The 57,671-nt window shown below is 44.0% G+C and carries 49 protein-coding genes and 1 pseudogene (2 of these 50 running past the window's edge); 26 read left to right on the top strand and 24 right to left on the bottom strand.

Annotation, left to right across the window (positions count from 1 at the left end):
- Window positions 1-2,200 carry the 5' portion of a phosphoenolpyruvate synthase gene (gene ppsA / locus ACTQ9T_RS03810; protein ID WP_189581369.1) on the bottom strand. It extends 185 nt beyond the left edge of the window, so 2,200 of the gene's 2,385 nt are visible here — the first part of the coding sequence; it begins with the start codon at window positions 2,198-2,200; its stop codon lies off the left edge, out of view.
- A 565-nt stretch (window positions 2,201-2,765) separates the two neighbouring features.
- Here ppsA and ppsR point away from each other — a divergent pair.
- From ppsR to sthA, 3 genes are all read left to right on the top strand, one after another.
- Window positions 2,766-3,662 carry a posphoenolpyruvate synthetase regulatory kinase/phosphorylase PpsR gene (gene ppsR / locus ACTQ9T_RS03815; protein ID WP_227669839.1) on the top strand — a complete coding sequence of 299 codons (897 nt, stop codon included), beginning with the start codon at window positions 2,766-2,768 and terminating at the stop codon, window positions 3,660-3,662.
- A gap of 117 nt (window positions 3,663-3,779) precedes the next feature.
- On the top strand, window positions 3,780-4,187 hold the full coding sequence (locus ACTQ9T_RS03820) for a hypothetical protein (protein ID WP_440464121.1): 408 nt from the start codon (window positions 3,780-3,782) through the stop codon (window positions 4,185-4,187).
- 78 nt (window positions 4,188-4,265) lie between these two features.
- Entirely contained in the window at window positions 4,266-5,909 is a 1,644-nt protein-coding gene (gene sthA, locus ACTQ9T_RS03825; protein WP_227669838.1) for a Si-specific NAD(P)(+) transhydrogenase, read from the top strand.
- Between the two features lie 183 nt (window positions 5,910-6,092).
- On the opposite strand, the gene ACTQ9T_RS03830 is transcribed toward sthA, so the two are convergent.
- The gene (locus tag ACTQ9T_RS03830; RefSeq protein WP_189581371.1) at window positions 6,093-7,301 is read right to left on the bottom strand and encodes a transglycosylase SLT domain-containing protein; all 1,209 of its coding nucleotides are present in this window, start codon (window positions 7,299-7,301) and stop codon (window positions 6,093-6,095) included.
- A 1,012-nt stretch (window positions 7,302-8,313) separates the two neighbouring features.
- Window positions 8,314-9,135 (bottom strand): Nif3-like dinuclear metal center hexameric protein, encoded by an 822-nt coding sequence (locus tag ACTQ9T_RS03835; RefSeq protein WP_440464122.1) that lies wholly within the window; start codon window positions 9,133-9,135, stop codon window positions 8,314-8,316.
- A gap of 334 nt (window positions 9,136-9,469) precedes the next feature.
- Between ACTQ9T_RS03835 and ACTQ9T_RS03840 the strand changes: the two genes are divergently transcribed.
- A complete protein-coding gene (locus tag ACTQ9T_RS03840; protein ID WP_440464123.1) occupies window positions 9,470-10,810 on the top strand; it encodes a S1C family serine protease in 1,341 nt (446 codons plus the stop codon).
- A gap of 120 nt (window positions 10,811-10,930) precedes the next feature.
- Here ACTQ9T_RS03840 and yfaE read toward each other — a convergent pair whose 3' ends face one another.
- From yfaE to ACTQ9T_RS03895, 11 genes are all read right to left on the bottom strand, one after another.
- Window positions 10,931-11,197, bottom strand: coding sequence for a class I ribonucleotide reductase maintenance protein YfaE (yfaE, locus tag ACTQ9T_RS03845; protein ID WP_440464124.1), 267 nt, complete (start codon window positions 11,195-11,197; stop codon window positions 10,931-10,933).
- A 197-nt stretch (window positions 11,198-11,394) separates the two neighbouring features.
- Window positions 11,395-12,528, bottom strand: a complete 1,134-nt coding sequence (gene nrdB / locus ACTQ9T_RS03850) for a class Ia ribonucleoside-diphosphate reductase subunit beta (protein ID WP_010198779.1) — start codon at window positions 12,526-12,528, stop codon at window positions 11,395-11,397.
- Window positions 12,529-12,595: 67 nt separating this feature from the next.
- Window positions 12,596-12,979: a hypothetical protein gene (locus ACTQ9T_RS03855; RefSeq protein WP_440464125.1), complete on the bottom strand. Its 384-nt coding sequence runs from the start codon at window positions 12,977-12,979 to the stop codon at window positions 12,596-12,598.
- Between the two features lie 32 nt (window positions 12,980-13,011).
- The gene (locus ACTQ9T_RS03860; RefSeq protein ID WP_440464126.1) at window positions 13,012-13,137 is read right to left on the bottom strand and encodes a hypothetical protein; all 126 of its coding nucleotides are present in this window, start codon (window positions 13,135-13,137) and stop codon (window positions 13,012-13,014) included.
- A 240-nt stretch (window positions 13,138-13,377) separates the two neighbouring features.
- Complete coding sequence (locus tag ACTQ9T_RS03865; RefSeq protein ID WP_440464127.1) at window positions 13,378-14,259, bottom strand: P63C domain-containing protein; 882 nt, start codon at window positions 14,257-14,259, stop codon at window positions 13,378-13,380.
- Window positions 14,260-14,340: 81 nt separating this feature from the next.
- Window positions 14,341-16,617 carry a class 1a ribonucleoside-diphosphate reductase subunit alpha gene (gene nrdA / locus ACTQ9T_RS03870; protein WP_440464128.1) on the bottom strand — a complete coding sequence of 759 codons (2,277 nt, stop codon included), beginning with the start codon at window positions 16,615-16,617 and terminating at the stop codon, window positions 14,341-14,343.
- Between the two features lie 512 nt (window positions 16,618-17,129).
- The gene (locus tag ACTQ9T_RS03875) at window positions 17,130-17,450 is read right to left on the bottom strand and encodes a YbeD family protein (RefSeq protein ID WP_051000722.1); all 321 of its coding nucleotides are present in this window, start codon (window positions 17,448-17,450) and stop codon (window positions 17,130-17,132) included.
- A gap of 345 nt (window positions 17,451-17,795) precedes the next feature.
- Window positions 17,796-18,494 carry a class I SAM-dependent DNA methyltransferase gene (locus ACTQ9T_RS03880; RefSeq protein WP_440464129.1) on the bottom strand — a complete coding sequence of 233 codons (699 nt, stop codon included), beginning with the start codon at window positions 18,492-18,494 and terminating at the stop codon, window positions 17,796-17,798.
- 175 nt (window positions 18,495-18,669) lie between these two features.
- Entirely contained in the window at window positions 18,670-19,317 is a 648-nt protein-coding gene (tenA, locus tag ACTQ9T_RS03885) for a thiaminase II (protein ID WP_440464130.1), read from the bottom strand.
- Window positions 19,318-19,446: 129 nt separating this feature from the next.
- Window positions 19,447-20,373, bottom strand: coding sequence for a bestrophin family protein (locus ACTQ9T_RS03890; protein WP_440464131.1), 927 nt, complete (start codon window positions 20,371-20,373; stop codon window positions 19,447-19,449).
- 137 nt (window positions 20,374-20,510) lie between these two features.
- On the bottom strand, window positions 20,511-21,416 hold the full coding sequence (locus tag ACTQ9T_RS03895; RefSeq protein ID WP_440464132.1) for a LysR family transcriptional regulator: 906 nt from the start codon (window positions 21,414-21,416) through the stop codon (window positions 20,511-20,513).
- 100 nt (window positions 21,417-21,516) lie between these two features.
- Here ACTQ9T_RS03895 and ACTQ9T_RS03900 point away from each other — a divergent pair, with 100 nt between their 5' ends.
- The 3 genes from ACTQ9T_RS03900 (at window position 21,517) to ACTQ9T_RS03910 (ending at window position 23,799) form a co-directional block, all read left to right on the top strand.
- Window positions 21,517-22,542 (top strand): zinc-binding alcohol dehydrogenase family protein, encoded by a 1,026-nt coding sequence (locus ACTQ9T_RS03900; protein ID WP_440464456.1) that lies wholly within the window; start codon window positions 21,517-21,519, stop codon window positions 22,540-22,542.
- Window positions 22,543-22,638: 96 nt separating this feature from the next.
- Window positions 22,639-23,460: a PhzF family phenazine biosynthesis protein gene (locus ACTQ9T_RS03905; RefSeq protein ID WP_440464133.1), complete on the top strand. Its 822-nt coding sequence runs from the start codon at window positions 22,639-22,641 to the stop codon at window positions 23,458-23,460.
- A gap of 6 nt (window positions 23,461-23,466) precedes the next feature.
- Window positions 23,467-23,799 carry a YnfA family protein gene (locus ACTQ9T_RS03910; protein WP_413190701.1) on the top strand — a complete coding sequence of 111 codons (333 nt, stop codon included), beginning with the start codon at window positions 23,467-23,469 and terminating at the stop codon, window positions 23,797-23,799.
- A 276-nt stretch (window positions 23,800-24,075) separates the two neighbouring features.
- On the opposite strand, the gene ACTQ9T_RS03915 is transcribed toward ACTQ9T_RS03910, so the two are convergent.
- Window positions 24,076-24,198, bottom strand: a complete 123-nt coding sequence (locus tag ACTQ9T_RS03915) for a hypothetical protein (protein WP_264623036.1) — start codon at window positions 24,196-24,198, stop codon at window positions 24,076-24,078.
- Between the two features lie 416 nt (window positions 24,199-24,614).
- On the opposite strand from ACTQ9T_RS03915, the gene ACTQ9T_RS03920 reads away from it, so the two are divergent.
- The 11 genes from ACTQ9T_RS03920 (at window position 24,615) to radA (ending at window position 36,126) form a co-directional block, all read left to right on the top strand.
- Window positions 24,615-25,238, top strand: a complete 624-nt coding sequence (locus ACTQ9T_RS03920) for a 6-pyruvoyl trahydropterin synthase family protein (RefSeq protein WP_210539654.1) — start codon at window positions 24,615-24,617, stop codon at window positions 25,236-25,238.
- Window positions 25,231-25,770 carry a tRNA (adenosine(37)-N6)-threonylcarbamoyltransferase complex ATPase subunit type 1 TsaE gene (gene tsaE, locus ACTQ9T_RS03925; protein WP_440464134.1) on the top strand — a complete coding sequence of 180 codons (540 nt, stop codon included), beginning with the start codon at window positions 25,231-25,233 and terminating at the stop codon, window positions 25,768-25,770. The genes ACTQ9T_RS03920 and tsaE overlap by 8 nt, the downstream gene beginning before the upstream one ends.
- A gap of 72 nt (window positions 25,771-25,842) precedes the next feature.
- Entirely contained in the window at window positions 25,843-27,705 is a 1,863-nt protein-coding gene (gene mutL / locus ACTQ9T_RS03930) for a DNA mismatch repair endonuclease MutL (RefSeq protein WP_440464135.1), read from the top strand.
- Between the two features lie 50 nt (window positions 27,706-27,755).
- Window positions 27,756-28,946 carry a tRNA (adenosine(37)-N6)-dimethylallyltransferase MiaA gene (gene miaA, locus ACTQ9T_RS03935; RefSeq protein WP_440464136.1) on the top strand — a complete coding sequence of 397 codons (1,191 nt, stop codon included), beginning with the start codon at window positions 27,756-27,758 and terminating at the stop codon, window positions 28,944-28,946.
- Window positions 28,947-29,400: 454 nt separating this feature from the next.
- Complete coding sequence (gene hfq, locus ACTQ9T_RS03940; RefSeq protein WP_010198110.1) at window positions 29,401-29,928, top strand: RNA chaperone Hfq; 528 nt, start codon at window positions 29,401-29,403, stop codon at window positions 29,926-29,928.
- Between the two features lie 529 nt (window positions 29,929-30,457).
- Window positions 30,458-31,450 carry a KpsF/GutQ family sugar-phosphate isomerase gene (locus tag ACTQ9T_RS03945; RefSeq protein WP_440464137.1) on the top strand — a complete coding sequence of 331 codons (993 nt, stop codon included), beginning with the start codon at window positions 30,458-30,460 and terminating at the stop codon, window positions 31,448-31,450.
- Between the two features lie 150 nt (window positions 31,451-31,600).
- Window positions 31,601-32,167, top strand: a complete 567-nt coding sequence (locus ACTQ9T_RS03950) for a KdsC family phosphatase (protein WP_189581445.1) — start codon at window positions 31,601-31,603, stop codon at window positions 32,165-32,167.
- Window positions 32,164-32,751 carry an LPS export ABC transporter periplasmic protein LptC gene (lptC, locus tag ACTQ9T_RS03955; protein WP_189581448.1) on the top strand — a complete coding sequence of 196 codons (588 nt, stop codon included), beginning with the start codon at window positions 32,164-32,166 and terminating at the stop codon, window positions 32,749-32,751. The genes ACTQ9T_RS03950 and lptC overlap by 4 nt, the downstream gene beginning before the upstream one ends.
- Window positions 32,752-32,972: 221 nt before the next feature.
- A complete protein-coding gene (gene lptA / locus ACTQ9T_RS03960) occupies window positions 32,973-33,455 on the top strand; it encodes a lipopolysaccharide transport periplasmic protein LptA (RefSeq protein WP_413191387.1) in 483 nt (160 codons plus the stop codon).
- A gap of 136 nt (window positions 33,456-33,591) precedes the next feature.
- A complete protein-coding gene (gene lptB / locus ACTQ9T_RS03965) occupies window positions 33,592-34,302 on the top strand; it encodes an LPS export ABC transporter ATP-binding protein (RefSeq protein ID WP_352309379.1) in 711 nt (236 codons plus the stop codon).
- Between the two features lie 378 nt (window positions 34,303-34,680).
- Window positions 34,681-36,126, top strand: a complete 1,446-nt coding sequence (gene radA / locus ACTQ9T_RS03970) for a DNA repair protein RadA (RefSeq protein ID WP_189581451.1) — start codon at window positions 34,681-34,683, stop codon at window positions 36,124-36,126.
- A gap of 114 nt (window positions 36,127-36,240) precedes the next feature.
- Here the strand turns inward: radA and ACTQ9T_RS03975 are convergent.
- Both ACTQ9T_RS03975 and rodA read right to left on the bottom strand, forming a co-directional pair.
- Window positions 36,241-36,582 (bottom strand): annotated as a pseudogene (locus ACTQ9T_RS03975) (septal ring lytic transglycosylase RlpA family protein); the annotation flags it as partial.
- 1,077 nt (window positions 36,583-37,659) lie between these two features.
- Window positions 37,660-38,802, bottom strand: a complete 1,143-nt coding sequence (gene rodA, locus ACTQ9T_RS03980) for a rod shape-determining protein RodA (RefSeq protein ID WP_010198122.1) — start codon at window positions 38,800-38,802, stop codon at window positions 37,660-37,662.
- A 262-nt stretch (window positions 38,803-39,064) separates the two neighbouring features.
- Between rodA and ACTQ9T_RS03985 the strand changes: the two genes are divergently transcribed.
- Together ACTQ9T_RS03985 and ACTQ9T_RS03990 are read left to right on the top strand one after the other, a co-directional pair.
- The gene (locus ACTQ9T_RS03985) at window positions 39,065-40,045 is read left to right on the top strand and encodes a D-Ala-D-Ala carboxypeptidase family metallohydrolase (RefSeq protein WP_440464138.1); all 981 of its coding nucleotides are present in this window, start codon (window positions 39,065-39,067) and stop codon (window positions 40,043-40,045) included.
- A gap of 128 nt (window positions 40,046-40,173) precedes the next feature.
- On the top strand, window positions 40,174-40,722 hold the full coding sequence (locus tag ACTQ9T_RS03990; protein ID WP_440464139.1) for a hypothetical protein: 549 nt from the start codon (window positions 40,174-40,176) through the stop codon (window positions 40,720-40,722).
- A 176-nt stretch (window positions 40,723-40,898) separates the two neighbouring features.
- On the opposite strand, the gene ACTQ9T_RS03995 is transcribed toward ACTQ9T_RS03990, so the two are convergent.
- Window positions 40,899-42,488: a M16 family metallopeptidase gene (locus ACTQ9T_RS03995; RefSeq protein ID WP_440464140.1), complete on the bottom strand. Its 1,590-nt coding sequence runs from the start codon at window positions 42,486-42,488 to the stop codon at window positions 40,899-40,901.
- Between the two features lie 69 nt (window positions 42,489-42,557).
- Window positions 42,558-44,108: a M16 family metallopeptidase gene (locus ACTQ9T_RS04000; RefSeq protein WP_010198129.1), complete on the bottom strand. Its 1,551-nt coding sequence runs from the start codon at window positions 44,106-44,108 to the stop codon at window positions 42,558-42,560.
- 3 nt (window positions 44,109-44,111) lie between these two features.
- Here ACTQ9T_RS04000 and ACTQ9T_RS04005 point away from each other — a divergent pair, with 3 nt between their 5' ends.
- The 3 genes from ACTQ9T_RS04005 to ACTQ9T_RS04015 all read left to right on the top strand — a co-directional run bounded on the left by ACTQ9T_RS04005 (window position 44,112) and on the right by ACTQ9T_RS04015 (window position 46,717).
- Window positions 44,112-44,315: a hypothetical protein gene (locus ACTQ9T_RS04005; RefSeq protein ID WP_440464141.1), complete on the top strand. Its 204-nt coding sequence runs from the start codon at window positions 44,112-44,114 to the stop codon at window positions 44,313-44,315.
- Between the two features lie 789 nt (window positions 44,316-45,104).
- Entirely contained in the window at window positions 45,105-46,079 is a 975-nt protein-coding gene (ftsY, locus tag ACTQ9T_RS04010) for a signal recognition particle-docking protein FtsY (protein ID WP_440464457.1), read from the top strand.
- 65 nt (window positions 46,080-46,144) lie between these two features.
- Window positions 46,145-46,717 carry a methylated-DNA--[protein]-cysteine S-methyltransferase gene (locus tag ACTQ9T_RS04015; RefSeq protein ID WP_440464142.1) on the top strand — a complete coding sequence of 191 codons (573 nt, stop codon included), beginning with the start codon at window positions 46,145-46,147 and terminating at the stop codon, window positions 46,715-46,717.
- A 150-nt stretch (window positions 46,718-46,867) separates the two neighbouring features.
- On the opposite strand, the gene ACTQ9T_RS04020 is transcribed toward ACTQ9T_RS04015, so the two are convergent.
- The 5 genes from ACTQ9T_RS04020 to ACTQ9T_RS04040 form a co-directional block, all read right to left on the bottom strand.
- Window positions 46,868-48,082 carry an ABC transporter permease gene (locus ACTQ9T_RS04020; protein ID WP_440464143.1) on the bottom strand — a complete coding sequence of 405 codons (1,215 nt, stop codon included), beginning with the start codon at window positions 48,080-48,082 and terminating at the stop codon, window positions 46,868-46,870.
- The gene (locus tag ACTQ9T_RS04025) at window positions 48,082-49,392 is read right to left on the bottom strand and encodes an ABC transporter permease (RefSeq protein WP_440464144.1); all 1,311 of its coding nucleotides are present in this window, start codon (window positions 49,390-49,392) and stop codon (window positions 48,082-48,084) included. The genes ACTQ9T_RS04020 and ACTQ9T_RS04025 overlap by 1 nt, the downstream gene beginning before the upstream one ends.
- Before the next feature lie 3 nt (window positions 49,393-49,395).
- Window positions 49,396-50,595, bottom strand: a complete 1,200-nt coding sequence (locus ACTQ9T_RS04030; protein ID WP_440464145.1) for an HlyD family secretion protein — start codon at window positions 50,593-50,595, stop codon at window positions 49,396-49,398.
- Window positions 50,596-50,680: 85 nt separating this feature from the next.
- Window positions 50,681-51,544: a YihY/virulence factor BrkB family protein gene (locus tag ACTQ9T_RS04035; protein WP_440464146.1), complete on the bottom strand. Its 864-nt coding sequence runs from the start codon at window positions 51,542-51,544 to the stop codon at window positions 50,681-50,683.
- Between the two features lie 130 nt (window positions 51,545-51,674).
- Entirely contained in the window at window positions 51,675-53,390 is a 1,716-nt protein-coding gene (locus ACTQ9T_RS04040; RefSeq protein ID WP_440464147.1) for a TolC family protein, read from the bottom strand.
- A gap of 596 nt (window positions 53,391-53,986) precedes the next feature.
- Here ACTQ9T_RS04040 and glpK point away from each other — a divergent pair.
- The 3 genes from glpK to ACTQ9T_RS04055 form a co-directional block, all read left to right on the top strand.
- Window positions 53,987-55,591 carry a glycerol kinase GlpK gene (glpK, locus tag ACTQ9T_RS04045; protein ID WP_440464148.1) on the top strand — a complete coding sequence of 535 codons (1,605 nt, stop codon included), beginning with the start codon at window positions 53,987-53,989 and terminating at the stop codon, window positions 55,589-55,591.
- Window positions 55,592-55,853: 262 nt separating this feature from the next.
- The gene (locus tag ACTQ9T_RS04050; protein ID WP_189581493.1) at window positions 55,854-56,366 is read left to right on the top strand and encodes a hypothetical protein; all 513 of its coding nucleotides are present in this window, start codon (window positions 55,854-55,856) and stop codon (window positions 56,364-56,366) included.
- 172 nt (window positions 56,367-56,538) lie between these two features.
- A protein-coding gene (locus tag ACTQ9T_RS04055; RefSeq protein WP_440464149.1) for a hypothetical protein crosses the window boundary here: on the top strand, window positions 56,539-57,671 show its 5' portion. Its footprint extends 199 nt past the window's final position; 1,133 of the gene's 1,332 nt are visible here — the first part of the coding sequence; it begins with the start codon at window positions 56,539-56,541; its stop codon lies off the right edge, out of view.

Here is a 57,671-nt window from a genome sequence, read left to right on the forward strand (position 1 = left end):
ACTTCTTAACAGCAGGGTCACGCTCATCAAATAGATGCGAGACGATACCTGAGTCACGGTCAAGACCAAGCGTTAGCTGAGTCAAATCGTTAGAGCCGATAGAGAAGCCATCGAAGTGTTCTAAGAACTCTTCTGCTAATAACGCGTTGGTTGGTAGCTCACACATCATAATGATGCGTAGGCCGTTCTCACCACGTTTTAGACCGTTTTTCTCGAGTAACTCAATAACTTGGGCGGCTTCGTCAACGGTACGGACAAATGGAATCATAATTTCGACGTTGGTCAGACCCATCTCATCACGTACGCGCTTTAGGGCTTTACACTCAAGCTCAAAGCAATCACGGAAGTTATCAGAGACATAACGACTGGCACCACGGAAGCCCAACATTGGGTTTTCTTCTGACGGCTCGTATAACTTACCACCAAGCAAGTTAGCGTATTCGTTTGATTTAAAATCTGACATGCGAACGATAACTGGCTGATCCATAAAGGCAACCGCTAGTGTTGAGATGCCTTCGACCAATTTATCAACATAAAAGTCAACAGGTGAAGCATAACCAGCGATACGCTCTTGGATTGCTTGTGATATCTCACGTGGCAAGCTGTTCATGTTTAGCAAAGCTTTTGGATGCACACCAATCATACGGTTGATGATGAATTCAAGACGCGCAAGACCAATACCTTCGTTCGGCATTTGGGTGAAAGAGAAGGCGCGATCTGGATTACCAACGTTCATCATAATCTTAAAGGCAAGATCTGGCATAGATTCAACAGAGTTGGTCTGTATTTCAAAGTCAATTTGGCTTTCATAAATGAAACCAGTATCACCTTCGGCACAAGAAACAGTGACATCTTGACCATCAACCAATAGCTCAGTGGCATTACCACAACCGACGATAGCCGGTACACCAAGCTCACGGGCGATAATAGCTGCATGACAGGTACGACCACCACGGTTAGTGATGATGGCAGAGGCACGCTTCATGACTGGTTCCCAATCTGGATCGGTCATGTCTGATACGAGGACGTCGCCGTCTTGTACTTTGTCCATCTCGTTTAGGTTGCTAACGATACGTACTTTACCCGCACCAATGCGTTGACCAATTGAGCGGCCTTCGCACAAGATTTTTGCATCAGTTGTATTGATGATATAACGTTCCATGACATTGCTGTCTTGGCGGCTTTTTACGGTTTCTGGACGGGCTTGAACGATAAAGATTTCATTGGTATCGCCATCTTTTGCCCATTCGATATCCATCGCTTGACCGTAATGCTTTTCAATGGTCATCGCTTGCTTGGCAAGTGAGGTCAGCTCTTCGGTAGATAGCGAGAACTGCATGCGATCTTGTTTTTCAACATCAACGGTTTTGACAGACTTAGTCGTACTGCCTTCATCACCGTAGATCATTTTCTTATGCTTGCTGCCTAGGTTACGGCGAATAACCGAAGGTTTGCCATTGGCTAGCAATTGCTTAGAGATATAGAATTCATCTGGGTTAACCGCACCCTGTACGACCATTTCACCTAGGCCATAGCTTGAGGTGATAAAGACCACTTGATCAAAACCACTCTCTGTATCTAGCGTGAACATCACACCAGCAGCACCCGTCTCTGAGCGTACCATGCGCTGTACAGCAGCAGACAATGCAACGCCTTCGTGCTCAAAACCTTTGTGTACACGATAAGAGATTGCGCGGTCGTTATAAAGAGACGCAAATACTTCTTTAATCGCAATCAGAACGTTATCAATACCGCGAATGTTTAGGAAAGTCTCTTGCTGACCGGCAAATGAGGCATCTGGCAAATCTTCGGCAGTCGCAGAAGAACGGACAGCAACCGCGATGTCATCGCCGCCACTCATGGTTTCAAATGACTGACGCACTTCTTGCTCTAGATCGCTTGGCAGCTCTTGCTCAATAATCCACGTACGAATTTTTTTACCCGTTTCTGCAAGTTTTTTTACATCATTAACATCTAATGTTTTTAGCTCGCTGTTGATTTTGTCAAGCAAGCCAGTTTCGTTCAAAAAACGGTTAAATGCATTTGAAGTGGTGGCAAATCCGCCTGGAACACTAACACCCAAATCAGACAAATGGCTGATCATTTCACCTAATGAGGCGTTCTTACCGCCGACCATCTCAATGTCGTCTTTTCCTAGCTGATCAAGATTGATTACAAGTGCTGTAGATTGCGCTGCCATGATAACTCCAGAAAATAAGGTTATTTAGTAAAGATTATAACGGTCAATTATACCCCTATATTTGGATAATTTCGAGACCTAGAACCAAAAAATTCGTCAAAAAGATACAAATTGTCGGGTTTGCTACATAATTTACGTCAGCTGCCTGACGGTTTTACTTTTAAGACCGAGCCAAAATGTCAATGCTACCGAAATAATAGGGTGCCATAATTGTCATCAAAACCCCTAAATATGAGTAAAATCTGTCCAAAAATACTCCTAGGATTTTTACTACTATATATAGAACATAATATTGGGACTTATATTGGGGACTTATTATGGGTACTTATATAGTCAATAAAACGAAATTGTGCAGGACAATATCGAGAGAAATAGCGGGGTGTTTGTCGTCGCTTGTCGACAACATTGATTTCTATTGAGCTTCTATTATGCGTATAATGAAAAGTGAAACGCCCTGCGCGAATAATTGAATCAATCATTAAAATATGATGACTGATCAAAAGACAGTCAAAAAAATAAGCCAGTTACAGGCCAATATTAGGGTTTCAACCGAGGTATCAAAGTTATGTACTCAAGCAATCTATCTGAACAAAATAAGCCGACGATACAAAATCATGATGCGTTAAACTTAGACAATTCGCAAACCATAAGAAGTGCATTTTTTATCTCTGATGGTACGGCTATTACGGCTGAGACTCTTGGACGTGCTATTTTAAGTCAGTTTGCTTCCGTTCCTTTTGAGACGCGTGTACTGCCTTATGTCGATAGTTTAGAGCGCGCCGAAGACGCTGTTGAGCAAATTAACATGGCTTATCAACGCGATGGTGTGTTGCCTTTGGTATTCGATACCATTGTTAACTCTGAAATTCGCGAAAAAATCAACTCAGCGACCAGCTGTAACTTAGATATGTACGAGGGTTTGATTGGTCGTGTTGCCGAAGAGACTGGGGTGGAGCCAGACGGACACTCAGGTCATGCACACGATGATGTCGATTCTGAAACCTACAAGGAACGTATCGACGCGGTTCATTTTGCCTTGGACAATGACGATGGCGCACGCACACGTCATTATGACGCGGCCGATATCATTCTGGTTGGAGTCTCACGCTCAGGCAAAACCCCAACGTCATTATATCTAGCCTTACAATTCGGTATCCGTGCGGCCAACTATCCTTTGACCGAAGATGATTTGTACGACAATCAATTACCAAAAGCGTTGCGTGAGCACAAAGACAAATTGTTCGGTCTGCTCATTGATACCGATCGCTTGGTCAAAATTCGTCAAGAACGCCGTGCAGGCAGTCGTTATTCAAGCTATCAGCAGTGCCAGCAAGAGCAGCGGGCGATACAAGGTATTTATATCACTCATGGTATTCCTAGCTTAGACGTATCAGAGATGTCGGTTGAAGAAATTGCCACACGTATCTTGCAGATGACGGGTCTTAAACGCCGTATTGGTTAATGCTAGTGGCTAATAAGACATTAGCGTTAACAAAAATAATTTGTACCATTTTGTATAAAACAGTCTCATTTAAAATAATTTCACTTAAAACAATGCCTTTACCATATAGAGAATATTATGAGTTCATCTTATAAGTCTAGAAAGACACCTTTATTACTTACTAGCCTGTTATTAAGCGCGGCGACTTTGCTTAGTGCTTGTCAGACCTCGCCATTTGCACGTGAGCCGGTACCTGAGCCCCGTTATGTTCCAACGATTGTGTTGGGTGAAGCGCAAACGCTTACTGTCATGCCAAATCGTGTGGCGTGCGCTTCAGCGTTACCGATGCAGTGCTTGTTGGCCAAATCGAGCAAAGATGGCAGCGTGTTTCAGATTCCTTATGATTGGATCGATGATTTTAAACCGAGCCTTGGCACCGAGTATATAATTAGTGCACGTCCACAAATAGATGAAGGCAAACAAAGCTTGACAGGGCATTGGACATTGCAAAACGTCCTATCACAACGTATGGTGGGCACTCCTTAGCAGCATGACCCTGACGCATCTTTGCATTGATTCATTCATAGCCTAAAGACAGACAAACAAAGAAATAAAGAGGACACAATGGGAAGCAAAAATACTAGCGATGCTACCAATGACACTGGTGAAGACATTCATACCGAAGTATCTAATAAAAAAAGCGGCGCCGCGCCAAATCCTGAACATACGGAAGACAAAAATAAAAAAGAAAAAATCGAACAAACACATGAGCAAGTCACCGACGACATCATGCACCACCCTGACTTGGTCAATCCGCTAGATGATACACGTATTGATGTAAAGTCAGGATTTACTAGAGACTCTGAGCGTATCAAGGGTGACAAGCATCAGTTTGAATATGATGCGGTGGTGTTGGGTGCGGGTCCCGCTGGTGAAGCGGCCGCCATGAAGCTTGCTAAATCAGGCAAAAAAGTCGTGGTTATCGATCCGCGTGAGCAAGTCGGGGGCAACTCTACTCATGTCGGTACGATTCCGAGTAAAGCGTTACGCCAATCAGTATTTAACTTGATTAACTTTCGCCGTGATCCTATGTTTACCAAGGCGATGGAGTATCACCAAGTACCACTAAACAAGGTGCTTGCGAACGCTCGTAAAGTGATACGCAATCAAGTTAGCACCCATACTCGCTTTTATGAGCGCAATCAGATTGAAGTGATTCATGGCTGGGCAAGCTTTACCGATGCGCATACCATTCGTGTTGAGCTTGATGAAAATGTCTTTGAAACCGTTACCTTTAACAAAGCCATCATTACCGTTGGTAGCCGCCCTTATCGTCCTGAGATTTTAGATTTCAATCATCCGCGCGTTTTTGATTCGGATAAAATCCTGCAAATGGATTATGTGGTCAAAAAAATCATCATTTATGGTGCTGGGGTGATCGGCTGTGAGTACGCCTCTATCTTTACCGGTCTGGGCTATAAAGTCGACTTGATCAACAATCAGGGTAAGCTGCTCAGCTACTTAGATAGTGAAATCAGTGATGCGCTAGCACATGACTTTAGACAATTTGGCGTCCTTATCCGCAATAACGAAGAGATTGATCATCTTGAGACTCACGATGACTGTGTGATTTTGCATTTAAAAAGTGGTAAAAAAATCAAGTCTGATGCGATTCTTTGGTCTAATGGTCGCTCAGGTAATACGGAAGGCTTAAACTTGGAGGCCATCGGCTTAGAGGCCAATAGTCGTGGTCAACTGAAAGTGGATGATACCTACCGTACTGATATCGAAAATATCTATGCAGCTGGTGATGTGATTGGCTGGCCATCTCTGGCTTCTGCTGCTTATGACCAAGGTCGCTGTGCAGCAGCCTTTATGGTTGGTGATAGCGACGCAGAGCCAGTATCGAGCGTTCCTACTGGTATTTATACCATTCCAGAAATCTCCAGTATCGGTAAGACCGAGCAGGAGCTAACGGATGAACAAGTACCTTATGAAGTCGGACAAGCCTTCTTTAAGCATCTCGCTCGCGCCCAGATCATCGGTGAGCGTACAGGGGTATTAAAGATATTATTCCACCGTGAGACCCTTGAGATATTGGGGATTCATTGCTACGGCAACCACGCCTCAGAGATTATCCATATTGGACAAGCGGTCATGAAGTGTAACAATACGCTTGAGTACTTCGTAAATACGACCTTTAATTATCCAACGATGGCAGAAGCCTATCGCGTCGCGGCGCTAAATGGTCTTAACCGCGTATTTTAAACGGTTGTAAAGATTGAAATAACAATAAAAAAGCGCCTAACGATATCGCTAGGCGCTTTTTTTATTGTGTATTCCATCCTAAAATAAATTCACCAAAAAGTTTTTTTAACTCTATCTTAGAACGAGACTCACACAATAAGGCTGACAAAATGAGACTAAAACAATCACTTAGAAAACAATCACTTAAACAGTCTGAGTTTTAATAGTCTCAAGATAGCTTCTGATGTTGCTAACGTAGTGCATTGCTTGCCCATAACGGCTGTTGGACGCTCTGTTTTCAGCAAGGTAAGCATAGATATTTGCCCAGCTTTTGTCATCAATACCTTGAGCTCTCAGTTTACGTTGAATGCTTTTTACCGCATTCGGCCCCATATTATAGCCAGCAAGGGCAAACCAAATACGGTCAGTTTTGGGTACATCAGCAAAGTCTGACTTCATTTGCTCTAAGTAACGTGCGCCACCACCGATGCTTTGATAAGGGTCGACGCGATCTGAGACGCCCATGGCTTTTGCTGTATTGTTGGTCAGCATCATTAGCCCGCGTACACCTGTTGGCGATACTGCATTGGCGTCTAAATGTGACTCTTGATAACCCATGGCCACCAGCAATTCCCAGTCGTGATTGTAGTTGCGCGCTTGCTCTTCAAACGAGGATTGATAATCAGGCAGTTTTTCCGTAAGCGTTCTTTGGAAGTGATCCTGACTATAAGCATCTTTTAGCAAGTTCTGATTATAAAAAGCCGCTAGCTTTTGGGTGTTTTCAAGCTTGATACTGTCGCACAAGAAGTAACTGGCTTTTTGCGATAGCGGATCATTGGCTGAATTGAAAGTCCAGCTGACCTTGGGATGTAGACCATTTTTGGTCAAGCTGGCATCATAACCGCAGCTGACATTGACGGAAGACAAATTTAGCTGGCTTTTGAGTTGGGTGCTGGCTGTCGTCAACGCCATATCAGCATTACCTGATTTCACCGCTCTGAGAGCAGCTTTTTCACTGGCATAGGCTTTTAGATTGACGTCTACGCCCAGCTCATCAGCGTAGGTACGTACCAGATCATAACCGAAGCCGTGCTGAAAACCGTCCGTCGCAAAATAAGTGCTATCTCCAGGGACAGCGGCGATGGTCAAGGTATTCTCCAGCATGACATGATCATAAGTTGGCACTTGTGAATCCATGGTAGTAAAACTCTCAGCTGGTAAAGAGAGCAGGGCAATACTAGAAACTTGTGCCAGTTTTTTGGTTCTGGCAAAACGACTTGAAGTAACAGGGTTAACGGATGTAACGAGGTTACTTTTAGTGTTCAGTAGGCGTTTAGATGGACGCAGTAAATATGAGATACGGCGTTTGGCCCCTTGCGCAGATACTTTTACACGATAAGTAATACGCTGCATGGATGTCTCCTAGTTTTAGCCATCCTTCTTACCGCAAGAACACGTACAAATATATGACCATAATATTGACATATATCGATATCGCATCTTAAATAAAGTCGCACCTTTTAATAGGAAAAATGCCACTCTATCTTGTTTGACTATAGCGCCACTAGCGTACTCTCTCTAAGAGTTAGTGGGGTAGTTTGTCGTCAGCCAGCTATCGGTGCGTTATCAAAGCGTTCTAAAATAATGTTTTTATATTAATTTTAAAAACTGGACGCACAACGACGCGAAGGATATAAATCAGATGATTCCTTCATCGATAACTAAATATGGCTAGTGGCCAAACAACTATATGTCAAACACAGGTAAGGTCATGATTAAGTCATTGAGACAAAGACATCGTGCAAAATCTTGATGTAATCATTTGCTAATTAAGCAAATACATTCATCTGTTTTTACGATGCTAACTTTAATGGCTGGCTATACCTTGACTCACTAGTAATAGGATAGCTGGCTGCTAAAGTTTTTTGTCCAGCAATAAGGGTAAGTAAAATAACCAAGCTTGATAGTTTGTGTCGCTTTTTATCAAACAGGTGATTTAATACCATCATCGCGACACTAAAAATAAAAAAATACCATGTTGCTAAAATATATAGTGCAAACATAGTATTTCAATGGATAGCAGTCTAAAGCCTTATCACTTATGTAGCATGATAAAGTTTCAAGTGACTACCAGCATTATTTTAGTGCCATAACCGGAAGCTGTAATAAATGGGAAGTTTCATGACAAAACGTTCTTTCTTCAAGTACTAATATGCGGTTATATAGTGGATTATTCAAGTTAAGTTAAGAAAAGAGCGATAAAACTTAACAATTGGACTATAGACGGTAAGAAATGCCCTCATTATTGCTACATTGGTTAAAACTTGATTAACCTACTTAATATTATGGGCCTTCTTACACTATATGTTTCAGTTACTACTGAGGTGGTTTTATAACGGCTGAATTTAATGACTAACTCTAATTGCTAAGCTGGGTTATCGATGTCGATAAAAGTCACGGGCAAACCAAATTTCTGGGCAACTATCTCACCTAGCGCTTGAATGCCGCCACGTTCGGTTGCGTGATGACCACAGGCAAAGTAATCAATACCAAGCTCGCGCGCGATATGCGTGGTACGTTCTGATATCTCACCAGAGATAAACGCATCGCAGCCCATCGTGGCAGCTTGCTCAATCATATCTTGCGCGCCGCCCGTACAAATACCGACACGTTTGATAAGCCTTTTATTCTCTGCCTCTTTACTAGAATTATACTCGGCGGCGATATGTAGCGGTGCACGCCCTAGTGCTTGCGTAATTGTTGCAATGAGACTATCCGCGCTTTGCGGTGTGCAAGTGGCGATGTTGCCAACAGGATGTGACTCAGCAGGATAGAGCGCACCAGTAATCGTCATATCCAACATGTCAGCGAGTATTACATTGTTACCAGTGATCGGATGCGCATCAAGCGGCAAATGATAGCCAATCATAGAGATGCCATGCTGCATCAATTTGCGAACGCGTCGACCTTTCATACCAGTGAGAGGGGCAGGTTCGCCTTTCCAAAAATAACCATGATGCACCATGATGGCATCGGCATTGTCAGCGATGGCAGCGTCAATCAAGGCCTCACAAGCCGTTACACCGGTTACGATACGCTGGATCGGACGTCCACCATCGACTTGTAGGCCATTGGGCGCATAGTCTTTAAACGTGCTGGCGGATAAGTAGTCGTCACAGAACTGTGTCAACGTCTGAGCGCTGATGCTTTGATTATTCGATTCAGCTGTCGTATGATTTGCAGTCATTAGGTTTTCCTATCGTCAATGAAATATATGCAGTAAAGTGCAGTCGATCAAGCGAGCAAAAATTATGAGTTATTTGTAAGGGCTGTTTTTAGTTTAATCCTTTATCAGAGTTATTTTAACATGCTGGTGTAAGCAAACAGATAAGCTGGATAACTGAAATGGTACACGATACGTTACTATTTAATAGTATTGCGGTTATAATTTATACATGTGAGTCTGCCTAGCTGATGGAGCAATTGATCACACGATTAATGGGTCAATAGCAGCCCAGTAGTTACCATTGGCTCACTTCGTTTTTCACTGTCTGTGTGCATTAAATTTATAGAGGTTTTATATGTCGTCATCCCGGAACACCAATAACAAGGCGTCTTTATTAAAATGGTTACCTTGGGTCTTATTGCTGCTAGTTTTGGCAGCGTTTATCTGGTTGTTCACGAGTATGAAGTCGACGTCGGAGGCCACGTGGGAGCCACCAAGAACCCCGCCTGCGGAGCAGCAAGCGTCAGAACCAGTTGCAGATACGCCAGCGCCTATTTCTTCTTATCATAATGCGGTTGCCCGTGCCTCGCAGTCCGTGGTCAATATCTATACCACCCAGACGATGGCAGAGCATCCGTATATGGATGACCCTATACTGCGTCGGTTCTTTGAAGATCATAGTGGGCCTTCCCAAGATCAAGGGTCAACCAACTTAGGTTCAGGCGTGATCGTATCAGAAGATGGTTATATCGTGACCAATGCTCATGTGATCGAAAAGGCAGATGAGATTACAGTCGCATTTAACGATGGTCGTAAGAGCCGTGCCAGAGTCATCGGTACCGACCCTGATAGCGATTTGGCAGTGATCAAGGTCGATATGACAGGATTGACCCCACTTGGCTTCCGCGAAAATCCTATTCGCGTGGGTGATTTGGCACTGGCAATTGGTAACCCGTTTGGTGTCGGTCAGACCGTGACCCAAGGTATTATCTCAGCGACTGGACGTACGGGGCTGGGTGTCAATAAGTTCGAAGACTTTATCCAAACCGATGCCGCGATTAACCCAGGTAATTCAGGTGGTGCGCTGGTCGATGCTCGCGGCGAGTTGGTCGGTATCAATACGGTTATATTCTCGCGCTCTGGTGGCTCGATGGGCATTGGTTTTGCCATTCCAACAGCGCTGGTTGAGCAAGTAATGAATGCCTTGATTAAAGATGGCAAGGTCAGTCGCGGCTGGCTAGGTATCGAGATTCAATCGCAGCTACGTGATCCAACGCAGCTTGAGACCTCAACAGGCGTAGAAGTGCTAAACGTCATCGATCAAAGTCCAGCGGCGAAGAGTGGTCTACGTGTCGGCGATATCGTCCTGACCATCGACGGTGTGGAAATGACAGATGCCAATACTTTGATTCAGTACGTTGCTCGCAAAGCGCCAGATACTGAGCTTGATGCACAGATACTACGCCAAGGTAAGAATGCGCAAGTAAAAATAATGCTAGAAGAGCGCCCAGCACAAGAGCTTGTCGAACGTCCTGTCGTTCTACAAGAGGGAAGCATAGGCGGAATGGAAGAGGGCGAGATGCCCGAGCGAAGCATTCAGAATGATGAAGAAGCGCCCATGATGTCAAAGGCTGAGCGTGATCGTATGCGTGAAGAGCTAATGAAACTGTTTGAACAAGACACCGCAGCACAGTAATTTGTCATAACGATGTGCTGATTCATAATGTGTTTATGAGACAGCACATGCATTTAGCTAATAGCATAAAAAAGCGCGCTATCTTATATAGATAGCGCGCTTTTTTATGTTTGCTTTGCTCTATTTCTCAATCGGGTCATGATTGATATAGATGACGCCTTGCACACGGCAGCAGCAGGGCAGGATTTCATCGTCCTCAATCATGGCAAGTGGTTCAAATGGATAGTCAATGACGTGTGAGCTGGCGATACGTTTTATCCGGCAGCTGCCACAGTAGCCTTCCTTACATTGATAATTGACTGCATGTCCAGTGCGCAGCAGTCCATCGAGCAGACTTTCATCATCATGCAAGTAGAATTGCTTTTTACTCGTCATTACCCAAGTCATAGTTTTATCCTATCTTTTTATAATATGGTCAATCCTAAATAAAATAAGTACAATTATTATAACGTGCTACTGGAATAAATTTTACTTGCTTGCTGTGCCTACGCAGACAGAGGCTGCGCAAAACTTATCCCAGCAGCACTACACTTATTCTATGATGAATCGACTATATTAAAAGCTCAATCTTGAAAAACTATCTTCTACAACTCAAAGTCATCAAAATCGCTGTCTGATAAATCAGAATCAATCTGACCAACCAAGTACGAGCTAATCTCAGTCTCTTGCGGTGCTACTTGCACATTGTCAGACGACAACCAAGTATTGATCCATGGAATAGGGTTTGATTTAGAGTTCGGGAATACTGATGGCAAGCCAACGGCTTCCATACGCAAGTTAGTGATGAATTCGATATATTGGCAAAGAATGTCTTTATTTAGACCAATCATTGAGCCATCTTTGAACAAATAACCTGCCCATTCTTTTTCTTGCTCGGCAGCCTTGCGGAAGATCTCGATGCTTTCTTCGTAGCACTCTGCGGCAATTTCGACCATCTCAGGATCGTCACGACCATTGCGCATGAGGTTGAGCATGTGCTGCGTACCAGTCAAATGCAGCGCTTCATCACGAGCAATCAGCTTGATGATTTTAGCATTACCTTCCATTAATTTACGTTCAGCAAACGCAAACGAGCAAGCAAACGATACATAGAAGCGAATGGCTTCTAGGACGTTAACAGCGACGATACACAGATACATCTGCTTTTTCAGTGATCTCAAATCGACAGTCACTTCCTCGCCATTGACGTTGTGCGTACCAGCACCGTATAGGCTATATAGCTGCGAGTTGCGGTACAGATCATCGTAATATTGGGCAATGTCAGAGGCACGCTCTAAGATGTGCTCGTTTTGCATGATGTCATCAAAGATGATGTTTGGATCATTGACGATATTACGAATGATATGGGTATAGCTGCGCGAGTGAATGGTCTCAGAGAATGACCATGTCTCAATCCACGTCTCAAGCTCAGGGATAGACACGAGCGGCAATAGCACGACGTTCGGGCTACGACCTTGGATAGAGTCGAGTAGGGTCTGGTATTTGAGATTACTCAAAAATATATGCTGCTCATGCGAGGACAGGTTGCCAAAGTCCATACGATCTTTTGACACATCAACTTCTTCTGGACGCCAAAAGAACGACAGCTGCTTTTCTATCAATTGCTCAAAGATTGGGTGCTTTTGTTGGTCATAGCGTGCTACGTTGACCGGATTACCAAAAAACATCGGCTCTTTTAGCGCATTGTTTGGCGTTTGAGAAAAAATCGAGTAAGTCATGGGACTGCCTTTATAATTGATACGGTTATTAATTTATATGAATCTGACTGGGTTTAATCGGATTATATTACAAGTGCTCTAGCGATATCTGTTCTGGCGTCTGTCCATCATTCATATACGCTTTAAGTATCTCGCTCAGCTCCACATCATCCAATGCTTCCAATTCATCGATAGCACTCTTACGCAGCGCACTCAAACCCTCATCATCTGATAGTTGATGTATTTCTTTCTGTACGTCTTTTTTAGCCGCTCTCTTTACTGGTTTTTTCAATACTTTTGTGGCGACTTTTTTTAATGCTTCTGGTTTTACTGCTATGCCTTCGCCTAATTGCTCACGGACGTCTGCGATGTCGACTTCCACTTGTACGATATGCGAGCCACCATCGTTAAGGTCTGAAAATACGTTTGGGATAAACAAACCACCGTCTTTGATGATTGCGGTATATTGCACATGACCTCCGTCGTTTTTATTGTTTGTGTGTTTTAATTATAACAGTAGCCAATCCCGCCTACCGCTTGTATCTGCCTTGCCGCTGGCGTGCAGTCTATCGTGTCTGACCGCATTCCTGTTGTCTCGATACTACGCTCAGTCACAGACTGCATCGCCATCGTCGTCAGCAGGATACCGCTATAGTCGGGGCTAAACGACCGTGTTAGGGCGTCTTTCTTTGTCCTTAACGACTCTTCTGATTGGGCGCACCCTACAACTTTCTATGCTTTAAAGTAGGTTGGTGTCGAGGTACGAGACCCAACAAAGACTCAAACCGTTGGGTTTCCTTCGTCAACCCAACCTACGCGCTTTATACACAATTTGCATATCATCGGTGCGCTGGGCGCACCCTACAACTCTTAGCCACGATTTTTAGGGTTTAAAGTTTCAGGAAATAAATCACCAATAGAACCTTTCTTTGGGTAAGCCTTATTTACAGAATACATAAATTCTTCCCAGTTATCAGATGCTCTCATTAAACCAATCACAGCGTGTAAGTGCATTTCAAGCGCCTTTCTTCCTTGGTTTTCTGATAAATGTTGATGATCTCTATGTTTGGCAAGACCTTTTTCATCTCTTGGATTGAGTGCTTTTAGTTCATTAACTAAACCAACTGCCATTCGATCGTAAACTATATCGTTAGTATAGGTTCCAACAACACCAGGTCTATTAAATGTGCTCCACTTCCAATCCTTTAATCTAAATATTTGTTCATAAAATTCATCAGGAAATGTCTTAGTCCATGCAAGAAGATCTTTAGTAATATAAAAATTGAGAATTTCTTGTAAAGCTTCAGCTTTGCGGATATTTTGATATCCAGTGGCCTCATCTACTAATGCAACGATACCAACTTTAGCTAAAGATCTTATGATAATTGAGGCTTGCATAACAGTGTCTTTCTGGTTTTTGTATGTCACTGCACCTGCTTCATCAGCTAATATATATAGCTCACAAACTAATGGAATGATTATGGCATCAAAGCCTTGAAAGCTTTTACCATTTTCATCCTGATATAGTATCTTTTCTTTTACTTCATTAAGTTCATCAGAAATAAATGGTTGTAAGTTTTTAGCATCCATAAAAGAAGGGGTATCAGGTAAACGTGCATTACCTCTTACTTCTCTACCCAAAGCTTTAAAAACATCTGAATGCTTAATTATTCTTCGACCATCGCTAAGAACAGCACATTCTAATTCTGCATCAGCAATTTTCATTGTGCCTGTATATTCTGAAACGAGCATAAAAAATCCTTTTTATATTAGCTGATATAGCGGAAAACAACGGGCTTAACCTAAGAGCCAAACCCGCCGCCTATCAATCGCTTAAATCTTACATGCACCGCCAGCACAATCATCTTCCATATCCGCTTGGGCATCGTTCGCACCATCACGAGTGTTATGGTAGTACAACGTCTTCACACCCATTTTATAAGCGTTTAGCAAGTCTTTTAGCAATATCTTCATCGGCACACGGCCACCTGCATAACGAACTGGATCGTAGTTGGTATTGGCAGAGATGCTTTGATCGACGAACTTCTGCATGACAGCGACCAGCTTTAGGTAACCGTCATTGTTTGGCATTTGCCATAGTAGCTCGTACTGATCTTTTAGCGTCGTAATCTCAGGCACGACTTGTTTTAAGATACCATCTTTTGACGCTTTGATAGAGACCAGACCACGTGGTGGCTCGATACCGTTGGTCGCATTGGCGATCTGACTAGATGTCTCAGACGGCATCAAGGCGGTTAGGGTAGAGTTGCGTAGACCGTGCTCAGTGATCTCGCCGCGTAGCGTTTCCCAATCTAGATATAGCGGCTCTTGGCAGATTTTGTCCAAGTCAGCTTTGTACGTATCAATCGGCAAGATACCTTGTGAGTACGTGGTCTCATTGAACGCAGGGCACGCGCCTTGCTCTTTTGCCAATTTGTTTGACGCTTTTAAGAGATAGAATTGCAATGCTTCAAACGTTTGATGGGTCAGACCAAGCGCGCTGTCGTCTGAATAGCGTACGCCATTCTTTGCCAAGTAATAAGCGTAGTTAATCACGCCCACACCGAGCGTACGACGACGCATGCTGCCGTTTTGAGCGGCTTTCACTGGATAGTCTTGATAATCGAGCAGGGCGTCAAGCGCACGGACGATTAGCTCGGCTGGCTCTTCGATATCGCTGACGTTTTCGACTTTACCTAAGTTGACCGCTGATAGCGTACAAAGGGCGATTTCGCCTTCTTCGTCATTGATGTTATCAAGTGGCTTGGTCGGTAGGGCGATTTCCATACATAGGTTTGACTGGCGAATCGGTGCAACCGTCGCGTCAAATGGGCTATGCGTGTTGCAATGATCGACGTTTTGGATATAGATACGACCCGTACTGGCACGCTCTTGCATCATTAGGCTGAACAAGTCTGCTGCTGGGATTTGACGGCTACGAATAGCAGGGTCATTCTCATACTTGGTGTATAGCTCTTCGAACTTGTCTTGATCTTCAAAGAACGCATCGTACAAGCCAGGAGTATCACCCGGTGAAAATAGCGAGATGTCTTGACCTTTGATGAGGCGCGTGTACATCGTTTTGTTTAACTGTACGCCGTAGTCCATATGACGGACACGGTTGTCTTCAACGCCGCGGTTGTTTTTGAGTACCAGTAATGACTCAACTTCTAGATGCCATAGTGGGTAAAATAGAGTCGCTGCACCGCCACGCACGCCACCTTGTGAGCAGCATTTAACAGCCGTTTGAAACAATTTATAGAATGGGATACAGCCAGTGTGCTGTGCTTCGCCGCCACGTATAGGGCTACCAAGGGCACGGATGCGACCCGCGTTGATGCCGATGCCAGCACGCTGTGACACATAGCGTACGATGGCACTGGTGGTCGCGTTGATAGAGTCTAGGCTATCACCACATTCGATCAATACGCACGAGCTAAACTGACGTGATGGCGTACGTACACCAGACATGATAGGCGTTGGTAGTGAGATTTTGAATTGTGAGGTCGCATCATAGAAGCGCTTCACATAGTTCATACGCTCTGATTTTTCGTAACGGCTGAACAAGCACATACCAACCAGCATGTACAAGAACTGCGGGCTCTCGAAAACAGTTTTGCTCACGCGATCTTGGACGAGGTATTTGCCTGCCATTTGCTCAACAGCAGCATAAGCCAAGTTCATATCGCGCCAGTGATCGAGATATTCTTCTAATTCATCAAACTCAGCACGGCTATAGTCAGCTAGGATATGCTCATCATATTTACCAGCATTGGTCAGCGTTGTAACGTGATCGAATAGATGTGGCGGCGTGAATCTATTGTAAGCAATCTTACGCAGATGGAAAATAGCCAAACGTGCCGCTAGATACTGATAATCAGGCGTCGTTTCAGAGATAAGGTCAGCAGCAGACTTGATGATGGTCTCGTGAATGTCACGAGTCTTAATACCTTCATAAAACTGGATGTGCGACTTTAGCTCAACTTGCGACACAGACACGTTGTCCAAGCCGTGAGCGGCCCACGCTATCACCTTGTGAATTTTGTCTAAATCAATAGGCTCTAAACGTCCATCACGTTTGGTTACTTGGATTTTGTCAATATGTGTCATGCTGGCCTCTATTTTGATTGCTTATTGTGATGCTGCGCGCTGAATCAGCGGCAGACATTCTTTATAACGCTACGATGCTGGGTTGCGATAGCCAGTTTTTTTTGGCAAAAAACTACCGCTACTCATAATGATGATTAAAATCACTGAGTACTACATATAGCGTGTTTGTTAATTGGTAGGCACAATATAGCGGGAAAATTTTGAAAATACTATATTGATTTTAGACTAAAACTATGTTGCTGCGAGGTTGTGAGCTGTCCAGATTTAGGCAAAGGACGATGGGATAAGGGTTAGACGCAAATGCACTCATCATAAATTTTTTGTAAAAATATCGTGACGATTTGATTTTTATTTTATCGGTTATTGTCGACTGATAATAGTGATCAGAGCGGCAATAATGCGGGCGCAGATTGTACACCAAACCATAAAAAATCGCCACCCGTATGTTATCAATAGTGAGTGACGATTTGGACGGAAAAGGGGTTGTTTTTTTCTAAACACCCATTACCTGTTTATACGACCATACGAACCGTTTTTGCATCATCAAGTGACGCATAAAGCGTATTCACTTGATCGGCTGCTGTGAGGTATAAATTGACACGCGCTGAATGAAAGCGACCCGTTTTCGACGGTTTGACTTCTATCGAGGCCAAATCAAAGTCAGGGAACTGGCTACCGAGGATCAGCTTCACTTCATTAAGTAAGCTTTCATGCTCACCTTCATGACCAATGATACTCAAAGGGTAGTTCATTGGAAAATCCCACAGCTCTGGATTTTGAATGTCGGTTTTTTTGCCTTTTAATACACCTTCATTGGGTGTCAGATCCGTCATGGTGACGTCTTTGGTGTTTTGGTTGCTGCTTTGATTAGTGTTTTGATTATCAGTATCTTTTGAATCATCACTCATGATATTTGCCTCGTTTTTTTAAATATGAGCTATAGTTGAATTCAAATAATTTCGATACAAGGAAACCGAGCGCAAGTTATACACTAGTATGCTTAGCGAGGATGACGATGTAGCGGATTTATATGGATTTGACTATATTTGGATAAGAGCTTTATTACCCATTTATAGTGGCACTAAGCCTATTATTCAAGTCCTGTGATAGCGACGACAGTACATTAGGGTATGTCGAACCTTCGGCTACGGTACGGACAGGGTATGGAAAGTGACCGCTTATCTTTTATAACCACAAATCGCCACATAGTCCCCACGGTCATAACCTTCGATGACCTCTTGTACCTTATCATTGGCATACATTGGATGGGTCAATAAGGTCTGCGCATACTCAAAATCGACGAAACCATTGGCTTGCATCAGCGCGATTTTTTCATCTGAAGTGCGCCAATTGGCTGACTTTACCAGTTCAATAGGATAAGGGTCAGCAGGGGAGATGTGCGCAAGTAGCGGATGCTCCCAAGTGCCTAACGAGCTGGCCAAATTGTATAAGCTGGCAAAGCCACTCTCTTTTGGTACATCGATCAGAATCAATTTGCCGCCAGACTTTAATGCGTCAAAGGCCTTTTTAATACAGACATCCAAATCACTGATATAGCTGACACTGCCGTTGAACATAATAATGTCAAACTTATTGGGCTCAATCTCGCAAGTTTCAGCAGGGCTGATATCTACTTGCAATCCGCGCTTTTCGGCGACGGCGGCCATGTCTTTAGAAGGCTCAATGCCATATTTGATATGAATACCATAATCTTTTGCTAGTAGTGATTCAAATAATCCGCTACCACAACCGATAGACAATATCTCACTGTCTTTATCTAAAAAATGGGCGACCAGTTCTAGCTCACTGGTCAGTAAGTTTTGATTGTCAAAAAACCAGCTGTCGTACGCGCTTGCGTGTTCATCAAATGCGGCCATGATATCTCTCCTTGAGTATTTTTGTTGTATCGTTAATCCACTATAAAAGAGTGACAGTGTTAACCTCGCTTAAAGTATTACTCATACATCTGCACTCGGTTGGCTTGTCACTCTTTTAAATTGAATCAACTATATTGAATAGTACGTGAAGTTAAATTTGCTATAAAAATACAGGCTATGACAGATCTAATGCTTGCTGCCAAAAATTCACTTCCATCCGTGAGGCGGTATTAAATAACTGTTGGAACTTGTCTGCTTGAGCGGGGCTAGCGTGTGCCAGTAGTTCATTGATCTGCGCTTCGTTCTGCGCAGTAATCGCTTGAAATGCATCACTAGAAAATACATCAATCCATGGCTGATAGGGATTGCCCGTGATAAACCCTTCGGCTTTGATGCGTTTGCCAATTTCGCCGTAACCCATCAAGCAAGGGGCAATAGCAGCATACAGCTCAGCCAGTGAGCCTGACAGGGCAGCGTCTAATATATAGCGGCTATAGGCGATGGTTACAGTAGATTCAGGCGCATTCTCGACGGTTTCAAGCGCTATGCCCCATTGGTGGCAGAAGTCCAAATACATGCCAATTTCCATATCGAGCATGGCATTGATACCCGCTTGACCGACGCGCATTTGCGCCAGCGTGTCGCTTTTATACACGCTCAATGCCATCACGCGGGTATAGTGAATCAGATATAAATAGTCTTGGACGAGGTAGTGGCGGAAGCTGTCAGGGGCAAGCGTACCTGCTGCTAGCTGCTTGACAAAGTCGTGCTGAATATAATCATCCCAAGTTGGACAATGGTGACGTAGCGTTTGGTAATTCATAGTGTTCACTTACTTTTATCAATGTGAGTAAGCAGATGGTAGACGAACTCATACATTATTAGCAAGGGATGTACCAAGTATAGTGGCATCATACATTTGGACAGCTAGGTTTTCAATTGCTGATGCGACTTACGGTAAGTAGCCATTGATAGGCGCGATATCAGGTGGGATATCCGTGTCTCCTAATGCTTCTCGCAGATTGATTTCGATTGTGCGTGACAAGGCAGTCAGGGGTAGTTGGTTAGCTGCCAAGCCAAAAGGTTCTTCTAGCTCTTCGCTAAGGGCATCAAAACCAAAGAAGGTATAAGCGATCACAGCAGAAATCAACGGAGTGGCCCAACCGAGTGAGGCCACCAAGCCAAAAGGCAACAGGATGCAATATAAATAGGTCGTGCGATGTACCAACAGCATATAAGCAAATGGCAGCGGCGTATTATGAATGCGCTCGCAAGCCGCCAATACAATCGTCATAGAGGTCAGGCGCTCGTCCATGTTTTGGATGACTTGCTCAGACACCAGTCCTTGCCGCCGAATGTCACCGAGCTGCTTACCCATGAGGCGCATTATATAATCAGGTACGTTTTTCGCTTGGCGCATATTGTCATGATGCGTTAACGCTACAAATGGCTCGATATCTTCCCAAGGTGACGTACCACGCAATCGATGGCGCACAGCATGAGCAAAAGCGATCGCCAAGTGAATCATCGCTCGTTGAGTATCACGCCCAGCATCGGTGTCATCATCTATAAAAGACAGCACTTGACGCGTTAAGCTGCGGGAATCATATACCAGCTGACCCCACAGTCCCCGAGCTTCCCACCAGCGTTGATAACTGGCATTGTTCCGAAACCCAAGAAATAACGATAACGCGATTCCGAGCAAGGTAAACATCGCCATACCATAATAAGGAAAAGAGTCAGGAAGCCAGTGCTGAATAATCGTTATGAGTGTACTAAGAATAGTAATCAGCAAAATTTGCCGATAGACTTTTGGAATGATGGAGCCGCGCAGGGTAAAAAATATCTTGAGGGCATTGGGGGTTTGGCGGACAATCATGTCAGCTTCCTAGCGATGGGGTATGCTGTTAAGTATTGAAGCCGTGTATTATACAATAGCGTTATTAAAATTTGAGTATTTTTGTTTTTGATTGCCCATCGAACACTGTGCAAAAAAAGTGAAACATAGCGTGCAAACTATATGGCTAAACGACTTAACAGCTCCTTGCATTTTTCTCTTAAGGTATCTCTGAGCAGTCTGACCGCAGGGGTTATCGATTGCCTACTTGGGCAGATGAGCCAAAGCTCGCTTGGCTTTGCTTGATAGTCGGTCATGATATGAATCAGCTTGCCTTCTGATATGTCACTCGAAACATCCAAGCAGGATTTTACAGCAAGTCCTTTTCCTTCGACACACCAGCGCCTGACCAGATCACCATCGTTAGAGGCTCGATTGCCACTCATTTTTATTTTATAAACTTGCTTGTTCTTGGTGAATTCCCACACATCGTGAGTGATATCGTACAGCTGATAAAACAACCCATTGTGCGTCGGTAGCTCATGCGGATGCTGAGGTATACCGTGACGTGTTATATACGCTGGCGATGCACAAAGCAACCCTGGGACATCACAAATCTTAAAGCCGTAAAGACTGGCATCTTTTGGCGAACCATAGCGTAATGCCATGTCTACAGAGTCACGATAAAAGTCTATATGACTATCGCTTAGATCGGTTCTCAAGCTCATGTTTGGGTGATGATCTAATAGCTCATCAAGCCATGGTGTAACGATGTTACGGCCCAAATCAGAAGGCAGTGCAATGCGCAGCTCACCATCGACGATATCGAGATCTTCTTTGATATTTTGCCTAGCTTGCTCAAGCAATAAGAGTGCTTTTTCACATTCTGGAATGTAGCGCTCTCCGGCACTCGATAGACGTAATTGACGCGTGGTACGAATGAATATTTCAGCGCCCAATGTTTTTTCTACCCGTTTGAGCGCAGCACTGGCAGTTGCCACACGCATGTCTAGATGTGCAGCCGCTGCCGTGATATTGCGATGTTCAGCGATTTTTAGAATAACTTCGAGATCAGATAACAGCATATTCTCAATTCTTATTTGATAATGTATCAAATATTACCCTGTTTATCTTGCCATAAGCCAGCGTTATGATGGCAGCCACTTAACGAACCGGAGCAGCATGATGAAAGCCATTGGATTTATACAGTCTTTACCCATTACTCACACGGACTCATTGCAAGATATCGAATTGCCACAGCCTATCGCAGAAGGCTTTGATTTATTGGTCAAAATCAGCTCTATCGCGGTCAATCCTGTCGATTATAAAGTCCGCCAAAACATGCCATCCGAGGACGGTAGCCACAAAGTCATTGGTTGGGACGCAGTCGGTGAAGTGGTCGCCATCGGTGAGAAGGCGACACGCTTTGCAGTTGGTGATAGGGTTTACTATGCAGGCGAGCTCGATCGCCAAGGCAGTAATGCAGAGTATCAGTTGGTGGATGAGCGTATCGTTGGTATGAAACCAAAAAGTCTGTCGAATAATGAAGCGGCAGCATTGCCGTTGACCACTATCACGGCATGGGAGATATTATTTGAGCATTTAACCATTAAACAGCAGCCAATCACTGATAATAGCAAGTCTAACGAGGTTATCTTAGTCGTGGGCGCTGCAGGTGGGGTGGGCTCTATTTTGCTACAACTGGCAGCGACATTAACGGGCGCTACCATTATTGCGACAGCCTCACGTGAGCGCTCAAAGCAGTGGGTGCAGACACTGGGGGCGGATTATGTGATTGATCATAGCCAGCCACTAGCGGCACAAATCGAAGCGTTGGGCATTGGCCCTGTGACCCATGTCGCAGGCCTTCAGAGTACTGAAAGCTACTTCGATACTTATATAGATATCTTGACGCCTTTTGGGAAAATAGTGATAATCGATGATCCTGAGCAGTTAGACATCACTAAAATTAAGTTTAAAAGCCTATCATTTCATTGGGAGTTTATGTTTGCCCGCTCACTATTCAAAGCCACAGACATGGCAGCACAAGGTCAGTTATTAAACCGTGTCGCTGATTTGATTGATCAGGGTTATATCCAGACCACGGTTGGCGAAAATATGGGTGTCATCAATGCGACTAATCTACGAGTGGCTCATCAAGCGCTAGAGTCTGGCACAACGATTGGTAAAATAGTATTGGAAGGTTTTTAATGTTTTAATATTCAACAGACCCTAATAAAGCATGTCCTCGTTTTTATCACTATTTTTAAAATGAGGACATAGCCCAATCAAAAATAAGAGACAGATATGCAACTAGAAATCAATGTTATCGATGCTTTTACTGATACTGTTTTTAAAGGTAATTCAGCAGCCGTTATTATCACCGATAGCTGGCTCGCTGATGATCTAATGCAATCGATTGCTTTTGAAAACAATTTGTCTGAGACGGCATTTTTGGTTTTAGATGAGAGTGATGGTAAAGATATCTATCATATCCGCTGGTTTTCACCGCTTACTGAGATTGCCTTTTGCGGTCATGCAACGCTAGCATCTGCTTTTGTGCTATTTAAGAAAAATCCTAATTTAGCCTTTATTAAATTTTCAGCCGACGCCGTTGGGATATTGACCATCGTGCAAACAGACGCTGGCAAAATACAAATGGACTTTCCCAATACTAAACCTGAAAAAGTCGAAAATATCCCTGATAGTTTGCTGGCAGGATTGTCTATTGCACCAGTTGAAGTCTATAAAAACACCCAAGCCTATTTCGTGATTTATAATTCTGAAAGCGATGTATTAAACGTAGAGCGTGATAACGAGCAGCTAAAACAGCTCGCACCTTTAGATGTGGTGGTGACATGCCAAGCTAAGTCTGCTGATTATAAAGACTACGATTTTGTGTCACGTTATTTTTGGCCAGCCAATGGCGGTGATGAAGACCCAGTGACTGGATCAGCGCACACAGGACTTGCGCCATTATGGGCTGAGCGTTTGGGTAAAAATGAATTGGTCGCTTATCAGGCATCAAATAGAGGCGGGATACTAGACTGTGTTGTCGCAAAAGATAGGGTGCTTGTTTCCGGCAATGCCGTGCAGTATTTGACAGGATTTATCACAGTCGAGGAGTAGCAGGTTTTGACAGAATTAAAGACACTAGCGCTTTTTGCACTAACTGCATTAGCAGAGATTATTGGTTGTTACCTGCCTTATTTATGGCTGCGAGAAGGTAAGTCTATCTGGCTTCTTGTTCCCAGTGTGCTGAGTCTGGCAGCCTTTGTTTGGTTACTGACATTACATCCAACCGCTGTAGGCAGAGTCTATGCAGCTTACGGTGGGGTGTATGTTGCGATGGCGATTTTATGGTTGTGGACGGTGAACGGTATCAGGCCGACCACATGGGATATCGTAGGGTCTGCGGTTGCATTGTTAGGCATGGCAATTATTATGTTTGCACCGCGCAGTGGCTAGGGCGTGTCCTCAATTCAACCGATAGCGATCTAAATGGGCTAAAAGTGGTTAAATCTTGCCAAACATCGTCAATTAGCTAGGTAATATATCGATATTATCTGCGCTATTTTCCTTGTTTGACTGCCATTTACCTCACTTTTATCCTCATTTTTAAAATGAGGACACGCCCTAATATCAATGCAGCGCCTAACACAAAAAATGCCAATCAAACCGTGAGGTTCGATTGGCATAGATTTAATTGGCATAGCTTTAATCAGCATAGTGATGCATGCAATATTAATGTTTACCTAAGATACTGCCACTGTCATCTTTCTTAGATTGCTTGGCGGCTTTCTTTTCTTTTGCCGTCAATAGCGGTTTCTTTTTCACATTTTTCTTACTATCTTGACCTTTACTCATGATTTTTTCCTCTTTAGGTAGCTTATACAGCCATAAGCCAGATTGGCTGACTAGCGGGCGGAATCACTACAATTGACGCAGATGCTGCGTACTAGATTGAGTATAGCTCTAAGCCTGTGCAATAGATAGCGATAGCACAATTTCCCTACGCTTCAATGCGGTCATTCTATTTGGCTAAATATTATTCAACGCCTCTTTTATATTGAAATTTAGAATATCTCAGTCAGATTTTCGGCTGATGATATGTTCAAACGATGCGTTTAATCAATACCAGTATCAATATTAGTATTCGTAAGTGATTACTTACGGAGTCATCACGATTTGCTATAATAAGCCACAAGCCGATGAGTCGTCGCGGCAAACTTTTATAATATTCCTATTTAGCACAAAGATGCTTACTGTTTTGGTTGATTGTTATGCGTATCCGTAAACTTTTTAAATTTGAAAATGCACATATTGTGCGTAATTGTAGCTCTGAGCGCTGCAAACACTCTATCCATGGTCATAGCTATCAGATTGAACTGATTCTTGAGGCTAAGCGCTTGGATCATGGGCAAATGGTCTATGATTTTGGACTATTAAAGTCGTCTATCAAGGATATTATCGACAGCTTTGATCATGCGATTTGCTTTTGGAATAAAGACGACCCTGAATATATCGCTGCTTGCAAAAAATTCAGCGCGCGCTGGATAAGCTTGCCGGTATCGCCATCAGCAGAGCAGTTCTCTAGAGTCATCTTCTTTTGGGCGCAAGAAATTCTCAAGCAAACCCAAATGCAAAACGGTGAGTCTGATGTCAGCGTCTACTCGGTGATTGCGCACGAAACCGCAACGGGTTATGCCCAGTGTTTTGCTGATGATGTGGCTAATGAGCAAATGGGTCAGCTTAATTTAGAAGCGTTTGAGTTTAGCGACCAAGTCAGTGCCGAATGGCATGACACCGATCTGTATGCCAAATTGATTCGCGGTGAAAGCTTTACTAATCCAACGGTAACTATGCAGGTACAGACGCAAGTACAGGCAGGTAAGCCTGATGCCTAATAGTACAACAGAAGACAAAAACGTCAAAACATTGACACTGCACTCTGAAGACGATACTCAGCGTTTGGCTGCGCAATTAGCAGCGTTGCCATTGACGGGTAGTGTATGGTTGGCGGGTGATTTGGGCGCGGGTAAAACTACTTTGACTCGTTATTGGTTACAGGCGCTAGGGCATACAGGTGCCGTCAAAAGCCCGACTTATACCTTGGTCGAGCCTTATAGCATCGACCAAAACAGCATCGCGCAAAAAGACGGCTCAATCAAGCCAGTTTATCATGCGGATTTGTATCGTCTGCAAGACCCAGAAGAGTTGTCCTTTATAGGCTTCGATGAGTATTTGGATGAGCCAAATGCGCTGGTCATTATTGAATGGGCAAGCCGTGCGGACAGCTATTTACCACCGCCGATTTTGTTTATCGATATGACGCAGGCTAATAGCGGTGATAAAAATCAAGAGTCTCGTCACGTTGAGCTGCGACTATCGAAGGCAGGACAAGCGCAAGGTTTGGATCTATCATCCTTTAAGATTTAGTTATACCTTCAATATAAGTCATCAATATTCGCCAGCATTACTCATCACTACGCAAAATAAAGATACCTCTTAATGCCGCAAATGCCAGACAATCATTTTAATACCCGCATCAAAAAACTATCGCCGCTGCTCATCAATCAATTAGCAGCTGGTGAGGTTGTGACACGCCCAGCCGCGGTGGTTAAAGAGCTGCTTGAAAACGCGATTGACGCTGATGCCACCAATATTGAGATACATATTACCCAAGGCGGCATGGGTATGATTGAGGTGATCGACAATGGCGTTGGTATTCATCCTGATGATATGGTCATGGCGATTACCCGTCATGCGACCAGCAAAGTCGCGGATGTGGCTAATTTGCATGGTATTACGACGTTGGGTTTTCGCGGGGAAGCATTGGCTGCAACAGCAGCAGTTTCTCGGCTGACGCTAACCAGTAGCCATGATGACAGTGGTATCGGTCGCCAGTTGCAGGTCGCGGGTGTGTTAGATGACATACCAAAAATGATACCAGTTGTGCATCATCGTGGCACGACCATTACGGTTAAGGATTTATACTTTAACGTACCAGCCCGTCGCGGCAATTTGAAATCTATTGCGACCGAGTTTGGTCATATTGAAACGATCGTGCGCGAAGTGGCTTTGGCGCGAGCAGATGTAGCGCTTAGTCTCTTTCATGACAATAAAAAACGGCTGTCACTGTCTTCAAATGCACGTGTGCTATTGGCAAATTCGATGCCTACAAGCGATGGATCTATCAGTGCCAATCCTTTACCATTGTCACGGCTAGAGCAAGCCACGAGTGCAGAGCTCACAGTGAACGCACTTGAGATAATGATTGATTTGTCCAGTTTGTGGCAGCCGTCTACAGAATACACGGATAGTACAAGCTCTAGTAGTCAGGCAGGTATCTATGGTTGGTTGTGGCCTATTAATAAGCAGGCGCAACAGCAGGACAGCTTACCAAAGCTACTGTACATCAATGGTCGCTTGGTCAAAGAGCTGATCATCAGCAATCAGCTTCGTCAACTCGCGCAGAGTGCTCATTTAAATGGCATCGGTTATGCCCTTTATTTTGATTTGCCGACTCAATGGCTTAATATCAATGTCCATCCGTCCAAACAGCGTATTAAGATCAGTCCATTAAATAATGTTATGGCACATTTAAGCCATGCCATTCATGCAAAACTGAAAACCATTACTACGATGGATACGGTCACATCCACCAGTTATAATAGACAGGCGCTAGACTATAACAATTCTCCAAGCCAGTCTTTTACTACGATACCGCGCAACACATCGCCTACGACCCATTCAAGACAAAGCCAGCAAGTACAAACGCCTAAACAGTTATACCAACTGTCGGTAAGTGCTCCTATTCTAAGCAATCCTTTTTTGCAACGCTCAAAACAGTCCTATTCAGAAATGTCTTATCGTGATGAATCGTCAGCACAGAGTATTAACGCGCTAAGTGAAGTTTTAACCAAGAGTGGCCAGACCAATAGTGCCGATATTTCAAGTAGCTCATCAATAGTAAGTAAGCCTTTGCCCGTCTGCTTAGATATTATTACCCACTTAAATGACATAGCAACCGAATCTGCTAACGCCAAGGACATCGATAGTAAATCGCTGCCTTGGTTACTATTTTACCACCAAGCACAATGTCTGCTGATTAGTGCAGCAGATTGGCAGTCAAAGCTAAGTGTATTATTTGAGTCGCAGGTACTGAGTAATAACGTATCCAAAAAAGACGAGTTGCTAAAGAGCCCAGCATATATCAACCAACAACTCGCTACCGTAAGCTCGCAAATGTCTGCGCAAGACTTGATCGTTTTCATAGAAGATATTGATTCTTTAATCACTGACAATGCAATCAAAATCATAGACAGTCATCAATTAGTAGCGTCAATGTTCTCACCTTTGAACAAACAATAGCGCCAAATTATATTTTTGTCACCCACCATCTCATTAGTAGAGGCAATCCTATGCGACATTCGTCTGACAGCTTATCTTATAGCTTGAGTCCCAATTTAGCGGATAATAGCGTGGTTTGCTTGATGGCGCCAACCGCGAGTGGTAAGACAGCACTGGCCTATGAGCTATACGATACAGGTCGTTATGAGCTTATCTCAGTAGACTCGGCGCTGATATATCGTGATATGAATATCGGTACGGCAAAGCCTACGTCTGATGAGCTGGCGCGTTATCCTCATCACTTAGTGGATATGATTGACCCTATGCAGAGCTATAGCGTCGCTGAGTTCGTCAGCGATGTCGCCCGTTTGATTGATAGCTGTCATCGGAACGGTAAGATACCGTTGCTAGTAGGCGGTACCATGATGTATTACATGGCGTTACTGGATGGACTATCCCCTGTACCTGATAGCGATGACGGCATTCGCGCGCAAGTAGAGCAATGGCGACAGGATGAGGGTATTAGCGCGCTATATGAGTATTTGGGTAAGGTTGATCCGATAAGTCACCAGCGTCTTAATGCCACTGATACTCAGCGTATTACTCGCGCTATTGAGGTATATCTACAAACGGATATTTCTATAAGTGAGTGGCAACGCAAACCCAAACAAGCATTAGCAAATAACCCCAATCAGAATTGGCATGTATTGGCAGTGATGCCTGATCGTCCGTGGTTGCATGGGCGTATCGCCCAGCGTTTAGACATCATGTGGAGTGAGGGTCTGGTGGCTGAAGTAATCGGACTGCTTGAGGAGTATCCATTGACACCGAACTTACCTTCTATGCGCTGCGTTGGTTATCGGCAAGTATTAGAGTACCTTGTACATACCAATCACCCAATATTTGAGCAACCGCATTTAGATAAAGCGCTTTTCTATGAGGCTTTTGGTGCATTAGATGAGTCAATAAATCAAAAAACAAAGCAGGACAAAATGTCTCAGCCTCTGATTGCATCAAGTTTGTCCGATAGCCAAACCGAGGTGCTTGCTTGTCAGCAAATGCAAAATAAGGCATTATATGCGACAAGGCAGTTGGCAAAGCGCCAATACACTTGGCTGCGTAAAGTAATACAATTGCCTGATAATGCAATAGACACGGCAACAAAATCTGACTCATTTAACGATGCGAATGACCCTATAAACCATGCATTAGAGATGAAGATATTCACAACGATGGCACAGGCAAGAGACTTTTTGTTTTAGCCTATATAGATGACCATCGATTGAATTGAGGATGGGGTCTAGTAAATTTATTGGCTTGTTTTTACACTATCTTCTTAGAAACACAACACAGTAGTAACGCTTCATAAGTACATGAGAAAGTAATGACAATTAGTTTCAAAGTATAACGTGAATAACTGCTATAATTTAATACCAGAAATATGGTGAATTTTGTAGGATCACCATGACTTTGCCAATAACTATTGTCTAACGTTTGTTGGTAAAAACAGTTTATGAAACAAGTGGTTACTTAATTTTTTTACAATAATAATGTATTCGCGATAAAGTGGAATCACTTAAGAAGAACCGATGTTTATTTAGATACGTTTTATAAAGAAAAATTATTATTGTATCTACTCTTTGCCATTATAATTCAAGCAACACTTAAAATAATTGGCGCTTAAAACATAATTATATAATATTTAGGAGAGATTTCATGTCAAAAGGACAAACTTTACAAGATCCGTTCTTGAACTCGCTGCGCAAAGATCGCATTCCTGTCTCTATTTTTTTAGTCAATGGTATCAAGTTGCAAGGTCAGATCGAGTCATTCGATCAGTATGTCGTATTGCTCAAAAATACAGTGAGTCAAATGGTATACAAACATGCCATCTCGACGGTTGTACCAGCACGTAATCCACGTAGCAGCACAACGACAACGACCAGTGCCCAGCCTCAAAGTGCAGCGCCAGCCGCTTATCAAGGTGGAGGTTTTGAACGTGGTAGCAACCCTGCTAGCACCGGTGGTTTTGAAGAGCGTGGTTTTGCCTCTAACCGTAGTGGCTTTAACCGTGGCGGCTTTAGCCAAGGTCAAGATCGTGGCTTTGAGCGTGGTAGCTTTGGACAGGGTCAAGAGCGCGGGTTTGAGCGTGGCGGATTTGGTCAAGACCGTGGATTTGAGCCACCAGCAGAGAATGCGAACTTTGAAAATAAGCCAAGTGACGAATCTGATGATAACAACTAAGTTGATAATAAATAACCAATCATAGATAAATGGACAAGAAGTATTTTGCCTATTTACCTATAGATAGGTGCGTTATCTCGACTTGATATATTTAATTAAAACCTGCTGCTATAGTGGGTTTTTTTTGTATAAATAGACGTATAATAACTAGGGTCTGTTGAACATTCAAATGTGGAACTGGCAGTATCTATTTTTTAGACAATACGCAGTGAAATTTTTGACGCCTAGTCATTCTAGGTTAGACAATTTTGCCATGTATTGGCAAAAAATAGTCCTGCCCTGAAAGGCTGATGCTAAAATCACCTCAAACGTTGTTGCAAACCTAGCTAAGGTCTCGACATTATCGTCGGTTTACGCCTAGTTTGTGGTAATTTTAGCAATCAGCAGTCCTAATATTTGGATGTTCAACAGACCCTACTTAGCATTGATATCGATTTGACGTTAGTGCTAGGTTTTGCAGGGCATTACTAATATTGCTCAGAGTATAGTAAAATATCTTATTGATTCATTATAAACATAGAGCTGATGCATGAGTAATAGCCAAAGCAATCTGACCCATGAGCAATATATTAGTACCGCTATCGAAGCGATCAATACTGAGATATCGGCGTTAGCACTACTGACAGAGCAGATAGACGACAGATTTGCGCAGGCTTGCGATATTATCTTGGCTTGTAAGGGTCGAGTAGTGGTCACTGGTATGGGTAAGTCAGGATTGATAGGGCGCAAAATCGCCGCGACCTTTGCTTCTACTGGCACGCCCGCTTTCTTTATGCATCCTGGTGAGGCTGGGCATGGCGACTTGGGCATGCTGGTGAAAGGCGATGTGTTGCTTGCCATCTCTAACTCTGGTGAGTCCGATGAGATTAAAATGCTGCTGCCAGTGGTTAAGCACTTAAATATTCCGTTGATTAGTATCAGTCGTGATAAGCGTGGCATGTTACCGCGTGCAGCTGATATTGTATTGACCCTAGGCAAATCGCAAGAGGCGTGTCCGCTGAACCTTGCACCTACCTCCAGCACCACGGCTACATTGGCGCTAGGTGATGCGTTAGCAGTGGCTTTAGTACATGCGCGTAATTTCACTTCAGAAGATTTTGCTCTATCGCATCCAGCAGGGGCGTTGGGTCGTCAACTGCTCACTCGCGTCGAAGATTTAATGCATACCAAGTCAGAAGATTTGCCACTTATCAATCAACAAGCCCCATTGCAAGAGGCGCTCTTTACTATGTCTGCTGGGCGCTTAGGGATGACAGTGGTCACTGACGGTAATGATAAGGTTGTTGGGGTATTTACAGACGGTGACTTACGCCGCGGTTTAGAAAAAGGCATCGATCTACAAACCCCGATGCGCGATGTGATGGTTAACGATCCACGCCGAATCAGCAAAACCATGCGGGCATCAGACGCTCTGAGTGTCATGAATGAGAATGGTATCAGTCAGCTGTTGATTATCGATGAGAAAGATCGATTAGAAGCGATTATTACGGTTCATGATTTACTACAAGCGGGTGTTAAGTAAGCACTATCTATAGTCAGGTCAATATAAAAAAGACACAGCGTGCCTGATATAAATTTTTTGTAGCCTCTGTCTGCGTAGGCACAGCAAGCAAGAAAAATTTGTACCAGTCACGCATTATAGAGCCAAAAAGTCTTTAAGAAAGGATAACTCATGCAAGACTTAATAAAAAAAGCCGGACAAGTTAAGCTATTGGTATTAGATGTTGATGGTATTTTGTCAAATGGTCAAATCATCTATGACGCCAATGGTGTTGAGACCAAAGAGTTTTCAGTGCACGATGGTGTTGGCATTAAGTCGTTAGCACGTTATGGCATTTTGACTGCTATTATTACGGGTCGTAGCAGCCCCATGGTGGATAAGCGCGCCATCGAAATAGGTGTGGATTATGTGGTGCAAGGTCGTGATGACAAGCTGATTGCCTTAAATGAGCTGCTATCTACCCTTGATCCTGCGCTCAATATCACAGCGGCTGATTGTGCTTATATGGGCGATGACTTACCAGATATTAAGGCAATGCAAACTGTGGGATTTGCGGCAACAGTGCCCAATGCCCATGCCGAAGTAATTAAGCGCAGCGATATGGTGACTACACGTGCAGGCGGTACTGGCGCCGTACGTGAAATATGTGATCTTATCTTAAAAGGTCATGGCCATTATAAAGACTTTATCGCGCATTATACGCTTGATGAGGCACCAACTCAGGATACCTTATCGTGAATACTCGTGTTTTAATCGTTTTAGCGTTGATTATTGCTGGTATTGCTGGCTGGTTTTTTCAGCAGCAAGGAGACATATCACCGCCAGTTAGCATGGAAGCGACTGATGTTGATTATGAAGCGACTGATATTAAGGCGGTGCAAACCAATGAGCAAGGCGACACTGAATATGAGCTTACTGCTGAATCATTGACGCACAATCCGGCAACTAATGAAGATGAGATGTCAGGCATCACGATGAATTGGGAGCCCTCAGATGAGCAGCGCTATCGTATTGAAGCGGGTAGCGCTGCCATCAGTCAGCAGACTGGTGAATTGAGCTTGTCTGGTGGTTTTACCTTAGTTAGTGAAGACAAAGCCGATGGGACATCAGATATTGAACCCATTAAAGTGACGGGCAGCACGCTCAAAGGTAACACCAAGTCAGGCCAAGTATATAGTGATGAAATGGTCAAGATTGAGCAAGGGATGAATCGATTTGAAGCATCGAGCATGAAAGCCAATCTGGAGACTGGTGAGTATGAGTTCGGTCAAGTGGCGGTTAATTTTTCTCCTGCTGACCGTAAAGACAAGGCATTATTCTAATTGAAATGATCTTTGCCCAAAGAGATATTCAAAATCATATAGTCAGTGAAAGTTAGTCTGACGCCCTATGGGATCGACTATAGCTAGCATGAAGTTTGCAAATCCTACTACTAATAATAAAACGAGTAATGTTTATGAAATCTAAGTTTTTGCCTACTCTGCGCTCATTATCGACTCGCTCGATGCAAGTCTCTTCTAGCCTGCGCACGCTACCAGTCGTCATGTTGCTAGCGTTACCACTATACAGTCATGCGCTGCCATCAGACGCCAATCAGCAGATTAAACTGTTGGCAGATAAAGCGACTTATAGTGAGCGTACCGGTGTCACCAGTTATTCTGGTGGTGTGGTTATTACTCAAGGTACGTTTAAGATGACCGCTGATAATATCACGGTCAATCTATCACAGGGTCGTAGTATCAATTCTGCAGTAGCGACTGGGCGACCAGCCACCATGCAACAAGTGGTCACGCAAGAGAAAGGTCTGGCAAAAGGTCAGGCCAATAAGATCGACTACAATGCGATTACTGGTATTATTACTTTGACGGGTAATGCAAAGCTGGTACAAAATGGCGCCAGTTTTGCGGGCAATGTCATTCGTTATAGCTTAAAGGCAGGTGATGTAGAAGCGACTGCTGGTGGCAATCAACGCGTGGAGCTAGTTTTCCCACCCAGCAGCAATAACAGCCAGAGCGGTGTACGCTAAGAGATAGCAGTAATTGCGTAGCAGCAACTAAATTTCGACAACACTATGCGTAAATTATGAGTAAATTATGAGTGATAACCAAAGTTTTGACGCTTTAGCCCCCACTAACAATGCTAAGCCTGTCGAGCGCTTGAGTATGAAAAACTTAGGTAAGCGTTATGGCAAACGTTGGGTCGTCAAAGATGTCTCATTTTCTGTTGATCAAGGTCAAGTGGTTGGCTTGTTAGGACCAAACGGTGCGGGTAAAACCACCAGTTTTTATATGGTAGTAGGTCTGGTCAACATGGACAGAGGCAGCGTCAGCTTAGGCAACATGGATTTATCCAAATACGCGATGCATGAACGCGCTCGTGCTGGCATTGGCTATTTACCGCAAGAAGCCTCAATCTTTCGTAAACTATCTATCGAAGACAATATCTTGGCTATTTTGCAAACTCGTACAGAATTGACTGCTAGTGAGCAGCGCCAAGAGCTTGAAAAATTGATTGGTGAATTCAATTTAGGACACGTGCGCAAATCTTTAGGGATGAGTGTGTCAGGCGGTGAGCGTCGCCGTTGCGAGATTGCCCGTGCCTTGGCCGCTGACCCGAAGTTTATCTTGCTAGATGAGCCTTTTGCGGGCGTTGACCCTATCTCTGTTGGTGACATTAAAGACGTGATATTAACGCTAAAAAATCGTGGTATTGGCGTGTTAATCACGGATCATAATGTTCGCGACACGCTCGCTATTTGTGAAAAAGCTTATATCGTCTCAGAAGGCGCTATTATTGCTGAAGGCACAGCGTCTGAAGTCTTAGATAATGAGTTGGTAAAATCTGTTTATTTAGGTAAAGATTTTCAGGTATAAACCGGTCAGTTAATCGCTGTTTTCGTTCGTTTATACTATTCATAGGTTGGCATAAAGTTTCTGCTATTTTTTATGCCAACGACCACGATTTATATCGTATTCATTATCATTTCTGCTACACAGCCTATAGTCAGGTCAATATAAAAAAGAGACAGCGTGACTGGTATAAATTTTTTGTCGCCTCTGTCTGCGCCGGCACAGCAAGCAAGAAAAATTTGTACCCGTCACGCATGATAATGTCTTGTATCCATTTTATTTAGTATCGACTATATCATCTAAGCGGCTTCTTCCTTATAAAACTATTCTTATATAAACACTTATACAAAAGCATTCTGATATTTTATTATTGATTGATTGTCTGAATAAGGCTCATACATTATGGCAAAAAATAAAAGCAGCTATGTCTGTCAACATTGCGGTGCGCATTTTGGCAAATGGGCAGGACAGTGTACGGATTGCGGGGAATGGAACAGTTTGGTCGAAGCGCCTAATGTCAGTATGCCGCATCATAATAAAAGTACTGCTAAGCCTAATGCTGGTCGTGCAGCGCCTCGTAACACAGGCAGCAGTGGCACACCTACAGGGAACTATTCTGGTACCCATAGTGCGGTCATGCCCCTTAATGCTGTCAGCGTCGGCCTAGATACACGCTTGCCCACTGGCATTAGTGAGTTTGATCGTGTGCTCGGCGGTGGATTGGTTGCCGGATCTGTTGTACTGATAGGCGGCGACCCCGGTATTGGTAAATCCACTATTTTATTACAAACAGCGACCAATATGGCTCGTGCTGATTCGCTGGCAGGTAGTGCGCTTTACGTGACCGGTGAGGAGTCACTGGCTCAGGTTGCTATGCGCGCCAAACGTTTAGATTTGCCAGCGGACAGGCTGCGGGTATTGGCCGAAACCAATGTCGAGACTATTTGTGCGGCTTTAACTCAAGAGCAGCCAGCCATCGCTATTATCGACTCTATTCAGACTATTTATACGGATGCTATCAATTCTGCGCCGGGCGGCGTCAGTCAAATTCGAGAATCTGCTGCTATTTTGACACGCTACGCTAAGCAAACGGGCACTGCGCTATTTTTAGTGGGGCATGTGACCAAGGAAGGTACGTTAGCAGGGCCACGCGTGCTTGAGCATATGGTCGATACGGTATTGTATTTTGAGGGACAGTCGGACTCCCGCTTTCGGATGATTCGCGCGGTTAAAAACCGTTTTGGTGCGGTTAATGAGCTGGGTATTTTTGGTATGACTGATATGGGACTCAAAGAAGTCGCCAATCCGTCAGCGATATTTTTGAGCCGTTATGATAAGCCCGTGGCTGGATCGGTCGTTATGGTCAGTCGTGAAGGTACGAGACCGCTACTGGTCGAGGTACAGGCGTTGGTTGATGATTCGCAAGGGCAGCCCAGACGCATGGCATTAGGCCTTGATTTTCAACGCTTATCCATGCTGCTGGCTGTCATGCATCGACACGGTGGCATTCATACCAGTGGACAAGACGTGTATGTCAACGTAGTTGGCGGCGTCAAGGTCATAGAGACAGGGTCTGATTTGGCTGTATTATTGGCTTGCGCTTCTAGTATTAAAGAAAAGCCTTTACCTTCATCATTGGCCGTGTTTGGTGAAGTGGGCTTGTCTGGGGAAATACGCCCTGTCCCTAATGGTCAAGAGCGATTGAAAGAAGCGATGAAGCATGGTTTCAAGCACGCCATTATTCCTAAGGGCAATGCGCCTGCAAAGGATGCTCCTCAGTTTAAAGGCATCAATGTGATTGCCGTTGAACGTCTCGATGATGCTATCGAAAGCGCGTTTGAGTTATAACCGATAGGCTTATAGCTTTGTATTAGAAAGGATTAATGTCAGACATAAAAAAACGCCTAACTCATCATGGTTAGGCGTTTTTTTATTCTAATTAAGAAGCCTGTTGTTTTAGAACTAAGGTCCTGAAACACGCTCAATCGAGACGTTACCAACCCCTTTGCTCGTGATACCTAATTGCTTGGCAGCACCATAAGACAAATCCATTACCCGATTACCGTGGAATGGACCGCGATCATTAACTTTTACAACGACGCTTTTGCCATTGGTTTTATTGGTGACTTTCACATAGCAATTTAATGGTAGTGAACGATGCGCCGCTGTTAGGGCATTCATATCAAAAGTATCACCACTGGCCGTTTTGCGACCATGAAACTTACGGCCGTACCAAGATGCCAAACCGGTTTGCTTAAATTTGCTTACTGAGTTAGACGCGACTGCTGTTAAGCGTTCTAACACATCTTCGTCATTGCTTACTTGGGCGGTATCGCTCGCTAAGAGTGAGCTGCTAAGTGCTAATGAGGTAGGCTGACGGGCAGACTTAACCAAGCTTGAAGCACCATCATGTTGACGACTAAGTTCACCGAGTACACGGTCGATATGGGAGGCGTTATCTTGCGAAATCATTGCAAGGGTGGTTTTTGCTTCTACCGCATTGGCATTAGATGCGACTGCAGAGCCAGCAAATAGACATACTGACATTGTAAGTAAACCAGATAAACGCTTATTCATAAATACCTCTATAACTTATACATTAAAACCTAACTCTAAAAATCTTAGATCGAGTGTGACAGACTTAGACCAATCTAATCGTGTCGCAAGCTCTAAAGCCTATGTATCAATCGGTCATTCTAATCAGGATTGATGCAAAAGACGGCTTTTATAGGGTCTAACATATGATAATTTTCATTTTGTTATCATAAATGCGTTGCAGTAGTAAATGACCGAAACGCTTATGATGTGCTCAAATGATAGTTAACAATATTAATTAAGTACCGACTTCAATAGTTAAACAACTAAAGTTTAAATCGTCAGTACCAACATTTATCATATCCGATAAACAAACTTCCATGTATTGCTAAATTAATAAACGTTTTGAAGTGTATTACGTATTACTTTGTTATTAAAGCGTTAATTAAGTAGTCGATTTGAAAGCCTGAAATCTCGGATTTGCTAACTATACGGATGAGCTATAACTAAAATATAATTAAATGCTAAGTTTGTTAGTAGCTCTGTATGGGTTATGTAGCAAAACACAGTAAAACGAGGTTAACGCAATTATTTGTAAAAAACAAGGATTAAAACCTATCAGTGTAGATTGACAATAAGCACGCTTTTGACGAAGGAAGACAGTGGTTTTATTTTTAATAATTCAATGATATCAAAAACTTGCGATGGTTCGCTGCTTTAGAGGAAAATGGATAATATCAAGAATATCTGTAGTATTGATTACAAATAAAGCCAGTTTTTGGTCATTAAAACTGACTCGCATTCTATTTTTTCATTTTTACCGTCAGAGTTATTAGATGATGGCGGTTAGTTAGATTTATGAGTATGAATGGACATCAGCAGCCCAAATCCCGCCATTAAAGTGACGATTGCGGTGCCACCATAGCTAATGAAAGGCAGGGGTACGCCAACGACAGGTAAAATGCCGCCGACCATACCGACATTGACGAACACATAAACAAAAAATGACATGGCGACCGCGCCTGCTAATAACCTGCTATACACATCGGGATGGGTGAAAGCGATATATAAGGCACGGGTGAGTAAACAGGCATAAACGAACATCAACAACATCACGCCCAACAGACCAAATTCCTCAGAGAAAGCCGCGATGATAAAGTCGGTATGGCCTTCCGGTAAGAAGTGTAGATGCGACTGCGTGCCCTCTAAATAGCCTTTGCCCGTCAGTCCACCTGCGCCAATGGCTGTTTTGGACTGAATGATGTTCCAGCCAGCTCCTTGTACATCTGCTTCAGGATTGAGTAATGTCAATACTCGGGTACGCTGATAGTCGTGTAACAAAAAATTCCAAGCGACGGCGATGAGGGGTATCGCTAAGACGGCCGCGCCCGAAATCACTCGCCATGACAGACCTGCTAAAAAAAGCACGAAGATGCCACTGGCCGCAACTAACAGTGAAGTACCTAGATCAGGTTCTTTGGCAATCAATAGCACTGGAACGATGATCAAGGCTAAAGTGATGGCGATACTTGATGCTGATGGAGGTAGATCGCGCTTAGACAAAAACCAGGCACACATCATCGGCATACCAAGTTTCATAAACTCTGAAGGCTGCACGCTGCCAAATCCTGGCAGGTTAATCCAGCGCTGTGCCCCCATGCGCACCTCACCAATGATGTCTACCAATACCAATAGTACGAGTCCAAGTACATAAAAAACAGGCGTAAAGGTACGATAAATACTTGGCGGTATTTGTGCCATGGTAAACATCACGGCAAATGCCACGCCATAGCTGACCATTTGGCGTATGACCATGCTATTGTCTTGGGTCGAGGCGCTATATAGAATCGTTAAACCAATGCAGCAAACTGTTAATAGAAGCAGGGTCAACCATGGATCGATATGGATACGTTGCCATAGCGTCGGCGCATGACCTTGACCGAAATGGTGGCTCTGACGTGAAAAACGATATTGCGGATTAGAAGACATAGGCAAAGTGTGACTGGCAATTGGCGTAAAAGAGATGTCGAATTTGACATAAATGTGTGATCAATCAGTGATTACAAGAGGTTCATTCCAATAGATGCCAGCAGATAAAGTAACACATCAGTAATAAAGTCACGTAACTATGAAAATTATGAGGATAAGTGTTAATTACGAATAGGTGGCTATGAATTAGAAGCGATAGTTTAGCCTGCTTGCCAAAAATTTGATAGTATCGATAAAACGTTTTTAGCGGTAGCTTCTTGCAATGATCAATAAAAAAAACCATGTCTATCGGCAGATTCATAAGCCTATTATCGCCCTATTGGTTTGTGCCAGTAGTATTAGCGTTCATGCGGCTATCGTGAGCGATAATAGTGAGCGTCGTATCGAAGTCCGTCAAGGAGGCAGTAGTGGCAATAGCAGCAGTAATGCTTATATCAGGCCTTCCACGAACGCGACAAGCTATAACTCAGGCGTTACTATGTTAAGTGGGGCAACAAGGTTAAGTGGAGCAAATGCGATAGCGGGCGATAGCATGCAAGGGCTAATTCAGCAAAAGCAACGCGATTTCGATTTTGACGCCAGCTTATCCATCGAAGAAAACAAACGCGTCAATATCAATAGACGTACGCCTAGCTATAATACAACTTATCCTTCCACTTACAGCACCAGTAATAATACTTATAACAATTTTACCAGTATCGACTTTAACGGCTGGCTAAACAGCAATAGCTACCGTGCTAGCCAAGTCGCTAATTATCAACGCTATTTGAACGCACGAGTGGGTGCGCATAATGTACCACCATTGTCTCAGCTGCTTACGACGGCACGTAGTTGGGATAAATGTGGCTATGAGCCTTATCAGCTGCCACCGCAAGAATTATGGGCCAATATAGTTCCCACACTACGACTGTATAGTGAGCTAAAGAATCAAGGTATCTTACCTGCCAGTAGTGAGATACGCTCAGTTTACCGTAGTCCTGGACTCAATGACTGTGCTGGCGGGGCAGATAGCAGCAAACATATGACTGCGGGTGCTATAGATATTTGGGTGCCGGAGTACGAAGATAATTCATGGCTGCTTAGTACCATGCAAGATGGCCTATGTCAGTTTTGGCAATATCAGGGTCAGTCTCATAACTTTGGGCTAGGACTGTACTCCACGGGTGCTATTCATTTGGATACTGAGGGTTATCGCAAGTGGGGCTTTAATCATGCTAGCAGCAGTTCATCATGTCGTTATTGATAATTTTATCCGCATGGTCAAAACGACTATAGTTATCCTATTATACTTATACAAATCACTTTTTATCTCAGTAAACTATGCTGTATTATGTCAAAAAAATATAGCCTAGTTTATAGTAAGTGGAATCTATGAAAAAGTGGTACTTAAGAGTAGAAGGATCGAAGCAATCAGAAAAACCAAAAAAAAGTACTTTGCGCTCAACTCAGATGTATACAGGGTTATGTTGCTCGGTGATTTTGTCTCTTCTGTTTATTAGCGCCTGTAGCCCGAACACTGCTTCTGAAAATAGTTTGCCTAACGTAAATGCCTCGGATGCAAAAGACATCGAAGAAAACATTAAAAACTCTTATGCACGTCTCGCTGCCAAACGTCCTGATGTATGCCCAAAACTACTACAAAAAAACGTCGACGATGACACTATTGTCCGTACTGCGGAGGTCATGATATCGAATTATTGCGATTATTACTTATACCCAGAAAGGGGTCAAAGCATAAACATCGATATCAATACCGATCAAATCGAGACATTGCTAATTGTGCCAACCATGCATAACTTTGCCAATGGTTCCTATCAAGTCGAATCTTATGATAAGCATGTGATTCGTTTAAATTATGTCGGGGTGACTCATAAACCCGAGCGCTTAAGCTATGACGTAAACATCACTATCACTAGCTAACTTGACTGAAGCCAATTACTTTACATAGTAGTTAGTACTTGTAACGTCGTCCTTTATTTTTCTATTGTTTATTCTTCTTCTATTTCATATAGCTGCTTTCAATAATTAATATTAATAGTTTGCCTAGAAGCACTTTTATAAGTGCTTTTTTTGATTCTCATTATTATTGATAAGCATTATTTATTAGTCTTCCAAGGATCCTCTTGTCCAACAGTGACAATCAAAAAATCATCCGGTTTGAGCGTATCGCGCATGGTTTTATTAACCTCTGGTAATTGTACTTGGTCAATACGACTCACATAATTGGTCAGATAATTTTTTGGCAATTGATAAAAATTCATCATTCCCAACAAGCTATTGATACCGGCATTGCTGGCAAAACCCATCGGAAAACTGTTCTTTAAATTGTCAGTCGTCAAGCGCATCTCAGTGCTAGTAATACCATTGTCCAATGTATCATTAATGACGTCTAAGCTGGCGTCAATAGCAGCGCGCGCTTTATCATTACGGGTCGAAAACCCAATCTGATAAGGACCTCGCGCCAGCATCGGACTCATTGAGCCTGAAATACCATAGGTATAGCCAAGGTTTTGTCTGATTTCGGTCATCAGCCGCGCATTGAAATCACCGCCTGCTAGCACTTCGTTACCCACGGCAAAGTTGGTTTGCTTCTGTTGTGCGATAGCATCGGTGGCGCGCTTATCGCCCAGTTGCCCCATAAGTACGGTCGTTTGGGTGCTCGGAAAAGGAATGTGAATATGCTGCGCTTTTGTCAGTGGTTTGGGCTCAGGTAGCGTTGTCGCTGCTTGACCGACTGGCAAATCAGCCGTGATATCGTCAGCAAGTTTTTTGGCTTGGGTTAAAGTCAAATTACCCGTCATCGCGATAGAAGCATTTGCCGCCACCAAATAGCGATTTTTGAAGTCGAGCAATTCTTTTCTTTCAATACTCGGTACACTGTCGAGCGTACCAACGGAAGGGTGCGCGTAAGGATGGTCGCCATATAAGGCTTCGTTAAAAGCAATGCTCGCAAGACTATTGGGGTCTTGTTTTTGCTGCTGCAAACCGACTAAGAGTCGCGCTTTGTTACGTGCTAGGATATCTGCATCAAACGCCGGTTCATTTAGCATTTGAGTCATCAAGTCGACGGCAGGCAGTAGATGTTTGTCATCGGACAAGCTGCGTAGCGAGACGATAAACATATCTTTATAGGCGCTACTGCTCAAATTCACTCCCAAGGTTTCAACAGCGCGGGTGAACTCATTTTCATTTAAGCTTTTAGAGCCTTGTTCCAACATAGTAGCAGTCATATTGGCGATGCCAAAACCGGCTTTGCGTATGCTGCCATCTCGGGCACTACCTGCATTAAAGCGTAAATCAATATCAACAATGGGCAGGGCAGTGGTGCGTACAAAAAGCACAGGGATGCCAGCTTTGGTTTCGAACTGTTGAATGGTTGGCACTGTGACTTTTAATGGCTTGGCATCAGCGACACTTGTAAGCTTTGATAGTGCGACTATTGGTGCATTTATATCAACGGCAGCTGATGGCGTACGAAAGTCTTCGCTACCAGTGGTATCTGCCTGAGCGGTGGTCGTCAATATCGTCAAACCTAACAATATACCTAGGCTCAAGTAGGAACGCTGCTTAAACCTAAGTTCGAAAAGAGGGTCGAAATGAGGTTCGAAATGAAGTTTAAATTTGCGCTTTACTAACGGCAATAAAGGGCTTTTTTTTGTATTCATGAGAAAAGTAATCTGAGTCATGGCTTTCTTCTTATTAATAAGGTCTTTAGCATTGGCTTATCAGTGAAAAATATTGACAGCACGTTGTTATTATTTGTTTTTGCTTACCGTTTTTTGACTTGCTTGCTTTGTAGATGCTTTTTCTTTAGACGCTTGCTCAGTAGGCGGTATCACATGCATGACGGTCAAATTATCTTTGACCAAGTACTTTTTACTGGCTGCTTGAATATCAGAGATTTTGACGCCATCAAGCTTGGCTGGTAATTCGGCAAGCAGCCTGTCATCGAGACCGATAGACTGTAGCGAGCCAATCATGCGTGCCTGACCCTCCATACTGTCTTGCGCATAGATCAATCCAGTGACCGTATTGGTTTTGGCACGACTGATTTCGTCAGCAGCAATAGGATCGGTTTTGAGCTTTTCTATTTCAGAGAGTATGGCTTGCTGCGCTTGTTCTAAGCTAACACCTTCACGCGGTGTCGCTTGAATTAAAAACAGTCCATCGCCGCGATCAAGCAAGTCATAAGAGGTGCCAACTGTGGTGAGCAGGCCTTGTTCGCGTATCAGTCGGCTCTCTAAGCGAGCAGACAGACCACCATCCAATACGTCTTGTGCCAGCGATAACGCGTAAGCTTGTTTTTCATTGGCTGTGCCGGCAGTGACGAGACTGGGCACGTTATAGCCCATCAGCAAAACCGGTACTTGTACTGCTTGTTCAGACTCAACTTGCTGATAACCACGAAAGCCTTTTTGACTGACAGCAGGGCGTTTGGGCAGATTGCTTGGTTTGAGATCACCGAAGTAGCGTTTGACTTGCGCCAATACTTCTGTTGGGTCGACATCACCGACAATCACCAAGGTCGCATTGTTGGGTGCGTACCAAGTCTTGTACCATTCTTTTAGCTCTGGGAGCGTAATGGATTCAAGCTCACTCATAGGGCCAATGACAGATTCGCCTTTTGGGCTATCAGGCAGCGCCAACAATCGGAATGATTCATAAGCTTTGGCAAGTGGGTTGTCATCTGTACGTTGGCGTCGCTCCTCCATGACCACTTGATGCTCTTTGGTAAATTCTTTGTCATCGAAGATTAAGTTTTTCATTCGATCGGCTTCGAGCTCTAGCGCTAGCGGCATGCGGTTGGCTGGGAATAGCTCGTAGTAACCCGTATAGTCATAACTGGTAAAGGCATTGTTAACGCCCCCAAATTTGGCGATCAAACGTTCATAATCGTCACTCGATACATTAGAGGTGCCTTTGAACATCATATGCTCTAGCAAATGCGAGAGTCCGCCTTTATCAAGCGGCTCGTCTGTCGACCCCACTCGATACCAAATCTGGGTCATAGCGACGGGTGCGCGGTGGTCTTCTTTTACCACGATCTTTAGACCGTTTTCTAACTGATACTCATGCCGACCTGACATATCCATGGACAACGCTGACGACTGCTGATCGTCCTTACTGTCTGGATTTTGATTTACCTTGCTCTGCGCCGCACCTTGCATGGCTGGATTTTTGACAAGCGCGTTTCCATCCGCTGACGAAGGAGTACCAACAGTATTGGTTTGACAAGCCGCAAGAGTAGTTGCTATAGCCAAAGCGCCAGCAACGCGTAAAACGTGTAGTGGTAAAGTCGAGGACATGGTATGTTCTGCTTATATAAAAAGATGACTGAATGTGTGCCTGCTAACTATAATAATCACCAGCGTTATAGCGATTTGTGTGCGCCAACCATTACGCTAGCCGTCGGTTTGAACTCTGATGTTGTGTTACAGCCAGTCGCTGACAATGCGATGGTAGCTATTAGCAGAGCTGCGCTGATAGAGGTTATTTTTTTTATAGCAATTTAGTGACGATAGCATAGGTGGTTCCTAGTAGAAAGTTATTGAATAAAGTTCGCTAAGAGTAGGCGAAGTTGCGCCTGCTAAGGGTCAGATTTTTGTGTCCAAACCTTAAGCTAAACTTTCTCAACCGTTTGGCCTGTCTGATCACTTCTTACTATTTAGCGTTGGTCTGGTAGGGTAAAGGCTGAGCGCAACTTGAATTATGCTAAACTAGGCTAAAAATAATCTACCATTCAAATGGTAGAAAACTGACAATATACCGATCAATTTTAAAATAAACATCTTACTAATAATGATAACTTTTAGGGCAAGCTTATGAATAACCCAAATAATAGCAATCGTGTAGTCATTAACCTTGACGGTGGTCTCGATGACTTAGATGACGATGATATTACCTTACCCAGTCTACCGGTGCAATCTATGCCCATCGTTGATGAGGATAGCGTACCTACTAAACCGTTAGACGATGCTAGGGTGACTGATAAGCATCATGACAATGCGGCAAATAATGACAATGTGAAAAATAATGACGATACGACAAATCAGGAGACGACGACAAACAAAGACGTCTCAAGCGCCCATGCTGCTGAAAGTATCGCTTTAGCCACGCCGATTGTCATGACAGAAGAGCATAACGTACCTAAAAGTTCCTCTGAAAGCTTTTCGCGTGCCAAAGAAACAGAAGCTAGCAGCAAGACCAATACGGCTTCAACGATTCCAACCATGCCATTACAGGAGCAATTGGGAGATAGTCCGAGTGTGACCCCCGTTGTTAATAGCGATGGGCAAGTTGCCATGCCAAAAGAGCCAGTAGCAGAGACTCAAGAAAGTCAGAAAAAAGGCAGCTGGTTTAATCGGATGAAAACAGGGCTGAGTAAATCACGTAAAAATCTAGCTGAAGGTATGGTCAGTATCCTGATCGGTGGCAAAGAAATCGATGATGAGTTGTTAGAAGAAGTTGAAGATCAGCTACTGGTTGCTGATATTGGTGTCAGCGCGACCAACCGTATTATCAAAAGCTTGACTGAGCAGACAGCTCGTGGGGATTTGATTTATGCACATTCATTGTATAAAGCATTGCAAACGGAACTGGTTGATATCTTAACGCCAAAAGTAGCGCCGTTGGTGGTTGATACCAGCAAAAAACCTTTTGTGATTTTAGTCGTGGGCGTCAATGGGGTCGGTAAAACCACCACCATCGGTAAACTTGCCAAGCGTCTACAAGGCGAGGGTAAATCTGTCATGCTGGCTGCTGGTGATACGTTCCGAGCTGCGGCGACTGAACAGCTGCAAATCTGGGGTGAGCGCAATAAAATTCCAGTCGTGGCGCAAGGTCATGGTTCTGATAGTGCCTCTGTTATTTTTGATGCCATGCAGTCTGCCAAAGCAAAAAACATTGATGTGCTGATAGCAGATACCGCTGGGCGCTTGCAAAATAAAACGCATCTTATGGCTGAGCTAGAAAAAGTCGTACGCGTCATGCGTAAAGCTGATCCAAGCGCACCGCATGAAGGTATGATTGTCCTCGATGCTGGCACGGGTCAAAATGCCATTAACCAAGTAGAACTCTTTAACAAAGTCGTACCATTAACGGGTATTACGATTACTAAGTTAGACGGTACTGCCAAAGGTGGTGTGGTCTTTAATATTGCCGAAACCACAGACGTACCTATCCGTTATATTGGTGTTGGCGAGTCAATTGATGATTTACGCGCCTTTAGTCCAAAACAATTTGTCGCTGCCTTGTTCGAAACCGATGATAAAGAGTAGCACTCGATAGGTCGTTTTAGCCAACAAACGAGTCTTGGGAACATAATCATTTGAAAGGAATAGTCATGATAGTCACTACAGCAGCTTTTGGATCACATCAATTGACGTTGATTGCGAGTGTCAATGAGCATAGCAGCCCTAAACTGGTTGAAGTCAATTGGCTGCTGGCAGGTAACTCTTGGCACCGCTCAAAATCTATTCCCAAACTTAAAAAGCACTACGGCCTTGTCGATCAGAGTTTTACATTCATTAATAACGATAGCCTAAGCGAAAGTGAGCCTGCCCAAGCATTACTCATAAATGCTATCGAACAGTTAAAGGCCTATTTTAAAGGGGATCGTCAGAATTTCGATTTGCCTATAGATGCAAGCTTAGGAACCCATTTTCAGCAACGAGTTTGGCAAGCATTACAAGATATTGGTTATGGCGAGACAATCAGCTATGCAACGCTGGCGCAAAATGTGGATAATCCCAAAGGCTTTCGCGCGGTGGCCAATGCCAATAGTAAAAATCCTTTTAGTATTATCGTTCCTTGTCATCGCGTCATTGCTAGCGATGGTAAGCTTGGTGGCTATACGGGCGGGCTAGATAAGAAAGAATATTTGCTAGCGCTTGAAGGCGTCACTTGCAAGACTTAGTTTAAAGCAAATGCCTATCATACAAATAAACCCAAAAAAGGCCAAACATTTTAAGTGTTTGGCCTTTTTTATGAATATATCCCGTCCTGAAATAAGTCTAAGAAAAACGAATTTATTTATGGATGGGAAAATTGACAATCGCCTGATTTGTTATATTTTTATCGAAATTTTATGAGGCAATTGTTTTTGTGAGGTACGCCAGCGAAACAGCAGCAGTAACGCAAAGTAAAATGCCCACAAGCCTGCGAGTGCATAAAAGCCCATAGCGACTTGAGCGACACTGGCCCCCATTTGATTTAGCTGCACAGAGGTATTGATAGCAGGGGTAGTCGGCACCAGCCAACGTACCAACTGTAGTATCTCAGGGAGTTGGTCGGCAGGCCAAGGATAGCCACTGATAAAAAATAACGGTAACGAGCTAAAGATTAAAATTTGCATACTGCGCTCACGTTGCCGGAACCACAGTCCCAGCAAGCAACCAAGGGTAGCGACGGTCGGACAAAATAGCAGCAAGAATAACAAACTGCCAGCCATATTTTGTCCACGTGGATAATGATGGAGCTCAAACGCCCAGCCATAATAAAAGCAGCCGATGATAAAGCTCAACATGCTGAGTGCACCAATACGTCCTAGCCAGCCGCGTATCGTAGTCATGTGGCGGCGCTGCTCATACCAAGTACCGATCAGCATTGCGGTGGCCATGAGTAACGTCTGCTGTAAGATAATAATGGATACCGCTGGTACCACGTAGGCACCATAACCTTCAGTTTGGTTGTATAAAGGAATAATTTGCAGTGGGACGGCTTGGGTGCTTTTGGCAGCGGTAGGCGAATATGCGCCTTGTGCCACGCTTTTTTTCACTTCAATGCCAGCCGATACCGTACTGACCGCTTTTAAAAAGCCCAGCTGTACGTTTTTGTTCAAGATAAAATAGCCGCCATTACCGAGCACACTCACGCTAGCCGCTTTACCAGACAACACTTGCTGCTCAAGGCCACTTGGGATGATCATATAGCCAGCGATTTGATCCGACCACATGGCCTCGATGGCATCTTGCTCATTAACAAATCGCTGTGTGTTCAGCTGCGGGCTGGCACTCGCATAACGGACAATGGTACGGGATAAGTTGCTATTGTCTTTATCGATAATGCCAACGGGTACGTGATTGACGACTTCAGTAGAATACGGCCATGGATAAAAGAAACCATAAATGATAGGAGCCATAATTAAAAGCAAAACCACGCCTTTATCGGTAAAGATATCTTTGAGAGTCTGTAAAAAACTGCCTAAGAAGCTCTGTGACGATGACGAAGTGGTTGATTGCTTAGGTTTTTTTTGTGGCTTGTTTTTTGATAATGGTGACATTAGCGTGCTCCCCAACGTTCAGGACGCGCCAATGCGCGCTTGCTTAGGACGGCAGTCAAGCCCATAGCAAGCAAGGTCGCTAGCGTCAGGCCATAAATGATCGGCAACGATATGGCAACGGGTGCGTGCATCTGTAATTGCGCGATATGTAGTTTTAGATAATGGGTAAGCGGTAGGATGTTCGACCAATGCTGCGCGCTATCACTAATAGCGATATAAGGAAAAGTGACACCTGCAAAAGCGTAAGAAGGTGCGGAAATAAAACCGGTAGCGGATAAGCCCATACGCAATGAAAATGAATTTAAAGTAAAGATGGCTCCCAGCCAAAATGACAGCATCATCAGTAGTATCAGCCCGATGTAAGTGACAACCATTGAGGCGAGAGCGACCGTTTGTTGCGGTGTGGCAAGCCATAGTGCCAATGCAGACCATATACTATAGGCAAGCATTGGCCAAAAATATTTACCCAATAAGCCAAAGATTAAGACGGCAATACTTACTTGCTGATTTTTTTTGAGACTTTCCGATATTTCAGGGTCATCGCTACGTGTTTGCTTATTGTCGAGCGTAGACAGTGCTTCACTATTTATGAGTGCCGTTAAATCGGGACGACCAGTATCAATAAAAGCGTACCAGTGACCAATTTGTTTATCCCGCAACTCACGTCCAATCGTCGTTGCCCCAATGACCATTGCCAAAATATGCAGCAGTGCAGGAATAACAGTTGAGGCCAAAAACTGCTGATAGTCGGTTGCCGCATTAAACAAACTGATGCGCTGAATACTGATCGGTGAGTAAGCAATCGCTGCTTGTGATGGTGCCATGCCTTGCTTGACCAAACGCTGTATCTCAACGCCTGCGGATAAGGTGGCAGCGACGGACTGGACGCTTTTTTGGATAATCCCAGAGTGCGTACCGTACTGAGCATTTACTTGTAAAATCAGTGGCGCTGGTTTACTGGATAAAATATTACGCGAAAAATCCTCAGGGATAATCACGACTGCATAAATATCTCGTTGCAGGATTGCCGCTTCAGCAGCGGCTGGCGAGTGATAAAGCTGTCTGACGGTAATATCAGGACTGGCCTCTAGATAGCGCACGGCGGTATTGGCAACAGGGCTATTGTCTTGATCGATCACCCCAATAGGCAAATTGGTAATTTGCGTTTGCGAAAAAATCCACCAAATCAACAGTACTGTCGCCAAGGGTATCCAAACCACCATGGCAAAATCCCAAGAATTTTTGGCCAAAAAACGCCGCTCATAGGCGGCACTACGTATAAAAGCTTCGCTAAGCTGAGTTAGGCGCATGGCTTATTCTTGGCTCTGATTAGCAAGGGTTGGATTGATACGGACGATGACACTCATCCCCGAGCGAATCCGCGCATCAGGTTTACTTGGTCGCGCCTTGACTTCAAAGGTACGCACATCAAAGCCATCATCATTATTGGTGGGTCGCCACGTCGCAAAGTCAGACAATGTAGAGGTTGCGTAGACAGTAAACTGCTTGCTATAGGGTTTGTCTGCTGATGATAACGCCGGAATAGTACCAGTAAACTGCTGACCAATGGCAAACTGGTTCAAATAGGTTTCGGTGACATTCAGTACTACCCATTGATCATTGGTATTAACCAAGGTTAATAGCGGCACACCTTGACCGATGACTTCACCAGCACTGACTATTACATTATCTACGATACCAGCAATAGGACTTTTTAAGTTGGCTTCTTCTTTTGCAGCCAATGCCTCATCTAGCTGAGCATCGACTTGAGCCACTTGTGCGGTAGCTGCGGATTTGTCTTCACTACGCGTGCCTTCCATTGCCAAGTCATATTGCAAGCGTGCCGCTTCGGTTTGATCTTGGGTCGCAAGATACTGCGCATAGGCTTCATCGCGTTTTTGCCGTGCCATGAGACCTTCTTCATAGAGTCGATTGACACGCTGATAGGTGTTTTCTGCCAGATCAGAGGCCGCTTTGTTGGCTTGCCATGCAGCCTTTGCTTGGGCAATCTCTTGCGGACGAGCACCATTTTCGGCTTTATCAAGCTGACTTTGAGCCATTTGCTTGCCAGCCTGCGCTTGATTAATCTTTGCGTTAATCTCAGGTGAATCCATCTCAATCAATTGCTGACCAGCCGTCACCTCATCCCCTTCAGTGACCATAATCTGAGCAATACGCCCTGGTACTTTTGCAGCGATAGAGGTTTGCTGCATCTGCATTTGCCCTTGCAGAGTAATGACTTCAGGCTCGCTGCTTTGGTTGCTTGTATACAAACCATAAGCGATAACGCTCAAGGCAATCAGCACGAATAAGACAAGCAGCGCCTTTTTTATCATGGCAGACTTGTCAGATTTAGGATCATCACGATAAGTAGGTGTTGCCTGTTCTGGTTCCACGTCAGGTATGTCTTCTACAGAATCGACTGACGGCTGATTATTATGAGACAGCGTTGACTCATCAGTCGAATCAGTTGATTTGCGTGAGTCGTCTGATTCGTTTGGAAATTCAGTCATGACAGTGAGATTCCTAAAGCAATAAAGTTGAGAGTGAAAGGCTTATAGTACAAGTGCTTTAACCAGTAATATCATTATCCGTTTATTAGTACACTCGAATAGCATAAGGTTTAGAGTTTTCTAAAGTTTCAAAATTAAAAATAGCACCAAAAGCGACAATAAATGCTGAGTAATAAAGCCACAGCATAATGACTACCGCTGCTGAAAGCGCACCAAACTCAGCGCTATAGTTATTAAAGTTTTGCACATAAATCGAAAATAGCACGGACAATAGAATCCAGAGAACGGTAGCTAAGGCCGCGCCTGGCACCAGTTTTTTTAGCGCTACGGCGTCACGGTTTGGCGCAAAACGATATAGGCTTAAGAAGCTTAAGAATATAATGCCAGCCAATATCGGCCATCTACTCCAAAGCGCAATGGTCTTAGCGATTTGCGGAAAAGGAAAATAAGCCGCCGCCAAAGGAATAATAGCGATAGAGGAGATGGCTATAATCAAGACCACAACGGCAGCAAAAGTTAAACTAAGTGCTCGAATGGTGCCTTGTATAAAGCTGCGCTCTTGGGTGATATGAAAGGCAAGATTAACCAGGATAATTAAGGATTTTATGCCTTTAGAACCAGCATAAAGAGCTAGTAGCGTTGATATAATCAAACCAAAAGTCAGTTTGGATGCAGTGTTAGAAGCCAGCTCGCTTAAGCGTGAATTAAGAACCTCATATACAGACTCAGGGATAAACGAACGTAAAAGTGAAATCTGCTCTTGCATTTCAACAGGTGAAAAAGCGAGACCATAAATCAGTACAAACACAGCCATTGCTGGAAAAATAGATAAAAAACCAAAAAAGCCTACGCTTGCGCAATGTGCCCAAACATTAGGGCTATTTGCTATACGCCATGTCTGAAGCAGGTGCGGCAGCCAATGGGTTACTTTAGAAGTTAATTTTTTCATAAAACACTTATTCGCAGTAGAGCTAGGGTTAGTAGTATCGTAAGGTCAGTAATAATATAGCCATTAGCCATTTAATTATCATCAAGATAAGCGCTTATCAACACGCTCTATTACTCTTCACACGAGATCATCATTCACTATACAAGATAGGTAGCCGAATATCTGCCGCATTAAGATAGGTATTAAAAGCCAGTGGCGTCCCGCAACTTTGCATGAGGGCGGCAAGCGCTTGCACATAGCTGTTGGCTGCCTGCGCTTGTTCAGTTCGTGCTTTGAGAGACTGCGTTTGGGCTTGAACCACGTCGACCGTCGTATTTACGCCTTCTTGGAGACCCAACTGGCGCAAGCGCAATACTTCTGCTGCCAAGTCAACATTACTCTGTAATGCTTGATAACGTGACTGGGCATTATTGATATCGTGCCAATTTTTTTCGACCAATAACAATAGATTGTCACTGACTTCAATTTCAGAGAGATCCGCTTGGCGTATTTGCGCGTTGCTTGATGCCAGTGATGCTGTTTTATCGAGTCCACCCCATAGCTTCCAAGTGGCAGAGATACCAGCGACCCAACTGGGGTCTTTTTGGACTTGTCCGTAGCCGTACAGCATAACGGTAGGCTTGTAACCGGTATCCGATAACGCATGGAGTTGCTGAGCCTGCGCGCGTTTGGCGGCGACTTTCTGTAACCCTGGATGATTGGCAAGTGCCAAGTCTTGGAAATAGCTCACATCAGGTAGCGGGCGACTGGAGACAAACAAAGGCGTGGTTGGTTTGATACGATAATCGGTACGTAATAGCCGCTGCAAAGCAATCATCGCAAGGCGTGCATCGTTATTTGCATTGACCGATTCGCTTTTAGCATCTGCTAAGGCAGACTGTGCTTCTAGTCTGTCGACGCGTGAAATAAAGCCTTCTTCGAACAGACGCTCCGCCATATGATCGGTCTGCTGCAAGGTATCATAAGCGTCTTCACGCAAATAGGCAGCGATAATGGCCAGCTGCGCCTTAAAATAGCGCTCAATTAGGGTGTTATAAAGCTCGTTTTTGTCTAATAGGCTGTCCGCGACCGCTTCTTGGGTACGGGCATCGGACGCGCCTGTTAACGCTGTTGTCCGCCCAGCAGTGTAAATAGGCCAAACAACGCCAATACCTGCGCCCGTCGTTGAGCCTGAACGATTAAAATCATAAGACTCTGGGAGACGCTCACCGACCAATTCACCAAAATTTGGCAAATCTGTGGTTGGTGGAATAGGAGGGATAACCTCATCTACGCTATTATTGATCTCATTAACGATGCCGTTTTTGAGCGATGATAAATCAATGTCTTCTTCCACATGATAGGCACTGGCCGATACGCGGGCGAACACCAGCGGATTGTCTATGGTTTTTAGGGCATCGGTCTGATATTGACTGGCGGCAATGGCGGCTTCATTGGCCGCAAGCTTTGGCGAGACTTGCAATAAGATATTTTGCGCCTGCTCAAGACTCAAAAAGCTAGAGACTTCTAAGGGATAGCTATTATCAACCGCTTTGTGCGTGATAGGGTCGATAAGCGTGGCTAGGCGGCTCTGTTGCTCAACGCCTTGGCTATACATGGTGGTGGATGCAGGGTCATTGATGGCAGTATTATCGCCCACTGACAACGTTGTATCCGTCTGAACAGCCGTCGCAGCGCCAGTTTGTCGTTCATCATCAGCGTCAACGATCTGGGTTACCGTTACTGGTGGCACGTCATTCTGTGACTCAACGTTATCCATGTTAGCGTTTGCTGAGGTAGCGACGGACAGCCCCATGAGCATAACCGTCATCACAGCAGTAGACAGAGTTGATAATGCAAATTTCATAAGTCACATAAGCCATTAATTAGAATGCAAGATTTTTTAAAACAACGCGCGATACTCATCACTTTAGCCGACCACATATTAGCGTCGTTATGCTCTTATTATAGTCAGTTCTATAAAAGCAGGATGTTTTGTCTTACTTTCTCTCGCTTTGCAAATATAAGGGAAAACAAAATACAAAAAACATAACTAAAGTTTTGTCATGCATAATTCGGGTACACTCTAGACACACAACCGTGACGGGTCAAGCCTCAATATCTTGTCGTTGTCTATTGTATAGTCAATCTTGATGTGGTAAAGAAATGGTTTTGGCTTTTATAATAGCATTATTATTGATTAAGCTATCAGAACATAACCGTGATCATATCATGAATTTTCATCTATTAACCAATTGATAATTAAATGATTTTTTTGTATTTCATTACTTTGGTTTTACTGCTAATTATTAATAATGAAGGTTATGTTTCGACTATTAATATTATGAAGGGGTGGTTATTTAAGTAGGTTAATTTATTTATGAAAACCGCTGAATATAAAAATATGAGAATGATATAAACTATCAATCATAGAATAAATAAGACCAGTAAAGGATATGAGTAATGGCAGGATATATTTTGGCTTTAGATCAAGGCACTACTTCGAGTCGCGCGATATTATACGATGATCATGCGCGTCCGATCAAAATGGTGCAACAGCCAACCACATTACAGACACCCAAAGCGGGCTTTGTGGAGCAAGATGCCCAGCAGATTTGGCAAACTCAGATTAGTTGTGCGCATGACGTCATTAATCAAGCAGGGCTGCTCGCTACCGATGTCACTAGTATCGCCATCACCAATCAGCGTGAGTCTATTGTCATGTGGGACAAGCAAACGGGCAAACCCTTGGCACCTGCGATTATTTGGCAAGACCGCCGTACTGCAAGCTATTGCAAAACGCTTGCCGCTGAAAACGCGGGTGGTGGGGCTCATAGCGGTAACACGAATGAAGACGATGACATGGCACACGAAGTGCAGCGAATCACCGGTTTACGCTTAGATCCGTATTTTAGTGCCAGTAAAATCGCTTGGCTGCTCGAAAATGACCCCAAGCTTAGCGTACGAGCACACAAAGGCGAGGTGGCAGTCGGCACCATTGATAGTTGGCTTATCTATAAATTGACAGGTGGTGAACATGTTATTGATGTGACCAATGCTTCACGGACGCTGTTGTATGATATTCATAAACTGGCATGGTCGGAGAAGTTGTGTACGCGCTTTGCTATTCCCATGAATATTTTACCCAAAGTCCTGCCATCCGATGGTGATTTTGGCAAAACAAAAAAAGGCTTATTTGCCAAGCAAATCCCTATTCAGGCAGTATTAGGCGATCAGCAAGCAGCACTTTTTGGCCAAGGCTGCCTCGATGCTGGCATGGCCAAAAACACCTATGGGACGGGCTGTTTTATGCTGATGAATATCGGTCAACAGCCAAAGTTGAGCGAGCATAAGCTATTGACGACGATAGCGTGGCAACGAAAGACGACAACGCTGCGCCCTGACAATTTATCCTTTGATCAAATTGTGCAGTCTGGCAAGCGTATGCTACAGCCGCCCAAAAAAGAAGTCACCTACGCGCTAGAAGGCAGTGTGTTTATGGCAGGGGCAATCGTCCAGTGGCTACGTGATAATCTGGGGATGATTCAGCAAAGTGGTGAGGTCGAAAACTTAGCGCGGCAGGTCAATAGTAGTGAAGATGTGGTGCTGCTCCCTGCATTCACAGGGCTTGGCGCACCTTATTGGCGCTCGGACATTAGTGCCAGTATTACAGGTATGAGCCGCGGCACGACCAAAGCGCATATTGCCCGTGCCGCGTTGGAGGCAGTTGCTTACCAAACGTATGACGTGTTAATCGCTATGCAAAAAGACAGCCCGCACCCTTTAACCGAACTGAGAGTCGATGGCGGTGCCGCCAATAATGATTTGCTCATGCAGTTTCAGGCGGACTTATTAGACGTCCCCGTACTGCGTCCCAGAGACACGGAAATTACTGCCAAAGGTGCAGCGCTCCTTGCTGGTCTAAAGACGGGATTGTACGATGAAGCAACGATGCAATCCTCATGGCAAGTCGATCGAGTGTTTGAGCCGAGTATGTCTGCTGATGAACGCGAGCAGCACCTCTATAAATGGCAACGAGCCATCGCAAGGTCGTTAATGCAGATGTAGACAGGGTTTTTTGCTGAAATTAGCGGCATCATGTGTTTGTGATTACTCAAAGCATAAATCCATCGTACAAAACCTTGAGAAAGATACAGGCTGTAACGCAACACAATCGTAATATGGACACAGTTTACATAATCTATCTATCTGTTCTTGTACATAAATTTCTATACTTTAGATGAATCAAATAAAAAATGACTCAAGCAACATCGCTAATTTTTAGCACTTAATAACTCTAAAATATAACAAATAATTTAAGGATAATATTATGAGTAACCATGACGAAATTGATCGCAGTGAAGTAAAACATATGTCAAAAGAAGCCAAGCAAGACTTGAATGCTGACATTATCACAGGTGAGCCAGGCTCACATCCAGTAGGCACTGGTATTGGTGGTGTAGGTGGGGCAGCTGCAGGTGCGGCAATCGGTACGATGGCAGGACCACTTGGTACGTTAATCGGCGGTGCTATTGGCGCTATCGTTGGTGGCGGTGCAGGTCATGCAGCAGCTGAAGCAATTGATCCAACCCATGAAGAAGCTTACTGGCGTGCCGAACATGCAAACGCTGACTATTATACAGAAGAGCATGACTTTGACCGTGATTTACACCCAGCTTATGCGGTAGGGTATGCTAACCGCGCTCGCTATCCTGCGGACGCTCGCTTTGAAGATCATGAAGCAGATTTGGAGCGTTCATGGCATGAAGTGAAAGGTGAGTCACGCATGGAGTGGAATGAGGCACGTAGAGCATCACAGGATGCATGGAATCGTGTGTCGTAACATTAGCAAATAGAAAACCTCGGCATTTCCGTATTTTTATAGCTGAGTTTTTACTTTTGGCAATTGTAGTTATATTAAAGCCTCTAGAGCATGCTCTAGAGGCTTTTTTGCATGTTGAAACCTTGGTAGTTGTGGTAATCTTAATGATGTCTTAACAACCCATAGAGCTACTATGACTGACTCTTCTTCTGAAACGTGTGAGCTTGCCCCTGATATCGCCAGATTTTATCAAGGTAAGTCTTTACAAGGTCAGCCACCCAGTCTTTGGACGCTGGTGTTGTCTCAAGTCACTACTTGGATATTTGCACGGTCGCTCATGAATGCGGCCGTTTTGGGGTTTTTCTATGGTATCGCTGGTACTTTGGCTTATGGGATGTATTATTTTAGTTTTATCACTGGCGCGCATATTGTCGATAGCTTACGATTCAAACATGGTTTCAATAACATACAGACATTCATGCAAGTCAAGTTTGGGGCAACTGGTGAGCATCTTTATAATGCAGTGATTGGTTTTCGATTAGTGAGTGAAGTGTTCAGTAACTTACTGGTATTTGGATTTATCACCACCTTGTTCGTGGGCTTTAATGAGAATTATCTAATACTGATTATAGCGGTTGCCACCTTAATTTATTCTTCAATTGGTGGGCTGCACACGGCGTTAAAGACAGATGTTGCCCAAGCGTTATTGACGATCGTCGCCATTGCTGTTCTGTCGGTTGCTATGTTTGCACATCCCTTGTTTTCCTTCGATGACATTATCAGCTCCTCCAATACCGCTGACAACAAGGGATGGATATTATTGATAGTTGCATTTATCCAAATATGGAGTTATCCAGCTCATGATCCTGTTATGACTGACAGAGGATTTTTAGCAGATAGGGCCACTACCAAAAAGTCATTTTACTATGCCGCTCCTATTTCGATGGCTTGTATCCTTCTGTTTGGTTTGCTAGGTGTATTCGCACAGCTGAACAATGCAGGCGGTGCCACTGAAGTGACGCAAACGCTCAATACGCTATTCTCGCCAGCGGTAATGATGTTGTTTAGTTTCGCCTTAATTATTTCAGCCATATCAACATTAGATTCTACGTATGCCAGTGCCGCAAAATTGATAGCCATTGATATGAAACTGGTAAAGCCAACTGTTAGAAATGGCAGACTAATCATGCTAGGATTTTTGCTGGCAGGCTTGGCCTTCATTGCAACTGGTAGCAAAGACCTGTTTGATGCGGTGGCTATTAGTGGTACGGCTTCCTTGTTTTTAGCACCTGTCGTGTTTTTTAGTATTTGGTCAAGTTGGGAAGT

This window comes from Psychrobacter sp. ASPA161_6, from assembly GCF_051970285.1.
Taxonomy (GTDB): domain Bacteria; phylum Pseudomonadota; class Gammaproteobacteria; order Pseudomonadales; family Moraxellaceae; genus Psychrobacter; species Psychrobacter glaciei.

What these genes read in the sequence shown, in the direction of transcription:
- ppsR (WP_227669839.1), top strand. Translation starts at nt 2,766, where the DNA reads ATGTACTCAAGCAATCTATCTGAACAAAATAAGCCGACGATACAAAAT.
- ACTQ9T_RS03820 (WP_440464121.1), top strand. Translation starts at nt 3,780, where the DNA reads ATGAGTTCATCTTATAAGTCTAGAAAGACACCTTTATTACTTACTAGC.
- sthA (WP_227669838.1), top strand. Translation starts at nt 4,266, where the DNA reads ATGGGAAGCAAAAATACTAGCGATGCTACCAATGACACTGGTGAAGAC.
- ACTQ9T_RS03830 (WP_189581371.1), bottom strand. Translation starts at nt 7,301, where the DNA reads ATGCAGCGTATTACTTATCGTGTAAAAGTATCTGCGCAAGGGGCCAAA.
- ACTQ9T_RS03835 (WP_440464122.1), bottom strand. Translation starts at nt 9,135, where the DNA reads ATGACTGCAAATCATACGACAGCTGAATCGAATAATCAAAGCATCAGC.
- ACTQ9T_RS03840 (WP_440464123.1), top strand. Translation starts at nt 9,470, where the DNA reads ATGTCGTCATCCCGGAACACCAATAACAAGGCGTCTTTATTAAAATGG.
- yfaE (WP_440464124.1), bottom strand. Translation starts at nt 11,197, where the DNA reads ATGACTTGGGTAATGACGAGTAAAAAGCAATTCTACTTGCATGATGAT.
- nrdB (WP_010198779.1), bottom strand. Translation starts at nt 12,528, where the DNA reads ATGACTTACTCGATTTTTTCTCAAACGCCAAACAATGCGCTAAAAGAG.
- ACTQ9T_RS03860 (WP_440464126.1), bottom strand. Translation starts at nt 13,137, where the DNA reads ATGGCGATGCAGTCTGTGACTGAGCGTAGTATCGAGACAACAGGAATG.
- ACTQ9T_RS03865 (WP_440464127.1), bottom strand. Translation starts at nt 14,259, where the DNA reads ATGCTCGTTTCAGAATATACAGGCACAATGAAAATTGCTGATGCAGAA.
- nrdA (WP_440464128.1), bottom strand. Translation starts at nt 16,617, where the DNA reads ATGACACATATTGACAAAATCCAAGTAACCAAACGTGATGGACGTTTA.
- ACTQ9T_RS03875 (WP_051000722.1), bottom strand. Translation starts at nt 17,450, where the DNA reads ATGACGGATCTGACACCCAATGAAGGTGTATTAAAAGGCAAAAAAACC.
- ACTQ9T_RS03880 (WP_440464129.1), bottom strand. Translation starts at nt 18,494, where the DNA reads ATGGCCGCATTTGATGAACACGCAAGCGCGTACGACAGCTGGTTTTTT.
- tenA (WP_440464130.1), bottom strand. Translation starts at nt 19,317, where the DNA reads ATGAATTACCAAACGCTACGTCACCATTGTCCAACTTGGGATGATTAT.
- ACTQ9T_RS03890 (WP_440464131.1), bottom strand. Translation starts at nt 20,373, where the DNA reads ATGATTGTCCGCCAAACCCCCAATGCCCTCAAGATATTTTTTACCCTG.
- ACTQ9T_RS03895 (WP_440464132.1), bottom strand. Translation starts at nt 21,416, where the DNA reads ATGCTGTTATCTGATCTCGAAGTTATTCTAAAAATCGCTGAACATCGC.
- ACTQ9T_RS03900 (WP_440464456.1), top strand. Translation starts at nt 21,517, where the DNA reads ATGAAAGCCATTGGATTTATACAGTCTTTACCCATTACTCACACGGAC.
- ACTQ9T_RS03905 (WP_440464133.1), top strand. Translation starts at nt 22,639, where the DNA reads ATGCAACTAGAAATCAATGTTATCGATGCTTTTACTGATACTGTTTTT.
- ACTQ9T_RS03915 (WP_264623036.1), bottom strand. Translation starts at nt 24,198, where the DNA reads ATGAGTAAAGGTCAAGATAGTAAGAAAAATGTGAAAAAGAAACCGCTA.
- ACTQ9T_RS03920 (WP_210539654.1), top strand. Translation starts at nt 24,615, where the DNA reads ATGCGTATCCGTAAACTTTTTAAATTTGAAAATGCACATATTGTGCGT.
- tsaE (WP_440464134.1), top strand. Translation starts at nt 25,231, where the DNA reads ATGCCTAATAGTACAACAGAAGACAAAAACGTCAAAACATTGACACTG.
- mutL (WP_440464135.1), top strand. Translation starts at nt 25,843, where the DNA reads ATGCCGCAAATGCCAGACAATCATTTTAATACCCGCATCAAAAAACTA.
- miaA (WP_440464136.1), top strand. Translation starts at nt 27,756, where the DNA reads ATGCGACATTCGTCTGACAGCTTATCTTATAGCTTGAGTCCCAATTTA.
- hfq (WP_010198110.1), top strand. Translation starts at nt 29,401, where the DNA reads ATGTCAAAAGGACAAACTTTACAAGATCCGTTCTTGAACTCGCTGCGC.
- ACTQ9T_RS03945 (WP_440464137.1), top strand. Translation starts at nt 30,458, where the DNA reads ATGAGTAATAGCCAAAGCAATCTGACCCATGAGCAATATATTAGTACC.
- ACTQ9T_RS03950 (WP_189581445.1), top strand. Translation starts at nt 31,601, where the DNA reads ATGCAAGACTTAATAAAAAAAGCCGGACAAGTTAAGCTATTGGTATTA.
- lptA (WP_413191387.1), top strand. Translation starts at nt 32,973, where the DNA reads ATGTTGCTAGCGTTACCACTATACAGTCATGCGCTGCCATCAGACGCC.
- lptB (WP_352309379.1), top strand. Translation starts at nt 33,592, where the DNA reads ATGAAAAACTTAGGTAAGCGTTATGGCAAACGTTGGGTCGTCAAAGAT.
- radA (WP_189581451.1), top strand. Translation starts at nt 34,681, where the DNA reads ATGGCAAAAAATAAAAGCAGCTATGTCTGTCAACATTGCGGTGCGCAT.
- rodA (WP_010198122.1), bottom strand. Translation starts at nt 38,802, where the DNA reads ATGTCTTCTAATCCGCAATATCGTTTTTCACGTCAGAGCCACCATTTC.
- ACTQ9T_RS03985 (WP_440464138.1), top strand. Translation starts at nt 39,065, where the DNA reads ATGATCAATAAAAAAAACCATGTCTATCGGCAGATTCATAAGCCTATT.
- ACTQ9T_RS03990 (WP_440464139.1), top strand. Translation starts at nt 40,174, where the DNA reads ATGAAAAAGTGGTACTTAAGAGTAGAAGGATCGAAGCAATCAGAAAAA.
- ACTQ9T_RS03995 (WP_440464140.1), bottom strand. Translation starts at nt 42,488, where the DNA reads ATGACTCAGATTACTTTTCTCATGAATACAAAAAAAAGCCCTTTATTG.
- ACTQ9T_RS04000 (WP_010198129.1), bottom strand. Translation starts at nt 44,108, where the DNA reads ATGTCCTCGACTTTACCACTACACGTTTTACGCGTTGCTGGCGCTTTG.
- ACTQ9T_RS04005 (WP_440464141.1), top strand. Translation starts at nt 44,112, where the DNA reads ATGTTCTGCTTATATAAAAAGATGACTGAATGTGTGCCTGCTAACTAT.
- ftsY (WP_440464457.1), top strand. Translation starts at nt 45,105, where the DNA reads ATGCCAAAAGAGCCAGTAGCAGAGACTCAAGAAAGTCAGAAAAAAGGC.
- ACTQ9T_RS04015 (WP_440464142.1), top strand. Translation starts at nt 46,145, where the DNA reads ATGATAGTCACTACAGCAGCTTTTGGATCACATCAATTGACGTTGATT.
- ACTQ9T_RS04020 (WP_440464143.1), bottom strand. Translation starts at nt 48,082, where the DNA reads ATGTCACCATTATCAAAAAACAAGCCACAAAAAAAACCTAAGCAATCA.
- ACTQ9T_RS04025 (WP_440464144.1), bottom strand. Translation starts at nt 49,392, where the DNA reads ATGCGCCTAACTCAGCTTAGCGAAGCTTTTATACGTAGTGCCGCCTAT.
- ACTQ9T_RS04030 (WP_440464145.1), bottom strand. Translation starts at nt 50,595, where the DNA reads ATGACTGAATTTCCAAACGAATCAGACGACTCACGCAAATCAACTGAT.
- ACTQ9T_RS04035 (WP_440464146.1), bottom strand. Translation starts at nt 51,544, where the DNA reads ATGAAAAAATTAACTTCTAAAGTAACCCATTGGCTGCCGCACCTGCTT.
- ACTQ9T_RS04040 (WP_440464147.1), bottom strand. Translation starts at nt 53,390, where the DNA reads ATGAAATTTGCATTATCAACTCTGTCTACTGCTGTGATGACGGTTATG.
- glpK (WP_440464148.1), top strand. Translation starts at nt 53,987, where the DNA reads ATGGCAGGATATATTTTGGCTTTAGATCAAGGCACTACTTCGAGTCGC.
- ACTQ9T_RS04050 (WP_189581493.1), top strand. Translation starts at nt 55,854, where the DNA reads ATGAGTAACCATGACGAAATTGATCGCAGTGAAGTAAAACATATGTCA.